This is a genomic window from Pseudoxanthomonas sp., from assembly GCF_002863005.1.
Lineage (GTDB): Bacteria > Pseudomonadota > Gammaproteobacteria > Xanthomonadales > Xanthomonadaceae > Pseudoxanthomonas_A.
This window is the reverse complement of sequence record NZ_PKDG01000009.1, coordinates 108,163-165,240: the sequence shown is the minus strand read 5'-3', so window position 1 is coordinate 165,240 and position 57,078 is coordinate 108,163. Positions and strand designations below refer to the sequence as shown.

General features: G+C 67.6%; 52 protein-coding genes (2 of these 52 cut by a window edge). 27 read left to right on the top strand and 25 right to left on the bottom strand.

Annotated elements, in window-relative coordinates; translation table 11 throughout:
* Positions 1-780 carry the 3' portion of a TatD family hydrolase gene (locus CYU89_RS02980; RefSeq protein ID WP_296278729.1) on the top strand. Its footprint begins 18 nt before the window's first position, so 780 of the gene's 798 nt are visible here — the last part of the coding sequence; its start codon lies off the left edge, out of view; it ends in the stop codon at positions 778-780.
* Between the two features lie 11 nt (positions 781-791).
* Here CYU89_RS02980 and CYU89_RS02975 read toward each other — a convergent pair whose 3' ends face one another.
* The 5 genes from CYU89_RS02975 to CYU89_RS02955 form a co-directional block, all read right to left on the bottom strand.
* On the bottom strand, positions 792-1,307 hold the full coding sequence (locus tag CYU89_RS02975) for a hypothetical protein (RefSeq protein WP_296278728.1): 516 nt from the start codon (positions 1,305-1,307) through the stop codon (positions 792-794).
* Between the two features lie 93 nt (positions 1,308-1,400).
* Positions 1,401-2,303 carry an epimerase gene (locus CYU89_RS02970; protein WP_296278727.1) on the bottom strand — a complete coding sequence of 301 codons (903 nt, stop codon included), beginning with the start codon at positions 2,301-2,303 and terminating at the stop codon, positions 1,401-1,403.
* Positions 2,300-3,229, bottom strand: coding sequence for a 2-dehydropantoate 2-reductase (panE, locus tag CYU89_RS02965; RefSeq protein ID WP_296278726.1), 930 nt, complete (start codon positions 3,227-3,229; stop codon positions 2,300-2,302). The genes CYU89_RS02970 and panE overlap by 4 nt, the downstream gene beginning before the upstream one ends.
* The gene (locus CYU89_RS02960) at positions 3,229-3,999 is read right to left on the bottom strand and encodes an ABC transporter permease (RefSeq protein ID WP_296278725.1); all 771 of its coding nucleotides are present in this window, start codon (positions 3,997-3,999) and stop codon (positions 3,229-3,231) included. The genes panE and CYU89_RS02960 overlap by 1 nt, the downstream gene beginning before the upstream one ends.
* Positions 3,996-4,964 (bottom strand): ABC transporter ATP-binding protein, encoded by a 969-nt coding sequence (locus CYU89_RS02955; RefSeq protein WP_296278724.1) that lies wholly within the window; start codon positions 4,962-4,964, stop codon positions 3,996-3,998. The genes CYU89_RS02960 and CYU89_RS02955 overlap by 4 nt, the downstream gene beginning before the upstream one ends.
* A 100-nt stretch (positions 4,965-5,064) precedes the next feature.
* On the opposite strand from CYU89_RS02955, the gene CYU89_RS02950 reads away from it, so the two are divergent.
* From CYU89_RS02950 to CYU89_RS02935, 4 genes are all read left to right on the top strand, one after another.
* A complete protein-coding gene (locus CYU89_RS02950; protein WP_296278723.1) occupies positions 5,065-5,817 on the top strand; it encodes a ferredoxin--NADP reductase in 753 nt (250 codons plus the stop codon).
* 107 nt (positions 5,818-5,924) lie between these two features.
* A complete protein-coding gene (locus tag CYU89_RS02945) occupies positions 5,925-7,433 on the top strand; it encodes an alpha/beta fold hydrolase (RefSeq protein WP_296278722.1) in 1,509 nt (502 codons plus the stop codon).
* Positions 7,434-7,476: 43 nt separating this feature from the next.
* Complete coding sequence (locus CYU89_RS02940; RefSeq protein WP_296278721.1) at positions 7,477-8,223, top strand: ATP-binding cassette domain-containing protein; 747 nt, start codon at positions 7,477-7,479, stop codon at positions 8,221-8,223.
* A complete protein-coding gene (locus tag CYU89_RS02935) occupies positions 8,220-9,401 on the top strand; it encodes an ABC transporter permease (protein WP_296278720.1) in 1,182 nt (393 codons plus the stop codon). The genes CYU89_RS02940 and CYU89_RS02935 overlap by 4 nt, the downstream gene beginning before the upstream one ends.
* A gap of 59 nt (positions 9,402-9,460) precedes the next feature.
* Here the strand turns inward: CYU89_RS02935 and CYU89_RS02930 are convergent, their stop codons facing one another.
* The 6 genes from CYU89_RS02930 to rpmH all read right to left on the bottom strand — a co-directional run bounded on the left by CYU89_RS02930 (position 9,461) and on the right by rpmH (position 15,216).
* Positions 9,461-10,012 (bottom strand): porin family protein, encoded by a 552-nt coding sequence (locus tag CYU89_RS02930; protein ID WP_296278719.1) that lies wholly within the window; start codon positions 10,010-10,012, stop codon positions 9,461-9,463.
* A gap of 166 nt (positions 10,013-10,178) precedes the next feature.
* Positions 10,179-11,174, bottom strand: a complete 996-nt coding sequence (locus CYU89_RS02925) for an energy transducer TonB (RefSeq protein WP_296278718.1) — start codon at positions 11,172-11,174, stop codon at positions 10,179-10,181.
* Between the two features lie 231 nt (positions 11,175-11,405).
* Positions 11,406-12,746, bottom strand: a complete 1,341-nt coding sequence (gene mnmE / locus CYU89_RS02920; protein WP_296278717.1) for a tRNA uridine-5-carboxymethylaminomethyl(34) synthesis GTPase MnmE — start codon at positions 12,744-12,746, stop codon at positions 11,406-11,408.
* Positions 12,747-12,833: 87 nt separating this feature from the next.
* The gene (gene yidC / locus CYU89_RS02915) at positions 12,834-14,534 is read right to left on the bottom strand and encodes a membrane protein insertase YidC (RefSeq protein ID WP_296278716.1); all 1,701 of its coding nucleotides are present in this window, start codon (positions 14,532-14,534) and stop codon (positions 12,834-12,836) included.
* Between the two features lie 13 nt (positions 14,535-14,547).
* Positions 14,548-14,988 carry a ribonuclease P protein component gene (gene rnpA, locus CYU89_RS02910; RefSeq protein ID WP_296278715.1) on the bottom strand — a complete coding sequence of 147 codons (441 nt, stop codon included), beginning with the start codon at positions 14,986-14,988 and terminating at the stop codon, positions 14,548-14,550.
* A gap of 87 nt (positions 14,989-15,075) precedes the next feature.
* A complete protein-coding gene (gene rpmH, locus CYU89_RS02905; RefSeq protein WP_027083663.1) occupies positions 15,076-15,216 on the bottom strand; it encodes a 50S ribosomal protein L34 in 141 nt (46 codons plus the stop codon).
* A gap of 269 nt (positions 15,217-15,485) precedes the next feature.
* Between rpmH and dnaA the strand changes: the two genes are divergently transcribed.
* The 12 genes from dnaA (at position 15,486) to CYU89_RS02845 (ending at position 28,368) form a co-directional block, all read left to right on the top strand.
* Positions 15,486-16,811 (top strand): chromosomal replication initiator protein DnaA, encoded by a 1,326-nt coding sequence (gene dnaA, locus CYU89_RS02900; protein WP_296278776.1) that lies wholly within the window; start codon positions 15,486-15,488, stop codon positions 16,809-16,811.
* A 431-nt stretch (positions 16,812-17,242) separates the two neighbouring features.
* Positions 17,243-18,343: a DNA polymerase III subunit beta gene (dnaN, locus tag CYU89_RS02895; RefSeq protein WP_296278775.1), complete on the top strand. Its 1,101-nt coding sequence runs from the start codon at positions 17,243-17,245 to the stop codon at positions 18,341-18,343.
* Between the two features lie 202 nt (positions 18,344-18,545).
* On the top strand, positions 18,546-19,652 hold the full coding sequence (gene recF / locus CYU89_RS02890; protein WP_296278714.1) for a DNA replication/repair protein RecF: 1,107 nt from the start codon (positions 18,546-18,548) through the stop codon (positions 19,650-19,652).
* 111 nt (positions 19,653-19,763) lie between these two features.
* The gene (gene gyrB, locus CYU89_RS02885) at positions 19,764-22,229 is read left to right on the top strand and encodes a DNA topoisomerase (ATP-hydrolyzing) subunit B (protein WP_296278713.1); all 2,466 of its coding nucleotides are present in this window, start codon (positions 19,764-19,766) and stop codon (positions 22,227-22,229) included.
* A 10-nt stretch (positions 22,230-22,239) separates the two neighbouring features.
* Positions 22,240-23,076, top strand: a complete 837-nt coding sequence (locus tag CYU89_RS02880; RefSeq protein WP_296278712.1) for a CPBP family intramembrane glutamic endopeptidase — start codon at positions 22,240-22,242, stop codon at positions 23,074-23,076.
* Between the two features lie 70 nt (positions 23,077-23,146).
* On the top strand, positions 23,147-23,953 hold the full coding sequence (locus CYU89_RS02875; protein ID WP_296278711.1) for a M48 family metallopeptidase: 807 nt from the start codon (positions 23,147-23,149) through the stop codon (positions 23,951-23,953).
* A 134-nt stretch (positions 23,954-24,087) separates the two neighbouring features.
* Positions 24,088-25,278, top strand: a complete 1,191-nt coding sequence (locus CYU89_RS02870) for a tetratricopeptide repeat protein (protein WP_296278710.1) — start codon at positions 24,088-24,090, stop codon at positions 25,276-25,278.
* A 158-nt stretch (positions 25,279-25,436) separates the two neighbouring features.
* Positions 25,437-26,111, top strand: a complete 675-nt coding sequence (locus CYU89_RS02865; protein ID WP_296278709.1) for an energy transducer TonB — start codon at positions 25,437-25,439, stop codon at positions 26,109-26,111.
* A 77-nt stretch (positions 26,112-26,188) separates the two neighbouring features.
* Complete coding sequence (gene exbB, locus CYU89_RS02860) at positions 26,189-26,938, top strand: TonB-system energizer ExbB (protein ID WP_296278708.1); 750 nt, start codon at positions 26,189-26,191, stop codon at positions 26,936-26,938.
* Positions 26,939-26,984: 46 nt separating this feature from the next.
* Positions 26,985-27,413 carry a biopolymer transporter ExbD gene (locus CYU89_RS02855; RefSeq protein ID WP_296278707.1) on the top strand — a complete coding sequence of 143 codons (429 nt, stop codon included), beginning with the start codon at positions 26,985-26,987 and terminating at the stop codon, positions 27,411-27,413.
* A gap of 3 nt (positions 27,414-27,416) precedes the next feature.
* Positions 27,417-27,827 (top strand): biopolymer transporter ExbD, encoded by a 411-nt coding sequence (locus CYU89_RS02850; RefSeq protein WP_296278706.1) that lies wholly within the window; start codon positions 27,417-27,419, stop codon positions 27,825-27,827.
* Between the two features lie 145 nt (positions 27,828-27,972).
* Positions 27,973-28,368 carry a biopolymer transporter ExbD gene (locus CYU89_RS02845; RefSeq protein ID WP_296278705.1) on the top strand — a complete coding sequence of 132 codons (396 nt, stop codon included), beginning with the start codon at positions 27,973-27,975 and terminating at the stop codon, positions 28,366-28,368.
* Between the two features lie 32 nt (positions 28,369-28,400).
* Here CYU89_RS02845 and CYU89_RS02840 read toward each other — a convergent pair whose 3' ends face one another.
* From CYU89_RS02840 to recC, 8 genes are all read right to left on the bottom strand, one after another.
* Positions 28,401-29,171, bottom strand: a complete 771-nt coding sequence (locus CYU89_RS02840; protein WP_296278704.1) for a pyridoxine 5'-phosphate synthase — start codon at positions 29,169-29,171, stop codon at positions 28,401-28,403.
* Positions 29,168-29,425: a hypothetical protein gene (locus CYU89_RS02835; protein ID WP_296278703.1), complete on the bottom strand. Its 258-nt coding sequence runs from the start codon at positions 29,423-29,425 to the stop codon at positions 29,168-29,170. The genes CYU89_RS02840 and CYU89_RS02835 overlap by 4 nt, the downstream gene beginning before the upstream one ends.
* A 66-nt stretch (positions 29,426-29,491) precedes the next feature.
* Complete coding sequence (cls, locus tag CYU89_RS02830; RefSeq protein ID WP_296278702.1) at positions 29,492-30,946, bottom strand: cardiolipin synthase; 1,455 nt, start codon at positions 30,944-30,946, stop codon at positions 29,492-29,494.
* Between the two features lie 125 nt (positions 30,947-31,071).
* Positions 31,072-31,416 carry a hypothetical protein gene (locus CYU89_RS02825; RefSeq protein ID WP_296278701.1) on the bottom strand — a complete coding sequence of 115 codons (345 nt, stop codon included), beginning with the start codon at positions 31,414-31,416 and terminating at the stop codon, positions 31,072-31,074.
* An 8-nt stretch (positions 31,417-31,424) separates the two neighbouring features.
* Positions 31,425-31,697: a hypothetical protein gene (locus tag CYU89_RS02820; protein WP_296278700.1), complete on the bottom strand. Its 273-nt coding sequence runs from the start codon at positions 31,695-31,697 to the stop codon at positions 31,425-31,427.
* 186 nt (positions 31,698-31,883) lie between these two features.
* Positions 31,884-33,761, bottom strand: coding sequence for an exodeoxyribonuclease V subunit alpha (gene recD / locus CYU89_RS02815; RefSeq protein WP_296278699.1), 1,878 nt, complete (start codon positions 33,759-33,761; stop codon positions 31,884-31,886).
* Positions 33,758-37,375 carry an exodeoxyribonuclease V subunit beta gene (locus tag CYU89_RS02810; protein ID WP_296278698.1) on the bottom strand — a complete coding sequence of 1,206 codons (3,618 nt, stop codon included), beginning with the start codon at positions 37,373-37,375 and terminating at the stop codon, positions 33,758-33,760. The genes recD and CYU89_RS02810 overlap by 4 nt, the downstream gene beginning before the upstream one ends.
* On the bottom strand, positions 37,372-40,746 hold the full coding sequence (recC, locus tag CYU89_RS02805; RefSeq protein ID WP_296278697.1) for an exodeoxyribonuclease V subunit gamma: 3,375 nt from the start codon (positions 40,744-40,746) through the stop codon (positions 37,372-37,374). The genes CYU89_RS02810 and recC overlap by 4 nt, the downstream gene beginning before the upstream one ends.
* A 202-nt stretch (positions 40,747-40,948) precedes the next feature.
* Here recC and CYU89_RS02800 point away from each other — a divergent pair, with 202 nt between their 5' ends.
* The 6 genes from CYU89_RS02800 to CYU89_RS02775 are packed head-to-tail and all read left to right on the top strand — an operon-like array spanning position 40,949 to position 45,032.
* Positions 40,949-41,737, top strand: a complete 789-nt coding sequence (locus CYU89_RS02800; protein ID WP_296278696.1) for an ATP-binding cassette domain-containing protein — start codon at positions 40,949-40,951, stop codon at positions 41,735-41,737.
* On the top strand, positions 41,737-42,489 hold the full coding sequence (locus tag CYU89_RS02795; RefSeq protein WP_296278695.1) for an MlaE family lipid ABC transporter permease subunit: 753 nt from the start codon (positions 41,737-41,739) through the stop codon (positions 42,487-42,489). Before CYU89_RS02800 ends, CYU89_RS02795 begins: the two co-directional genes overlap by 1 nt.
* A gap of 4 nt (positions 42,490-42,493) precedes the next feature.
* Positions 42,494-43,036, top strand: coding sequence for an outer membrane lipid asymmetry maintenance protein MlaD (mlaD, locus tag CYU89_RS02790; protein WP_296278694.1), 543 nt, complete (start codon positions 42,494-42,496; stop codon positions 43,034-43,036).
* A gap of 8 nt (positions 43,037-43,044) precedes the next feature.
* On the top strand, positions 43,045-43,707 hold the full coding sequence (locus CYU89_RS02785; protein WP_296278774.1) for an ABC transporter substrate-binding protein: 663 nt from the start codon (positions 43,045-43,047) through the stop codon (positions 43,705-43,707).
* A 31-nt stretch (positions 43,708-43,738) separates the two neighbouring features.
* Entirely contained in the window at positions 43,739-43,993 is a 255-nt protein-coding gene (locus tag CYU89_RS02780; RefSeq protein ID WP_296278693.1) for an STAS domain-containing protein, read from the top strand.
* A gap of 28 nt (positions 43,994-44,021) precedes the next feature.
* Positions 44,022-45,032: a VacJ family lipoprotein gene (locus tag CYU89_RS02775; RefSeq protein WP_296278692.1), complete on the top strand. Its 1,011-nt coding sequence runs from the start codon at positions 44,022-44,024 to the stop codon at positions 45,030-45,032.
* Between the two features lie 215 nt (positions 45,033-45,247).
* Here the strand turns inward: CYU89_RS02775 and rmuC are convergent, their stop codons facing one another.
* Positions 45,248-46,597, bottom strand: a complete 1,350-nt coding sequence (rmuC, locus tag CYU89_RS02770) for a DNA recombination protein RmuC (protein WP_296278691.1) — start codon at positions 46,595-46,597, stop codon at positions 45,248-45,250.
* 194 nt (positions 46,598-46,791) lie between these two features.
* Between rmuC and CYU89_RS02765 the strand changes: the two genes are divergently transcribed.
* A complete protein-coding gene (locus CYU89_RS02765) occupies positions 46,792-48,228 on the top strand; it encodes an amino acid permease (protein WP_296278690.1) in 1,437 nt (478 codons plus the stop codon).
* A 157-nt stretch (positions 48,229-48,385) separates the two neighbouring features.
* Positions 48,386-49,603: an enoyl-ACP reductase FabV gene (gene fabV / locus CYU89_RS02760; RefSeq protein WP_296278689.1), complete on the top strand. Its 1,218-nt coding sequence runs from the start codon at positions 48,386-48,388 to the stop codon at positions 49,601-49,603.
* A 135-nt stretch (positions 49,604-49,738) separates the two neighbouring features.
* On the opposite strand, the gene CYU89_RS02755 is transcribed toward fabV, so the two are convergent.
* Together CYU89_RS02755 and CYU89_RS02750 are read right to left on the bottom strand one after the other, a co-directional pair.
* Positions 49,739-50,407, bottom strand: a complete 669-nt coding sequence (locus tag CYU89_RS02755; protein ID WP_296278688.1) for a DUF1080 domain-containing protein — start codon at positions 50,405-50,407, stop codon at positions 49,739-49,741.
* Positions 50,408-50,409: 2 nt separating this feature from the next.
* Positions 50,410-51,579 carry a class I SAM-dependent rRNA methyltransferase gene (locus CYU89_RS02750; protein WP_296278687.1) on the bottom strand — a complete coding sequence of 390 codons (1,170 nt, stop codon included), beginning with the start codon at positions 51,577-51,579 and terminating at the stop codon, positions 50,410-50,412.
* Positions 51,580-51,822: 243 nt separating this feature from the next.
* On the opposite strand from CYU89_RS02750, the gene CYU89_RS02745 reads away from it, so the two are divergent.
* Positions 51,823-52,782 carry a TerC family protein gene (locus tag CYU89_RS02745; RefSeq protein ID WP_296278686.1) on the top strand — a complete coding sequence of 320 codons (960 nt, stop codon included), beginning with the start codon at positions 51,823-51,825 and terminating at the stop codon, positions 52,780-52,782.
* Between the two features lie 90 nt (positions 52,783-52,872).
* Positions 52,873-53,658: a rhomboid family intramembrane serine protease gene (locus tag CYU89_RS02740; protein ID WP_296278685.1), complete on the top strand. Its 786-nt coding sequence runs from the start codon at positions 52,873-52,875 to the stop codon at positions 53,656-53,658.
* 280 nt (positions 53,659-53,938) lie between these two features.
* Here CYU89_RS02740 and CYU89_RS02735 read toward each other — a convergent pair whose 3' ends face one another.
* The 3 genes from CYU89_RS02735 to CYU89_RS02725 all read right to left on the bottom strand — a co-directional run.
* Positions 53,939-56,227: a TonB-dependent receptor gene (locus CYU89_RS02735; protein ID WP_296278684.1), complete on the bottom strand. Its 2,289-nt coding sequence runs from the start codon at positions 56,225-56,227 to the stop codon at positions 53,939-53,941.
* A 257-nt stretch (positions 56,228-56,484) separates the two neighbouring features.
* Positions 56,485-56,949, bottom strand: a complete 465-nt coding sequence (locus CYU89_RS02730) for a DoxX family protein (protein WP_296278683.1) — start codon at positions 56,947-56,949, stop codon at positions 56,485-56,487.
* Between the two features lie 18 nt (positions 56,950-56,967).
* Positions 56,968-57,078: the 3' end of a DNA-binding domain-containing protein gene (locus tag CYU89_RS02725; protein ID WP_296278682.1), read on the bottom strand. 654 nt of this gene lie beyond the right edge of the window; only the last 111 of its 765 coding nucleotides appear in the window; its start codon lies off the right edge, out of view; it ends in the stop codon at positions 56,968-56,970.

Here is a 57,078-nt window from a genome sequence, read left to right as displayed (position 1 = left end):
GGCGCCAACCTCACCCACGAAAGCTTCGACCACGACCGCAACGCGGTGCTCCAGCGCGCGCGCGAAGCCGGGGTGGTGCAGCAGGTGGTCACCGCCGCCAGCCGCGAGCATTCGCCGACGGCCCTGCGCCTGGCGCAGGCGCATCCGGGCGAGCTGTTCGCCACGGCAGGCGTGCACCCGCACCACGCCACCGAGTACACCGACGAATGCGACGCCGAGATGCGCGCGCTGCATGCGCATACCGAGGTCGTCGCGGTGGGCGAATGCGGACTGGATTACTTCCGCGATTTCTCGCCGCGGCCGGCGCAACGCAAGGCGTTCGAGCGGCAGCTGCAGATCGCGGTGGACACCCGCAAGCCGCTGTTCCTGCACCAGCGCGACGCGCACGACGATTTCGTGGCGATGATGAAGAACTTCGACGGCCAGCTCGGCCCGGCCGTCGTGCACTGCTTCACCGGCACGAAGAAGGAACTGTTCGACTGCCTGGACCAGGACTGGTACATCGGCATCACTGGTTGGCTGTGCGACGAACGCCGCGGCCTGCACCTGCGCGAGCTGGTGAAGAACATCCCGGCGAACCGGCTGATGATCGAGACCGACGCGCCCTACCTGCTGCCGCGCACGGTGAAGCCGCAGCCCTCGCATCGCCGCAACGAACCGATGTACCTGGCCCACATCGTGGCCGAGCTGGCGCGCGACCGCGGCGAGGACATCGAGGTCACCGCCGCCGCCACGACGGCGACGGCGCGCGCGTTCTTCCGGCTGCCGGAAGGCGCCTGAGCAGGACCGCGTCAACCAACCTTGGTGTCCTCAGACTTGGCCTGCTGCATGGCCTCGGGTTCGAGCTCTTCGGCACTGCGGTTGAGGCGGACGAACACGCCCCACGCCACCAGCAGCAGCGCCGCCGAGCCGCCGATCGCGAAGACGTAAGGCAACTGCCGGGGATCTTCGTGCATCAGTTCGAACGCGGCGACCAGCGTCTCGATGGACAGTGCGATGACGATGACGACGAGGAAGCGCGACAGGTAACGCCGCACGCGTGTGGGACCACTGACTTTCACGTCGCGCTGCACTTCTTCTTCGAACACCGTCTGCGCCAGCTCCAGCGCGACCAGCCCGATGGTCAGCATGCCGATGCTCTCGAGGATGTTGTCGAAACGGCCGCGCAGGCCGGCGTCGTTGCCCGCGATGACCACGCCATGCCACAACTCGCTCGCGGCCAGGACGACGAGCGCGATGGCGGCGGCGAAGAACAGGGCGATGATGGCCAGGTGGCCGGCGAGGAACAGCTTGTGCAGGTGCTTCATGGCGGCGCCCCGGAGCGGTGGCGAAGCATGGAGGCAGACAGCGTCAGGGCGGCGTGAAGCCGGGAGCAGACGCTCTCCCCTCGCGTGGCAGGTTCAACCCGCGCAGGAGCGTCCTTCTCCGGCCCCCCACAGCGATGCGAGTCCCTGCCGGTAGTCGGCGTGGCGCGGCCGCCAGTGCAGCGCGTCCCGGGTCTGCCGCGCGTCGATGCGCTTGCTTGCCCCGTAGAAGCGACGCAGTGCTGGTGATGCGCGTTCGGCGTCGTAGGGTTCGGCCGGCGGCAACGGCAGGCCGCTGAGCGCGGCGGCATGGGCGAGCACGTCCTGCGGCGGTGCCGGTAGCTCGTCGGCGATCAGGTAGGTCGCGTCCGGCGTGCGCGTATGCCATAGCGAAGCGGTGATCGCGTCGCAGGCGTCATCGACATGGATGCGGTTGAACACCAGGCCGGGCTTCACCCAGTGGCGTGCCGTGCCGTCGGCCAGTTGGCGCAGCGCGTTCCGGCCGGGCCCGTAGATGCCCGCGAGCCGGAACACGCCGCAGGGGATGCCGCGCCGCCGCGCGAGTTCACGCCATTGCCGTTCCGCTGTCAGCCGCATGCGCGCGGTGGCATCGGTGCCGTCGGCGACGGATGCCGCGTCGACGATGCCGCCCTGCCGGTCCGCATACACGCCGGTCGAGGAGAGATAGCCCGACCAGCGCAGCCGATCGTTCGAGGCCAGCGCATCGGCGAGCAACGGCAGCGCGGGATCGCCGTCCGCACCGGCCGGCATCGAGCCGAGGATGGCGTCGGCCTGCGCCAGCGCATCCAGCAGGCGGGGATCGACCGGCAGCCGGCCATCGAAACGGTGGCGCATCGGGTCTTCGGGGTCGGGCGTGCGTGTCGTTCCCACGCAGTGCACGCCGTGCGCCCGCAGGCGCTGCGCGAAACGCGTACCCGTATAACCCATGCCGAGCACGACCAGCCGCCGCAACCAGGGCGGCGGCGCGTCCGGGCTCATGCGTGGCGTTGCTGTTCGTAGGCCTGCAGCGCGACCCACGCGGTCTGCAGTCGCGGCACGTCGACACCGTCGGACCGCGCACGACGCACCATGTCGCCGACGATATGAGAAGCCTCGATGCGCTGGCCCGCTTCCAGGTCGCGCAGCATGGACGCCTTCAGCGGCGAATCGGGGGCCGTCAGCGTTTCGCGCGCCGATGCCTGGGCAGACGGCGGCACCGGCTGGCCCGACGCCGCGGCGACCGCCAGGCATTCCTCGTGCAATGCCGTCATGAAGTCCACGCCACCTTCGCCCGCCACGATCGTGCCGATCGGCGCGCGCATCAGGCAGGTGCCGGCGGCCAGCGCGGTCAGGAAGCTGTACTTCACCCACTGCGCCTGCGCGATGTCCGGCGTGTACAGGTGATCGATGGCCGCCTGCGCGCAGGCGGCCGCGAGCGCCTTCAGACGGTCCTCCGATGCCTGCCCGTCGCGTTCACCGAAGGTCATCGAGGCCGGTTTGCCGAGGTGCAGGATGTCGCCGTCGGGGCCCAGCGTGGCGCTGATGAAGCACAGCCCACCGAGCACGTTATCGAAGCCGAAGCGCGCGTCGAGCGCTTCATAGTGGCGCAGCCCGTTGAGCAGTGGCACCACACGCGCCCCCGCGTCGACCGCAGGAGCGACGGCGTCCATCGCACTGTCAAGGTCGTAGGCCTTGCAGCTCAGCAGGATCAGGTCGAACTGCGCGGCATCACGGAGTTCGTCCGCCGTGATGACCTGGGCGGGAACATCCGCATCGCCCAGCGGGCTGCGGATGCGCAGGCCGCGTTCGCGCATCAGCGCCGCGCGCGCGGGACGCACCAGGAAGCTGACGTCGATGCCGGCCTGCGCCAGCCGGCCGCCGAAATAACCGCCGGTGCCGCCGGCGCCGAGCACGAGCAGGCGCATCAGCTGCGCAGCCCCACGCCCTTCTTCAGCAGCCACAGCCCCAGCGCGCCCAGGCCGACCACGAACGCCAGCATCAGCGCGTATGCGATCCACAGCGGCACGTCGCTGGTGCCGAGCAGGCCGTAGCGGAACGCGTTGACCATGTAGAAGATCGGGTTCGCGTGGGTCAGCGCTTCCGCCCACGGCGGCAGCAGCGTCACCGAATAGAACACGCCGCCCAGGTAGGTCAGCGGGGTGAGGATGAAGGTCGGCACGATGGCGATGTCGTCGAACTTCTTCGCATAGGCCGCATTGACGAAACCGGCCAGCGAGAAGATCGTCGCGCCCAGCAGCACCGTGGTGATGGTCACCAGCGGATGCGGGATGCGCACCTTGGTGAAGAACATCGCGATCACCAGCACGATGGCGCCGACCAGCAGGCCGCGCAGCACCGCACCGGCCACGTAGCCGAGCAGGATCACCCAGTTAGGCATCGGGCTGACCAGCAGCTCCTCGACGTGTCGGCCGAACTTGGCGCCGAAGAACGAGGAGGAGATGTTGCCGTAGCTGTTCTGGATGATGCTCATCATCACCAGGCCCGGCACGATGAACTCCATGTAGGTGTAGCCGCCCATGTCGCCGATCTGGCGGCCGATCAGGCCGCCGAAGATCAGGAAGTACAGCGTCATGGTGATGGCCGGCGGCACGAGGGTCTGGCCCCAGATGCGCAGGATGCGGGCGACTTCGCGGCGGACGATGGTGCCCAGCGCGACCATGTTCGGGGAACTCATGCCGCCTTCTCCTTGGTGCCATCGCCATTGCCGGTCATGCGCACGAACAGCTCCTCGAGGCGGTTGCTCTTGGTGCGCATCGAGCGCACGCGGATGCCGGCATCGTTGAGCGCGGCGAACACGCGGTTGAGGTCCATCGCACGCGGCATGTCGAGGTCCAGCGTGTGGCCGTCGGTGGCCGTCAGCGTGGTGCCCTCGATCACCGGCAGCTGGGCCGGCAGGTCGCCGTCGATGTCGAACAGGAATCCTTCCACGTCCAGCTTGGCGAGCAGCGTGCGCATCGGGCCCTGCTCCACGATCACGCCGCGGTCGATGATGGCCAGGTTGCGGCAGAGGCTCTCGGCTTCTTCCAGGTAGTGCGTGGTGAGGATGATGGTGGTGCCGGCGGCGTTGATGTCCTTCAGCGTCTTCCACATGCCGCGGCGGATCTCGATGTCCACGCCGGCGGTGGGCTCGTCGAGGATGAGGAGCTTCGGCCGGGTCATCATGGCGCGCGCGATCATCAGCCGGCGCTTCATGCCGCCGGACAGCGTGCGGCTCATCACGCTGGCCTTCTCCCAGAGCTGCGCCCGCTTGAGTTCCTCTTCCGCACGCACCAGCGCTTCGGCGCGCGGGATGCCGTAGAACCCGGCGTAGTTCACGCAGATGTCGAGCGGCTTCTCGAACATGTTGAAGTTGATTTCCTGCGGCACCAGGCCGAGCAGGCGCATCGCGCCGTCGCGGTCCCGGTCGATGTCGACGCCGAACACGCCGACCTGGCCGCTGCTCTTGTTGACCAGCGAGCTGACGATGCCGATCAGGGTGGACTTGCCGGCGCCGTTCGGCCCGAGCAGGGCGAAGAAATCGCCGGGTTCGACCTGCAGCGAGACGCCCTTGAGGGCCTGCACGCCGGTGTCGTAGACCTTGCGCAGGTCGGTGATGGCCAGCGCGGGAACCGCCGCCGGAGCCGTTGTCGTGGACGCCATGGGATACCTTGTGGCGCCGCGACGGCGCCCGGGGGGATGCGAGCGCTTATTATAGGCGTCCCGCCGGGGCCGACCCGGGCCACACAGTGTTCCAGCCGCCTTGGCGATCGTGCATTTCCCTTTGAAGCTCGTCGGACGCCGGATGCTGGCGCCCAGCGTCGGCCACTACAGTTTCGTCCGCGACGACGGGCAGCCGTTGGATTTCATCCCCGGCCAGTTCATCCAGGTGCATTTCGCCTATGCCGATGGCACCGCGACCAAGCGCAGCTATTCGCTGGCGACGATCCACGACCATGCGATGGGCCCGGGCGACGCGGTGGAGATCGCAGTGAGTTACGTGCCGGGCGGTGCGGCCACTGCCTTGTTCGAGGGCCTGCCTGAAGGCGGACACGTGGAAGCCAGCGGCCCGTTCGGCCGCTTCTGCCTGATGCCGGGCGACCGCAACGCGCGTTACCTGCTGATCGCCACGGGTACCGGCGTCACGCCTTACCGCTCGATGCTGCCGCAGCTGGAAGCCCTGATGGCCGAGCGCGGCGTCGAGGTCGTGCTGCTGCAGGGTGCACGGACGCCGGCCGAGTTGCTGTACGGCGACGAGTTCCGGGCCTTCGCCGATGCGCATCCCGGCTTCCGCTTCGTGCCCTGCTTTTCCCGCGAGCTGCCCGACGACCCCCATCCCGATGTGCGCCAGGGCTACGTGCAGCAGTTCCTGGCCGAGTTCGCTCCCGATGCGGCGCGCGATATCGCCTATCTGTGCGGCAACCCCAACATGGTGGACGCCAGCTTCGAGGCGTTGAAGGAACACGGCCTGCCGGGTCCCCAGATCCGGCGCGAGAAGTACGTCAGCAGCAAGTAGCCCGTCGCGATGCCGGGCTTCCCGGCACGCCGTCCCGTTTCTTTGGTCACATCCGGCCTGCCACGTCGTCATGGCATGCTGGAACCAGCCTACAACGGGACAGATACATGGAATTCCAGTTTCGTCGAACACTCGCGCCAGCCCTGGGCGCCCTGATACTCGCCGGCTGCAACGGCGCGGCCCCGGGCCCCGACCAGCAGGCCGTCCGCCACTACGGCGCGCTGGCCTTCACGCCCTGCACGCTCACCGCGCCCTACCTCACCACGACGGTGGAAGCGCAATGCACGACGTACGAGGTGGCCGAGGATCCGGCCAGGCCAGAGGGCCGCAAGGTCGCGTTGAACATCGCGTGGCTGCCGGCCACCAACGAGGGCGCGGCGACCGAAGACCCGGTGTTCTTCCTCGCCGGTGGTCCGGGGCAGTCGGCCGTGCAGGTCTGGCCGGCGATCGACGCGGCTTTCCGCGAGGTGCGCAAGTCGCGCCACATCGTGCTGGTCGACCAGCGCGGTACCGGCAAGTCGAATCCGCTGTCCTGCAAGGATGACGAAGGCCGCAACGCCTACGGCGATCCGGAGGACATGAGCGAGGCATCGGCGGCCGCGTTCGCCCGTGCCTGTGCGGCGTCGCTGAAGGCCGACCCGCGCTTCTACACCACCACGGATGCGGTGCGCGACCTGGACAGCGTACGCAAGGCGCTGGGTGCCACGAAGATCAACCTGGTCGGCGGTTCGTACGGTACGCGCGTGGCGCAGCAGTACGCCATGCGTCACCCCGACAGCACGCGCAGCGTGGTGATCGACGGCGTGGTACCGAACGAACTGGTGCTGGGCAGCGAGCACGCCCGCAACCTGGACGCGGCGCTGGCGGTGCAGTTCCGGCGATGCCAGGCGACGCCGACCTGCAAGGAGCGCTTCGGCGACGACCTGCGCGGGCAGCTGCGCGCACTCATGACGCGCCTGGCCGCCGCGCCGGTGAGCACCGAGTACCGCGACCCGTCCACCGGCGAGCTCGTCACCGGTGAGGTCACCGCGGGCGCCGTCGCCGGCATCACCCGCATGTACTCGTACTACCCGCAGGGCGCTGCCCTGCTGCCGCTGGTGTTGAACGAGGCGCAGCAGGGCCGCTACGGCTCGCTGATGTCGCTGTCGAAGCTGCTGGAGACCCAGGTGGGCGACCAGTTCATGCACGGCATGCAGCTGTCGGTGATCTGCGCCGAAGACGCGGACCTGCTGAAGTCCGATCCGGCGGATGCGGACACGGTCCTCGGCAGCCTGCTCGGCGACACCCTGAAGACGCAGTGCACGGCGTGGCCCACGGGCAAGCGGCCGGCGGACTTCCACACCGCCTGGAACTCGGACATCCCCACGCTCATCGCGTCGGGCGAGCTGGATCCGGTCACCCCGCCGCGCTACGGCGAGCAGGTGCTGCGCACGCTGTCGAACGGCCGCCACCTGGTGCTGAAGGGCCAGGGCCACGGTACGTTCGCGGTCGGCTGCATGCCGAAGTTGCTGGGCCGCTTCCTGGAGACCGCCGATGCCAAGGGCCTGGACGCGACGTGCCTGGACAGCCTCGATTACGTACCGCCCTTCACCAGCTTCAATGGCTGGGAACCGTGAGCCGCGCCACCGCGCGCCACTTCATTTCAATGGACATGACCGAATGATCATCGCCAACGACCTGCACAAGTCCTTCAAGACCAAGACCGGCACGGTCACCGCCGTGGACGGCGTCAGCTTCACCGCCCACGACGGCCAGATCACCGGCCTGCTCGGCCCCAACGGCGCCGGCAAGACCACCACCATGCGCATGCTGTACACGCTGATGACGCCCGATCGCGGCGAAGTCAAAGTGGACGGCATCGACACCGCGCAGGACCCCGTCGCCGTGCGCCGCGCACTGGGCGTGCTGCCCGACGCGCGCGGCGTGTACAAGCGCCTGACCGCACGCGAGAACATCGCCTACTTCGGCGAACTGCACGGACTCTCGTCGAAGCAGATCGCCGAACGTACCCGGGCGTTGTCGGATGCGCTGGACATGGGCGACATCCTCGATCGCCAGACCGAAGGCTTCAGCCAGGGCCAGCGCACCAAGACCGCGATCGCGCGGGCGCTCGTGCACGACCCGCGCAACGTCATCCTCGACGAGCCCACCAACGGCCTGGACGTGATGACCACGCGCGCGATGCGCAGCTTCCTGCACCAGCTGCGCGACGAAGGCCGCTGCGTGATCTTCTCCAGCCACATCATGCAGGAGGTCGCGGCGCTGTGTGACCGCATCGTGATCATCGCCAAGGGCACCGTGGTCGCCGCCGGCACCGCCGACGAACTGCGCGCGCAAGCGGGCGAGGACAACCTGGAGGACGCCTTCGTCAAGGTGATCGGTTCGGAGGAGGGCCTGCTGGCATGAACATGTTCCGCACTGTTTTCACCGTGATGCGCAAGGAGTTGCGCGATCTGTCGCGCGACCGTCGGACGCTGGCGCTGGCGTTGTTCCTGGGTCCATTGCTCTATCCGGCGCTGATGCTCGGCATGGGCTACCTGACCGAGAACCGCATCCGCACGCAGGTCGACAAGACGCTGGAGATTCCGATGGTCGGCGCCGAGCATGCGCCGAACCTGGTGAAGTTCCTCGCCACCAACGGCATCACCCCCGCCAAGGCGCCGGACAACCTGGATGCCGCGATCCGGTCGCAGGAGATCGACGTCGCGCTGCGGATCAGTCCCGCTTACGCGGAGGACTGGCGGAACGGGCGTCCGGCGCTGGTGGAGATCATCCGCGACAGCACGCGACGCGACGCCGATATCCCGACGCAGCGCGTCAACGCCGCCCTGTCGGCTTACGCGCAACAGGTCGGCGCGCTGCGCCTGCTGGCACGCGGCGTCGATGCGTCGGTGGCGCGACCCGTCAACATCGGCATGCAGGACCTGGCGACGCCCGAAGCCAAGCAAGGCATGCTGTTATCGGTGCTGCTGCCCTACCTGCTGATCCTCACCTCGTTCATCGGTGGCGCGTACCTGATCCTGGACGCGACGGCCGGCGAGCGCGAACGGCAATCGCTGGAACCCCTGCTGGCGACACCCGCGCCGCGCAGCGCGGTCGTCAGCGGCAAGATCGCCGCCGCGTGCGTGATCGGCCTGACCACCCTGCTGCTGACGCTGTTGGCGTTCAAGTTCAGTGCGCAGTTCGCGGGCACGCTGGGCCGGCAGTTGAACGTGTCGTTCCTGTCGATGGGCAAGATGCTGCTGATCCTGTTGCCCATGCTCTTCATCGGCACGTCGCTGCTCACGTACCTGGCCGCGTCGGCCAAGAGCATGAAGGAAGCCCAGAGCCACATGACGTGGTTGATGCTGCTGCCGATGATCCCGACGTTCGCGCTGATGGCGAACCCGCTGAAGAGCCAGCTGTGGCAGTTCGCCGTGCCGTTCCTGGCGCAGAACCAGCTGCTGCTGAAGGTCATCCGCAACGAATACATCAGTGCGCAGACCTGGCTGGTCTATGTGGCGGCGGCGTTCGGCGTGGCCGCGCTGCTGTGGTACGCGGCGGTGCGCCGTTACCACCAGGAGAAGCTCGCCGTCGCGGGATAAAGGCGGCGCTCCCTGCCGGATAAGAAAACGGCCACCGTGCGGTGGCCGTTTTTTTTGACTCAGAACCGGTATTCGTAGCCCAGCGTCAGCGTCTGGGCGGTGACGTCGGCGTTGAACAGGTCGCCCTTGTTGTAGTCGTAGTTCAGGCTGAGGCCGTTGTTGTGGTCGAAGTCGTAACCCACGCCCACGCCCACGTACGGCTTGGTGGAGCGTTCGCGCAACGACACGCCATCGGCGCTCAGCTTCGAATTGACGCTCTGCGCGCCCGCACGCCCGGCGATGAAGAAGCCGGTGTTGTCGGCACCGAACGCCTTCTTGCCCACCACGCCCAGGCCGACCGCATCCATGTCGTAGGAAATACCCTGGATGGAACGGTCGCCGAGGATCGAATAGAACCCTTCGACGGCGAAGTGCGGGGTGACGTAATGGCCTATGCGCAGGCTGTAGGCGGTGTCGGTATCGTCGGCCGTCAGGCCGTCGACCTCGATCTCCAGGTCGCTGTGGCCGATCTCGGCACGGCCGTACCACTGGCCTGCCTGTGTGGCGGCGGCGGTGGTGGAGAGGGTCAGGCACGCCAGCGCAACCGCGCCGGCAACAGTGAATCGCTTCATGGAGTCCTTCCGTGTTGTTGTGATGTTCGCCCGTCACGCGGGCGGCGGCACAGTAATCGTCGTCCGTGTTGGCGTCCAGTGCCGCAGGTCTTGTGTTAGTCGATGTGCGGCGCAAACGAAAACGCCGGCACGAGGCCGGCGTTCCGCATGCGGCTGGGGCGTGCGATCAACCCGGGCTGAAGCCGATCGTGCGACGCGTGGTGACCGGGGCATCGAGCGGCTCGAAGCGCCAGCGGCGCACGGCATTCAGCGCTTCGCGGTCGAACACGCGTGCCGGCGTGGCGCGCACGACGCGGGCATTGGTGACCGATCCGTCCACGCCGACGGTGATCTCGACCAGCACCTCGCCCTGCGTGCCCGACCGCAGCGCTTCCGGCGGATAGCGCGGCGCCGGCGTGCTGACCGCACGGAGGGTCTGCGCCGGAGCGGCGGCGGGTACGGCCGCACGCGTGGCGGCGGCCTGGCGTTCGGCGGCTTCACGCTGCGCGGCGGCCTGGCGTTCGGTTTCCTGCCGTGCGGCTTCGGCCCGCGCTGCTTCCTGCTGCTGGGCCAGCTGCTGGGCGGCGGCGGCTTCGCTGGCACGCTGCTGTTCGGCCTGCTGCGCCAACCGCTGCTGCTCGCGCAGGCGTGCGTCCTCGTCGGCCTTCGTCTTGGTGGCTTCATCGGTGACCGCGCGCTGCGCGACCGCCTGCTGCGCCGCTGCGATGCTCTGCTGCAGGCGTGGGAGGGCCGGCGCCTTCGGGTCGGCCTTCTCGATGATCGCCGACAGGCGCTGGGCCTCGGTGAACTCTTCGCGCGCGATGCTCTGCTCGGCGGCGATCAGCGTGTACGGCATCAGGTCGGTCAGCGCACTCGTCACGCCCGGATCGTTCGGCAGCTTGTCGCGCAACGCCAGGTAGTACTCCATGGCGTTGTCGCCGCCGGGCGCATAGATGCGGTTCTCGCGCAGCGCCTTGGTGGCGGCGTCGCGCAGTGCGTCGGCGTCCATCGCCTGGACCTGCGCGGACACGGCCGGCGGCGGCGGCGTCGCGGGGACGGCCGCCGCACCCGGCGTGGCGGCGGGCTTGGCCGCTTCGTCCTGCTTGGAACACGCCGCCAGGGCGGCAATGAGCATCAGCGGCGCGACATAGCGCAGGCGGCCGGTGGTCTGGATCAAGGACATCGTTTCAATTCCCCCAAGTACGTTCTTATGGTGTCGGCACGTCCGGTGCGCCCTCGGGAGGCGCGGGACCGGGTGTCGCGAATCAGCACGGGCCCGCCATCCACCCGACCTTCCGGCCGGGAACAGCGCGATGCCTTCCGGGTACCCCTACCCGGACGCCAGAGTACGTCGGCACCTCGGGCACGACACTTGATGTTCGTCACACTTTTGGTGGACTAGGCGGCTTGAGCGTCATTTCCCGATGCAGAACGTCGAGAAGACATGGCCCAGCATGTCATCCGCGCTGAGGCGACCGGTGATCTCGCCCAGCGCATCGTGGGCCAGTCGCAGTTCCTCGGCGGCCAGTTCAAGGTGCTCGTGTGCCAGATGCTCCGCCGCCAGCGCCGCGTGGGCCGCGGCGCGCCGCAGGGCATCGACGTGGCGAGCGCGCGCGGAAAATTCGCCGTCGCCCCCCTCGCTGGCCGGCCCGGCGGCAAGCGCGCGGAGGCGGTCGTGCAGACGGTCGAGATTCGTGCCCCGCGCGGCGGACACGTACACATGATCGCCGTCTTCCGCGGGCACGTCGGCGAGCAGGTCGGCCTTATTGTGGATCCACAGCACCGTGCCCACGTCCTGGAGGCTGTCGGCGATCGCCGCCCGACCGGCGTCGGGATCGCGCGCATCGACAACCGCCAGCGCCACGTCGGCGCGGCCGAGTTCCAGCCGAGCCCGGCGCATGCCTTCGCGCTCGATCGCATCGCCACCCTCGCGCAGGCCGGCGGTGTCCACCAGGTGCAGTTCCAGCCCATCCAGGCGGACGGTTTCGCGCAGGGTATCGCGGGTGGTGCCGGCAACATCGGTGACGATGGCGCGGTCGCTGCCGGCCAGCGCATTCAAGAGCGAACTCTTGCCCGCGTTCGGTGGACCGACGATCACCGCATGCACGCCATCGCGCAGCTTGCGCCCGCGTTCGGCGTCGACGAGCAAGGCCTCCAGCCGCCGTCGCGCATCCAGCAGGCGCTCGCGTACCTGCTCGCCGCCCAGCGTCTCGATGGATTCGTCGGCGAAGTCGATCGCCGCTTCGACATGCACGCGCAGCGCCAGCAGCGACTGGCCGATGTCACCCACGCGTTCGGAGAACACGCCGTCAAGCGAGCGCCGGGCGGCGCGGGCCGCGCGCGCGTCGGCGGCGGCGATGAGGTCGGCGATCGCTTCCGCCTGGGCGAGGTCGAACTTGTGGTTGAGGAACGCGCGTTCGGAAAACTCGCCGGGCCGCGCCGGCCGCGCGCCGAGCGTGCAGGCCCGGGCAACGAGCTGCTGCAGTACGACCGGGCTGCCGTGCGCCTGCAGTTCCACGACATCCTCGCCGGTGAAGCTCGCCGGACCGGGGAATGACAGCGCGATGCCGTCGTCCAGCGTGCCGCCATCGGCATCACGGAAGTGGACGTGGCAGGCGCGGCGCGGCGACAGCGCGCGTGCGCAGATCGTCGCCGCGATCGCCTGCGCCGCCGGCCCCGACAGCCGGACGATGCCGACGCCGCCCGCTCCCGGCGGCGTGGCGATCGCGACGATGGTGTCCTGCGCTGGCGTCATGGTGCGGGTTCGTGGAAGCGCTTCAAGGGTAGCGGAAACACGAAGCCCGCCGGAGGGCGGGCTTCGTGGCACGGCGAGCGGTGCGGCTTACTTCGCGGTCGCGGCCTTCGGCGGCGTCGCCGATTCGCCATGGCGCTTTGTCATCCACCACTGCTGCAGCAGGCCCAGCGCGCCGTTGGTCACCCAGTACAGCACCAGGCCCGACGGGAAGAACGCCATCATCACGCCGAACACCAGCGGCATGAACTGCATCATCTTCTGCTGCATCGGATCCATGCCCGGCGCCGGCGTCAGCTTCTGCGTCAACCACATCACCAGCATGTTGAGTACCGGCAGGATGAAGTACGGGTCGCGCGCGGTGAGGTCCTGGATCCACGCGAACCACGGCGCCTGGCGCAGTTCGACGGTTTCCACCAGCACCCAGTACAGCGCCAGGAACACCGGCATCTGCACGAGGATCGGCAGGCAGCCGCCCATCGGGTTGATCTTCTCCTTCTTGTACAGCTCCATCATGGCGACCTGGAACTTCTGCTTGTCGTCGCCGTAGCGCTCCTTCAGCTGCTGGATGCGCGGCTGGAACTTGCGCATCTTGGCGAAGCTCTTGTACTGCGCAGCGGACAGCGGATACAGCGCCAGCTTCACCAGGATCACCAGGCCGATGATCGACCAGCCCCAGTTGCCGATGAAGCCGTGGAGGAAGTTCAGCACCCAGAACAGGCCCTGCCCCAGCATCGCCAGGATCGCGAACTGGCTGTAGTCCACCACCCGGTCGATGCCGGGCGCGTTGATCGCATGGATCTTGTCGACCAGCTTCGGACCCACCCAGAGGCGTGCGGTGGTGGTGGCCTGCTGGCCGGGACCGACGTTGACGCCCGGACCCATCTCGCGGATCAGCGCGCGCGTGCCGTTGTCTGGGTTGTCGAGCGAGATGGTGGTGGTGTCGTCGGCCTGCGGAATCCACGCACTGAAGAAGTGGTGTTGAGGAATGGCGATCCACCCACCCTTCACCTGCGCATTGACGCGGCCGTCTTCCAGGTAGTCCTCGTTGAACTTGCGGCGCTGGTAGCTGCCGTCCCACCACGTGGCGCCGTTGAAGCTGAAGGACTCGGGATTGGTCATGCCGCTCTTGACCTGCGGCGGCGTGCGCAGCAGCTGCCGATAGACCATGCCCTGCCATGTACCGGTGCCGGCATTGACTACCTGATCGCGGACTTCGATCTCGTAGCTGGCGCGCTTGAAGGTGTAGGTACGGCGGATGGTCACGCCGTCCGATCCCTGCCAGATGAAGGGCACGCTGACACTGTCCGCGCCCTGCGCCAGCGCCACGTCGCGCGCGCCCTGTTCGGGGACGAACGCGTGGTGGTCAGGCGCCTTGGAGCCGCTGCTGACCCAGCCGCTTTCCGCCGCGTAGAAATGCTGCGGGTCTTCGCTGAAGAGACGCACCGGGCCACTGCCCGGCGTCTTGCTCTGCGGGTAGTGCAGCAGGTCGGCCTGCAGCACGCTGCCGCCGTCCAGCACCAGGCTCAGTACGTCGGTCCTGACGGTGACGCGCGGTCCCGCCGCTCCTTTCGGAGCGCCCGTTGGCGCAGGCGCCGCGGCGGGCGCACTGGGGACGCTGCCCGACGCCGGCGCGCTCGCCGCTACCGGCGCGGGGACGGTACTGCCCGCCGGCGCGGTGGCCTGCGTGGCGACCGTCGGGGTCGCGGGCGCTGCCTTGTTCCATTCCAGCCACAACAGGGTCGCCACCATCAGCCAGGCGAAGATCAGGAATACACGGGTCTGGTTCATCAGGCAGGCAGTCTCAACCGGCGTCGGAAACCGGTTTGGTCGGAGAAGAAGGAGTGGGAGGCGGCGCAGGCGAATTCAAGCCCGGCGGCATTGTGCCGCCCGGTGCCGGTGCCGGCAATGCGCCGGCGCGCGCCAGCACGCGCTCGAAGGTCGCGCGCAGCAGCGAGGAATCGGCTTTCGCCGCGGGCGGACGGGCGACCACGACGTAGTCGCCATCCGGCAGCGAGGCGCGCAGGCGACGGAAGTGTTCGCGCAGCTGGCGCTTGATGCGGTTGCGGCCGACGGCACGGGTATCGACCTTGCGGGATACCGCCAGGCCCAGACGCGCGGGCACGTCGCCCGGCAGCCAGTGCAGGCTCATCAGCGGATCGGACGTGCGGCGGGCCTGGTCGAACACGCGCGCATAGTCGGCGCTTGCGCGTACCCGTGCGCTGCGCGGAAAAGCCGTGCTCATCTCAGCAAGAAGCCCGCTCGTGGACGGGCGGGCTCCTTTCGATACAGGGAACGCATGGATGCTGGCCGTCGTTCGACGGCCAAGCCATCAGGCGGTCAGGCGCTTGCGGCCCTTGGCACGGCGACGGGCCAGGATCTTGCGGCCATCGGCCGTGGCCATACGGGCACGGAAACCATGGTCGCGCTTGCGCTTGAGGTTGCTGGGTTGGTAAGTGCGCTTGGTGGCCATGGGGCCCTCGTGCGTGTTCGGGTGGAAAGAACCGGAAATTCTATAGGAACCGCCGGGTTACGGTCAACTCCCCGTGTGCTTTCGATGCGTGCGTCCTGCGCGGACCGTCGCCGCAGGCGGTTCCCCGCGTTCATCCACATCTTATACACAGGATCGTTGGCGGGTTCCGACGGGGGTGGTAGTCTGGCCGACCCCATGGATTCCGTCCCGCGCTGCCTCTGGCAATGCGGGATGGCGTGTTCGCCCCCACTCGCGAGTTGTTCCACCTGATGGATGCCTGGCCCCGTTGCCTCGAACGCCTGGAAGCCGAATTGCCGGCCGAGGATGTACACACCTGGCTGAAGCCCCTGCAGGCCGAGCAGCGCAGCAACGCGATGGTGCTGTACGCGCCGAATGCGTTCATCGTCGAACAGGTCCGCGAACGCTACCTGGGTCGCATCCGCGAGCTGCTGGACTATTTCGCCGGCCACGACGACGTCTCGCTGGAAATCGGCTCGCGCAGCAAGGCGCCGGAGACGGCCAGCGCGCCGACGGCAGGCGCCGCGAGCACGGCCGCACCGGCCGAACCGTTCGCCGGCAACATGGACATGCATTACACCTTCGACAACTTCGTCGAGGGCCGCAGCAACCAGCTGGGCCGCGCCGCCGCGTGGCAGGCCGCGCAGAAGCCGGGCGACCGCGCCCACAACCCGCTGCTGCTGTATGGCGGCACCGGCCTGGGCAAGACCCACCTGATGTTCGCTGCCGGCAACGAGATGCGCCGGCAGAATCCGAATGCGCGCGTGCTTTACCTGCGCAGCGAACAATTCTTCAGCGCCATGACCAAGGCGCTGATCGAAAAGTCGATGGACCAGTTCAAGCGTCGCTTCCAGCAGGTCGACGCACTGCTGATCGACGACATCCAGTTCTTCGCCGGCAAGGACCGCACGCAGGAAGAGTTCTTCCACACCTTCAACGCGCTGTTCGACGGCCGCCAGCAGATCATCCTGACCTGCGACCGCTACCCGCGCGAGGTGGAAGGCCTGGAACCGCGGCTGAAATCGCGTCTGGCGTGGGGGCTGAGCGTGGCGATCGACCCGCCGGACTTCGAGACGCGTGCGGCCATCGTGCTGGCCAAGGCGCACGAGCGCGGTGCGCAGATCCCGGACGACGTCGCGTTCCTGCTGGCCAAGAAGATGCGCAGCAACGTGCGCGACCTGGAAGGCGCCCTCAACACGCTGGCCGCCCGTGCCAACTTCACCGGCCGCGCGATCACTACCGAGTTCGCCCAGGAAACGCTGCGCGACCTGCTGCGCGCGCAGCAGCAGGCGATCAGCATCCCCAATATCCAGAAGACCGTGGCAGACTACTACGGTCTGCAAATCAAGGACCTGCTGTCCAAGCGGCGCACGCGTTCACTCGCGCGTCCACGACAGGTGGCGATGGCCTTGGCGAAGGAATTGACCGAACACAGCCTGCCTGAAATCGGCGATGCGTTCGCCGGCCGTGACCATACGACCGTGCTGCACGCCTGCCGCCAGATCCGCACCCTCATGGAAACGGATGGCAAGTTGCGGGAGGACTGGGACAAGCTGATCCGCAAGCTCAGCGAGTAGGCGGACCAGCCCTCGTCGTTGCAACGTGTGGAGATATCGGCAGGAGGATATGACCGCGACGAGCCGGTTCCGCTCTTCGTAGGCAGGCAGGACAGGCGGGGGTGTATCCGACGTGCCGGCTCCCATGGTGCCGCACGTCGTCTTCCTCGCCGTTGCGGTCACTGTAGGCAAGGCGATAGGGACGAGCAACGCATAACATCGTGCGCAAGTACGCTCACCTTCTGTGGATAAGATGTGCGTGGTTTCCGGGCGTAAAGTTGTCCACAGGTTTCACCATCGCCTGCAGTGCGCCTGTCCACTGGGTTGCAGGTGATAAAAAAACAATAGATTCATGGGGTTACGTAGGTTTTCCCGGGTTTCGGGCCCTACCACCACCACCAGCTTTTAAGCTTTTAGTCTTGAAAATCCAAAGCGAAGGGGCTCCCACACTCATGCGTTTCAGTCTGCAGCGCGAAGCTTTCCTCAAGCCGTTGGCCCAGGTGGTCAATGTGGTCGAACGCCGGCAGACGTTGCCGGTCCTGGCAAATTTCCTGGTGCAGGTACAGAACGGGCAGCTCTCGTTGACGGGTACCGACCTTGAGGTCGAGATGATTTCCCGCAGTGCGGTCGATGACGCGCAGGACGGTGAGACGACGATCCCCGCCCGCAAGCTGTTCGACATCGTTCGCGCACTGCCTGACGGCAGCAAGGTGACCGTGAGCCAGAGTGGCGACAAGGTCACCGTTCAGGCAGGCCGCAGCCGGTTCACCCTGGCGACGTTGCCGGCCAACGATTTCCCGTCCGTTGATGAGGTCGAAGCGACCGAACGTATCGAAGTGCCGGAAGCGACACTGAAGGAGCTCATCGAACGCACATCGTTCGCGATGGCCCAACAGGACGTCCGCTATTACCTCAATGGCCTGCTGTTCGACCTCAGCGAGCGCACGCTGCGTTGCGTCGCCACCGATGGTCACCGCCTGGCGATGTGCGAGTCGCAGCTGGACGGAGCGCCGGTCGGCAAGCGCCAGATCATCGTGCCGCGCAAGGGCGTGACCGAGCTGCAGCGGCTTCTGGAAGGCGGTGACCGCGCGCTGGAGCTCGAGGTCGGACGCAGTCATATCCGCGTGAAGCGCGACGATGTCACCTTCACCTCGAAGCTGATCGACGGCCGCTTCCCCGACTATGCGGCGGTGATTCCGATCGGCGCGGACCGCGAAGTGCTGCTTGACCGCGAAGTGCTGCGGGCCGCCCTGCAGCGCGCCGCGATCCTGTCCAACGAGAAGTACCGCGGTGTGCGGGTCGAGGTATCGCCCGGTCAGCTGAAGATCAGCGCGCACAATCCCGAACAGGAAGAAGCCCAGGAAGAAATCGAGGCGGATACCAAGGTCGACGGCCTGGCTATCGGCTTCAATGTGAATTACCTGCTGGACGCGTTGTCGGCATTGCGCGATGAGCATGTGGTCCTGCAGCTTCGGGACGCCAACTCTTCTGCCCTCGTACGCGAGGCGAGCAGTGAAAAGTCCCGCCACGTGGTCATGCCTCTGCGTCTCTGACACTCTTGTTTCACGTGGAACATCAGATCGCCCGACCCCGTGTCGGGCGATCTCGTTTCAGGAGTCCGTCGGCCGATGCCTGTCGCCAGCCGCGGCGGGTTCGCGGGCTACAATTCGGCATGCCCCCTAGCCTCTCCCCGCCCTCGTCGTTGTCAGATTCGTGCGAGCACTCCGAGGCATCCACTGCGCGTGCGGACCCGTCGTGCAGGTAACGCGACTGGAGGCCAGTGGCCTGCGGCGGTTCCAGCGGGTCTCGTTGGCCCCCGAGGCTGGCATCAACCTCATCACGGGCGACAACGGTGCCGGCAAGACCAGTTTGCTGGAAGCGCTGCATCTGATGGCATACGGACGCAGCTTCAGGGGGCGTGTCCGGGACGGTCTGGTCCGTACTGGATCCGATGCGGTCGAGGTCTTCGTAGAGTGGCGGGAAGCCAGCCAAGGGCGCCAACGCCGAGCGGGCCTGCGCCATAGCGGGCAGACATGGATGGGCCGGTTGGACGGAGAGACCGTTACCCAGTTGGGTGATCTCTGTGCGGCCTTGGCGGTCGTGAGTTTTGAGCCGGGAAGCCATGCCCTCGTCACAGGGGGCGGGGAGCCCAGGCGCCGCTTCATGGATTGGGGGCTGTTCCACGTGGAACAGGGGCGCGAGGGGGGCTTTCTTCCCCTCTGGCGGCGCTATGCACGTGCCCTGAAACAACGGAACAGCCTGCTCAAGGCGGGAAGCGGCGGTGGACAGCTCGACGCGTGGGACCACGAGCTGGCCGAGGCGGGCGAGCCCCTGACCCGACACCGTCAGGGATATCTGGATGCGCTCCAGGATGATCTGTCGTCCGTCGTGGGCGAACTGGCGCCGTCACTGGGAAACGCGTCGCTGCACTTCCTGCCCGGATGGCGCCGGCATGAGCTGTCTCTGGCGGACGCACTGCTGCTCGCCCGGGAGCGGGATCGTGCGGCCGGCTATACGACCGTGGGTCCGCACCGTGCGGACTGGCGGATCGACTACAGCGCGCTGCCCCAGCGCGAGACGCTGTCCCGGGGCCAGGCCAAGTTGACCGCCCTGTCCTGCCTGCTGGCACAGGCACAGGATTTCGCCCGTCGACGCGGTGAGTGGCCCGTCATCGCGCTGGACGATCTTGCGTCCGAACTGGACCGGCACCACCAGCGTCGAATTCTGGCGCGTCTGCTCGCCAGCGGTGCCCAGATCTTCATTACCGGTACCGAACCGCCGGTCGGGTTGGTGGAAAGCGACGTGGCACCTGCTCTGTTCCACGTGGAACAAGGGGGCGTGGAGCGCCTCATCACCCCTTGAGCCGGGTCTAAGTACGCACCAGTGCTATAATTCCGCATTGATCCCCTGGCCTGCGCACGGCGCCTACCGACCCGGTGGCGCCTGCCCCGCCATGCAGCCGACACGAAGCGAATGACCGACGAAACGACCTCTTCTGCACCGAACGGCAATACGTACGACGCCAACAGCATTACCGCGCTGGAGGGCCTGGAAGCGGTCCGCAAGCGCCCCGGTATGTACATTGGCGATGTGCACGACGGCACCGGCTTGCACCACATGGTGTTCGAAGTGGTCGACAACTCCATCGACGAGGCGTTGGCCGGCCACGCGGACCATGTCGCGGTGACGATCCACGAAGATGGGTCGGTCTCGGTCTCCGACAACGGACGCGGCATCCCGGTAGGCAAGCATGCGCAGATGAGCGCCAAGCTCGGTCGCGAGGTGTCCGCCGCTGAAGTCGTCATGACGGTGCTCCACGCGGGCGGCAAGTTCGACGATAACAGCTACAAAGTGTCCGGCGGCCTGCACGGGGTGGGCGTCAGCGTGGTCAACGCCCTGTCCGAGAAACTGCAGCTGGACATCTTCCAGGGCGGTTTCCACTATCGTCAGGAATACAGCAACGGCGCCGCGCTGGTCCCCCTGACCCAGGTCGAAAGCACCAGCAAGCGCGGCACCACGCTCCGCTTCTGGCCTTCGGTAACGGCCTTCCACGGCAACGTCGAATTCCACTACGACATCCTAGCCCGCCGTCTGCGCGAGCTGTCGTTCCTGAATTCCGGCGTGAAGATCGTGCTGGTCGACGAGCGGGGCGAAGGCCGTCGCGACGATTTCCACTACGAAGGCGGTATCCGCAGCTTCGTGGAGCACCTCGCCCACCTCAAGACACCGCTGCATCCGAACGTGATCTCGGTCAGTGGCGAGCAGAATGGCATAACGGTGGAAGTCGCCCTGCAGTGGACCGACGCCTACCAGGAAACGATGTTCTGCTTCACCAACAACATCCCCCAGAAGGATGGCGGTACCCACCTGATCGGCTTCCGTGCCGCGCTTACGCGCACGCTGACGAACTACATCGAACAGAGCGGCATCGCCAAGCAGGCGAAGGTGAACCTGTCCGGCGACGACATGCGCGAAGGCATGATCGCCGTGTTGTCGGTGAAGGTGCCGGATCCGAGTTTCTCCTCGCAGACCAAGGAAAAACTCGTCAGTTCCGACGTCAGGCCGGTTGTTGAGAGCACGTTCGGTGCACGTTTGGAGGAGTTCCTGCAGGAACATCCCCACGAGGCCCGCGCAATCGCGGGCAAGATCGTCGACGCCGCCCGCGCCCGCGAGGCCGCCCGCAAGGCGCGCGACCTGACACGCCGCAAGGGTGCACTGGATATCGCCGGCCTGCCCGGCAAGCTGGCCGACTGCCAGGAGAAGGATCCGGCGCTGTCCGAGCTCTTCATCGTCGAGGGTGACTCGGCGGGCGGTTCCGCCAAGCAGGGTCGCAACCGCAAGAACCAGGCGGTGCTGCCGCTCCGCGGCAAGATCCTCAACGTGGAACGCGCGCGCTTCGACCGCATGCTCGCCAGTGCCGAAGTCGGGACGCTGATCACCGCGCTCGGCACCGGCATCGGCAAGGACGAGTACAACCCGGACAAGCTGCGCTACCACCGCATCATCATCATGACCGACGCCGACGTCGACGGTTCGCACATCCGCACGCTGCTGCTCACGTTCTTCTACCGGCAGATGCCTGAGCTGATCGAGCGCGGCCATGTCTACATCGGCCTGCCGCCGCTGTACAAGCTGAAGCAGGGCAAGCAGGAGCTCTACCTGAAGGACGACGCGGCGCTGAACGTCTACCTGGCGAACAATGCGGTGGAAGGTGCATCGCTGATTCCGGCGAACGGCGAGCCGCCGATTTCCGGCGAGGCGCTGGAGAAACTGCTGCTCGTCTTCAGCACCGCGCGTGACGCGATTGCACGCAACGCGCATCGCTATGATCCGGTGCTGCTGGAGTCGCTGATCGACTTCACGCCGCTCGATGCCGAACACCTGCAGCAGAACATCGACGAGCGGCATGAACTGGCCGCGCTGGAAGCCAAGCTCAACCGTGGCAGCATCGGCAGTGCGCGTTATGCACTCACGCTGCAGCCGGCGAACGAACAGCGCCCTGCTGCCCTGCTGTCCACCCGTCGCCACATGGGTGAGGAACTGGTGCAGGTGTTGTCGCTGTCGGCGTTCGAGAGCGGCGAACTGCGTCCGCTGCGCGAAGCCGCCGCACTGCTGCATGGCCTGGTCCGCGATGGCGCGCAAGTCGTCCGCGGCAACAAGGCGCAGCCGGTGGCGACGTTCGCCGAGGCGCAGGCGTGGTTGCTCGAAGAGGCCAAGAAGGGTCGCAGCATCCAGCGCTTCAAGGGCCTGGGTGAAATGAACCCCGAGCAGCTGTGGGACACCACGGTCAATCCCGAAACGCGTCGCCTGTTGCAGGTGCGGATCGAAGATGCGGTCGCCGCCGACCAGATCTTCAGCACGCTGATGGGGGATGTCGTCGAGCCGCGGCGCGAGTTCATCGAAGACAACGCGCTGAAGGTCGCCAACCTCGACGTCTGACGCTGCACGGATGAGCGACGTGCCCTCCCCGTCCGGCGCGCTGGATGCGACGCGGTCCACACTGCCGCTGCGCAGCGTGCTGCCCGCGTTCGCCATCGATGTGGCGCTCGCCATCGCGCTGTCGTTCTCGACGCTGATGCTGGGCCTGTTCGGCTGGGCGGCATGGCGAGGCATCCAGCTCGCGCAGCGAGCCGGGGGCACGCCCGATGCACAGGCACTGCAGGCGCAACTCGGTACGCCTCCGGTCCTGTTCCTGATCGTCATGACGCTCGTCAGCACCGGTGGAACGGCCCTGGTGCTCTACCTGTGGCGACGCCGGGCCACGCGGGCCGAACGGCGCGCGTCGTTGGACCGCCTGCGTAACGCCCGCACGTGGATCTGGGCGCTTGTCGCCGGCGTGGCCACATTCCTCTTCAGTACGCTGATGAGTGCGGCAGGCCGCCTGTGGCTGGGTCTGGACCTCGAACCGAGCAACCTGGACCTGATCAAGGACGGCTTCGCGCGCTATCCGCTGTTCCTTGCGTTGTTCGCAGTCGTCCTGGCACCGCTCTACGAAGAACTGCTGTTCCGGCGCGTGCTGTTCGCACGGCTGTGGCAGGCTGGATGGCCTATGCTGGGTCTGGTGCTCAGCAGCCTGGTGTTTGCCCTGGTCCACGAATTGCCCGGCCTCAACGGCAAGCCGGCGGGCAGCACGCTGTTCCTGATCGCGGTGTACGCCGGCATGGGCGGCATCTTCGCTTGGGTGTATCGCCGCACGGGGACGCTATGGGCGCCCATCGCTGCCCACATCCTGAACAATGCGATAGCGCTGGCTGTCTTGCAGGTGTACGGCGACGCATCCGTCTAATGTGATTGACAAAAGTTTAAGACGGGCTTGCCCAGACTCTGGTCGCACGCAATATCGCAGGGGGGCGAGCATGAAATGCCAGATTCTCGGAACCGCCATGGTGCTGGGCCTTGCCGCCTGCGCTACCACGACGTCGCCGACGGGACGCACCCAGATGGTCGGCGGTGTTTCCCAGGCCCAATTGGACCAGCTGGGCGCACAGGCCTTCGCCGAGACCAAGGCGAAGGAGACCCTCAACCGTGATGCACGCCAGAACGCCTACGTCACTTGCGTGGTGAACGCCCTCGTCCGCCAGCTGCCACCGGAGCAGCGCGGCGTTGCGTGGGAGACTGCGGTCTTCACCGACAGCGAGCCGAATGCGTTCGCCCTGCCGGGCGGAAAGGTCGGCGTGAATACCGGGATCTTCACCGTCGCCAAGAACCAGGACCAGCTTGCTGCCGTGCTGGGACATGAAATCGGCCATGTGATCGCACGACACCATGAAGAACGCATCACGCGGCAGATGGGTGCGCAGGCGGGTCTGGGTGTGCTCGGCGCGCTGGCCGGCGCTCGCTACGGTGAGGGTGCCGCCAGTACTGTGAACCAGCTCGGCGGCATGACCGCGCAGGCAGCGTTCCTGCTGCCCGGTTCCCGAACACAGGAAAGCGAGGCCGACGTCGTCGGCCAGCGTCTGATGGCGCAGGCCGGCTTCGATCCGCGCCAAGCGGTAGGCCTGTGGCAGAACATGATGGCCGCCAGCGGAGGACGCTCGCCGCAATGGCTGTCGACCCACCCCGACCCCGCCAACCGCATCCGCGAGCTCGAGCGCGATGCCCCTTCCCTCGTACCCACGTACGAGGCGGCCAGGAAGGCCGGAAACGCGCCGAAATGCGGCTGACACACGCGCCGGTATTGCTGCGCAGCAGCACGTGAAACGGTATCCGCCTTCCCTTGGTTTCTGTTAGTTTTGCCGGCCCCGCACGCAGAGGGGACGGGTGAACCGCCTTCTGCTTGTCCCCACGAGGTTTAGACATGAAACACCGCATGCCCCAGAAGACTGTCCTCAGCCTGATGTTGCTGGCCGCCTTTGGCGGCGCCGTCGTTGCCGACGCCGTGGCGTATGACGCCCGCTCCGCAGAACGCGGTGGACGCAAGAACAGCGCCAAGCCGGAAGTGCGTTATCCGGACGCGACCCGCGAGGAGCCCAAGGCCAAGGGTTCGAGCAAGGCCCAGGGCAAGCTCAGCAAGCTGTTCAAGGCCTATGAAAAGGAAGACAACGACACCGAGACGCTGACCCTCGCGAAGGATCTGCTGGCCGAGCCCAATGCCAACGACTACGACAAAGCGATGGCCGCGCAGCTTGGCGCGCAGGCTGCCTACAACCTCGACGACATGGCGACCGCGAAGCAGTTGCTGCGGCAGGCCGTCGATCTCAACGCACTGGACAACAACGGTCATTACCAGTCCATGATGATGCTGGCCCAGCTGCAGTTGCAGGATGACGAGTTCGAGCCGGGCATGGCCAACCTCGATCGCTACCTGACCGAGACGAAGTCGTCGCGTCCGGAAGACCTCATCATGAAGGGCCAGGCGCTCTACCAGACGGAAAAGTTCGCCGAAGCCATTCCGGTGCTGGAAAAGGCCATTGCCGCCACTCCGGAGCCGAAGGACAGCTGGTACAGCCTGCTGTTGGCGTCGTACAACGAAGCGGGCCAGCCGGAGAAAGCCGTCAAGCTGGCCGAGCAGCAGGCAGCCAAGAACCCGACCGACAAGAAGTCGCAGATGAACCTGGTCGCGACGTACCAGCAGGCCGACCAGTTCGACAAGGCCGCCGCGATCCTGGAAAAGCTGCGCGCAGCCGGCCAGCTGACGGACGAGAAGGAATACCGCCAGCTGTACATCACCTACGCCAACATGGACGGCAAGGAGAAGGACGTGATCTCCGTCGTCAACGAGGGCCTGCAGAAGGGTCTGTTGAAGCAGGATTACCAGACGTATCTTGCGTTGGCACAGGCGTACTACTACTCCGAACAGGTCCCCCAGGCCATCGAGGCGTGGCAGAAGGCCGCCCCGCTTGCGAAGGATGGCGAGACCTACCTCAACCTCGCCCGCGTGCTCTGGCAGGAAGGCCGCATCCCCGAAGCCAAGACCGCTGCGCAGGCGGCCTTGAACAAGGGACTGAAGAAGCCGGAAGACGCGAAGAAGATCCTCGCGCTTAAGTGACGTGATCCAGTGACACCGTAGGCCAAAAATCCGTACGGATAATGGCAACCGGGCGTCGGATTGGTATAAGCTGGGGATTCCGCCGCGCAAAACGGCCGGCGGAATCCAGAATCAACGAGGCGCCCCGGTGCCCGTATCAACCTTGAGTTAATTGGCGCATGGCTGAACAACTGGTCATCAACAGGTACCGGGAACAGGAAGAGGACAACAGCCTCAACTGGCCGCGTATCATCGGTATTGCCTTTGTGATCGCATTGCACGCAGCCGCGCTGCTGGCCTTGCTGATCCCGGCCGTCGCCCCGCCGGCGGAGAAGGAGCAGGAACGTCGCACCTCGGTGGTGATCGTCGACGCCCCGCCTCCCCCGCCCCCGCCGCCGCCGCCGCCGCCGAAGCAGGACACGCCGCCGCCGCCGGTCAAGAACCTCGCGCCGCCCAAGACCACGCCGCTGCCTCCGCCGCCGGAAGCACCGCCCGTGGACATCGCCGAACCGCGTCCGACCGACATCGTCAGCCCGCCGTCGCCGCCCGCACCGCCGTCGCCGACGCCGGACATCGGCGCCAGCGTCGACATCTCGTCCAAGAACATGAATCCGCCCCGCTACCCGCCGGCCGCCGCGCGCTCGGGTATCGAAGGCACGGTCATCCTGATCATCGACGTGGACGCGAACGGCAACGTCACCAATGTGTCGGTGGAAAAGTCCAGCCGCAACCGCGATCTCGATCGTGCTGCCATGGAAGCCGCACGCAAATGGCGCTTCAACGCGTCCGTCGTCAATGGCCAGAAGGCCGCAGGCCGCGTCCGCGTGCCCGTGGACTTCAACATGGGCGGCTGATGCCGCCAGGCATCGACAGATTCCAACGCAAGAAACCCGCACCACCCTCAATCAACACTTAAATAAAGGTAAGCGTCATGCTGCAGGAAACCCTTTTCGCCGCCGCCGCCGGGGGCAACAACGCCGCGAATGCCCTGTCGCAGATGGGCTTCGAGCACATGATCAGCGAGATGGTCAGCAAGCCCGGCGAGTTCATCGTCTCCTGGGTCGTGCTGCTCACCCTGGTGATCATGTCGGCCATGTCCTGGTACTGGACGGTCATCAACGTGCTCCGCAGCACCCGCCTGAAGGGCCAGGCTGACCGCGTGACCAGCGCCTTCTGGGAAACCCCGAATGCGCAGGACGCCATCCGCCTGATGGAAGAGCAGCCGAAGAACGAGCCGTTCTCCAAGATCGCCCTCGACGCCGCCCAGGCCGCTGCGCACCACCAGCGTTCGGAAGGTTCGGGCGAGACCCTGAGCCGCTCGGAGTTCGTGGACCGCGCCCTGCGCCAGGCCGTGACCCGCGAGAGCACCAACCTGCAGGGCGGCATGACGCTGCTCGCCACCGTCGGTGCGACCGCGCCGTTCGTGGGTCTGCTGGGTACGGTGTGGGGCATCTACGGCGCCCTGATCCGCATCGGTGCGACCGGCCAGGCCTCGATCGACGCCGTTGCCGGCCCGGTGGGTGAAGCGCTGATCATGACCGCCATCGGTCTGTTCGTCGCCATCCCGGCCGTGTTCGCCTACAACTTCTTCAGCAAGACGAACGCGGCCGTCATCGCCAAGTTCGATACGTTCGCGCACGACCTGCACGACTTCTTCGCCACCGGCTCGCGCGTTCGCTGAGCCGGCGGTACAAGCAGTCAACGCAACGTTCTAGACGGAGCCCGTCATGGCTTTCAGTAGTGGTAATAGCGGTGGCCCGATGGCCGAGATCAACGTCACGCCCCTCGTGGACGTGATGTTGGTGCTGCTGATCATCTTCATCATCACGGCGCCGTTGATGTCGCACAAGGTGAAGATCGAGCTGCCCGAAGCGAACCTCGTCCAGAATCCGGACGAAAAGACCGCCCCCAAGACCCCGCCGATCACCATTTCCGTCAAGGACAATGGCGACCTGTTCTGGGGCGATGAGCCGGTCAGCAAGGAAATCCTGGAATCGCGCCTGTCGAGCGTGGCCCAGTTGCAGCCGCAGCCGAAGCTCAACCTGCGTGGCGACAAGACGACCAAGATGGGCACCATCGCGGAAGTCACCAAGATCGCGCAAGGCCAGGGCATGCTCGATATCGGCTACGTGGCCACGAAAGAGAAGGGGCAGTAAGCCATGGCATTCAGCAGTGGTGGTAGCAAGGGCCCCATGGCCGACATCAACGTCACGCCCCTCGTGGACGTGATGCTGGTGCTCCTGATCATCTTCATCGTGACCGCACCGATCATGACGTACCCGATCGAGGTGGCCCTGCCGCAGCGTGTGATCAACCCGCCGCCGCAGGTACGCGAGCCGCCGCCGCCGATCGACCTGCGCATCGAGTCGGACAACACGGTGTACTGGAACAACAGCCCGACCAACGTGGCCGACCTCCAGCGCAAGATGGAAGACGAAGTCCAGCGCGATCCGACCAACCAGCCGGAGCTGCGCATCGAAGCCAAGTCGGACGCGCATTACGAAGTGATGGCCAAGGTGTTGGCCGCTGCGAAGAATGCGCAGATGATGAAGATCGGTTTCGTGCAGTAATCGCGAAACGAGCAGCAGTAGGCTCTCGAACGCCGCCCTCCGGGGCGGCGTTCTTCGTTCCGGAGGGCGAACAGGGGCCCTCTTGCGTCCCTGGAAGCGCGGGCGTAGCGTCAGGGGCACGGTCCCCGACAGAAGGAGGTGTGCCATGGCGTTCTCCGCTCCTGCAAGCCGTTCCGAACTGGCCGACATCAACATCACGCCACTGGTGGACGTGATGCTGGTGCTGCTGGTGATCTTCATGGTGACGGCGCCGATGCTGTCACGCCCCATCGAGACGCTCCTGCCGCAACCGGTTCCCGGTACGCACGCCGAGCCGCCCAACGACCTGGTGCTCAAGGTGGGCGTCGGCGGCCACTACACCCTGGACGACCGTCCGATTGCGCTGGGCGATCTCCGTGCGCGGCTGGAAGATGCGCTCACGGCCGACCCCCGCACCGTGCTGCAGGTGGAGGCGGCGGAAAGCGCCGATTACCAGCAACTGGTCAGCGCGCTGTCGCAGGCCGAAGCCAGCGGCATGCGCAACATCGTGATGAGGAACTGACGCCTGGCGCGCGTCGACGGGATCGATACCGCTCAGTCCCGCCCGACGCCCTCGGCCTGGCTCAGGATCGCGAGGTAGCGGCGCACGGTCGCGTCCAGGCCGGCGTACAGTGCTTCGCCGATCAGCGCATGGCCGATCGAGACTTCGAGTACCCCGGGCACCGATGCAAGGAATCCGCCGAGATTGTCCTGGCTGAGGTCGTGCCCGGCGTTGACACCCAGGCCCAGCGCGTGAGCCTGCTCGGCCGTGCGCCTGCAGTGCTCGAGCGCATCGCCGGCGTCGCCACGCGAAGCCGCCTCGGCAAATGGGCCGGTATAGATCTCGATGCGGTCCGCGCCGATGTGCGCCGCATTCTCGAGTCCGGCGCAGCCCGCATCCACGAACAGGCTGACCCGGCATCCCATCGCCTTGAGTGCCGCGATCAGCGGGCGCAGGCGTTCCGAATCCTGTTCGAAATCGAAGCCATGGTCCGACGTGATCTGGCCGTCGCCGTCCGGCACCAGCGTGGCCTGCGCAGGACGGGCCGCGTCGCACAACGCGAGGAAGCCGGGATAACCGTCGCGGGGCGGAGCGAAAGGATTGCCTTCCAGATTCAGTTCGACGCCGTGCCCGCGCGTCAGCCGCGCCAGCGCGTCGACATCGCCAGGACGGATGTGCCGCTGGTCGGGCCGGGGATGCACGGTGATGCCATGTGCGCCGGCTGCCAGGCAAGCCTGCGCCGCGCGCACCACATCGGGTTCATCGCCGCCGCGGGAATTCCTCAGGACGGCGATCTTGTTGACGTTGACGCTGAGCAGGGTCACGGTGCGGGCGGTTCGGACGGCGGTGCATTGCGCCGCGCCTCCGCGATCTCGCGAAGTCGGCGCAGCTCGGCCGGATCGATCATCAGCGATTCGTCGCGGCGCGTTTCACCCAGCCTGCGCGCATGCCGCCCGATGATCCAGACCACGAAGAGGCAAAGCGACACCAGCATCAGGACGACCATCAAGGGCATCGACGTGGTGCGCACGGCCATGAACAGGCAGCCGATCGCCATCAACAGGAAGAGCCAGTGCATCGTCCACCCCCGGGGCTTGGTGGCGGAATATTACCGCGTCCGTTGCGCGGCAGGCATCGACCGGCTTCACAGCAAGGGCGACATCAGCCGTGCCAGTGCTTCGGGCAGTCGATGGCGCCAGAGCGCGCGGTCGCGCTGCAGGCGTACCGGTTCACTGGCGGCGATCTCGCCTTCCATCCACTGTCCCAGCGTGCCGGCGACGCCGCGGTCGCGGAACATCATGGAAATCTCGAAATTCAGCCGGAAGCTGCGGTGGTCGAAATTGGCGCTGCCGATGATGGCCAGCGTGTCGTCGCAGAGAAGCGCCTTGCTGTGCATCATGCGTGGGCCGTATTCGTAGACCTTCACGCCGGCGGCGAGCAGTTCGTCGAAATACGACCGCGCGGCCAGCGTCGCCAGCCGGGAATCGCTGGTCTTGGGCACCACCAGGCGGACGTCCAGACCGCCCAGCGCGGCGGACGTCAGCGCCATGCGCGCGGCTTCGCCGGGAACGAAATACGGCGTGACCAGCCAGACGCGCTGTCTCGCTTCATGGATCGCCGCGACCTTGGTGCGGTGGATGGGCTCCCATGCGGAATCCGGCCCCGACACCAGTGCCTGTACAGCAATCCCGCCCCGCACGTTGGCATCGCTGGCGCTCCACAGCCGCGTGCCCTGGAAGTCCTTGCGCTGCTGGCCGGTGGCATATACCCAATCCTCGACGAACACCTGCTGGATGCTGCGCACGATCTCGCCCTCGAGGCGCAGGTGCAGGTCGCGGAATGCATCGTCGCAGAGGGACTCGTCCTCATCGTCGGTGACGTTGATGCCGCCCGTGAACGCGATGCGTCCGTCGACCACCACGATCTTGCGGTGCGTGCGCAGGTTCAGCCACGGACGGGTGAAGGGACGGAAGCGGGTAGGGTGGAACCAGGCGTGCTCGCCGCCGGCATCGATCAACGCGCGCAAGGCCCGGGTCTTGAGTCGGTTCGAGCCCACGGCGTCCAGCAGCAGGCGCACCTTGACGCCTTCGCGCGCCTTCACCGCGAGCGCCTCGAGGATGCGCTGGCCGGTACGGTCGCCGTTGAAGATGTAGTACTCCAGGTGGATGTGGTTCTCCGCGGCGGCGATCGCATCCAGGATCGCCTTGTACGTGGCGCACCCATCCACGAGCTGCTGCACCGAGGTGGCCGTGGAAGGCGGCAGTCCCGTCGTCTTCTGGGCCAGCATGGGCAGTTCCGCGCTGTTGCCGTCAGCCGGTGCGAAGACCTCGTAGCTCTCCACGCCTTCGCGCGCGCGCGTCCGCCGGAGTTGATGCCGCTTGATGCGCTGCGGCCCCAACAGGAAGTAGACCAAGTACCCCACGTACGGCAGCAGCGCAAGGGAAAGCAGCCAACTGAGTGTGGCCACCGGTTCGCGTTTCTGCAGGATGATCCAGGTACACAGCGGCACCAGGTAAAGCAGCCAGGCCAGCGTGATCCACCCGGCGAGGTGGGGCAGGGTGGACGCGGCATCTCGGATGGCGTGGAGGACGTCGGGCATGCCGCGATTCTAGAGGTCGGCATGACCTCCGTGCGATGCGTCGGCGTTGCAGGCAGCGTCTTTTCCTTCCAGGGCCCGCCGCCACGGCGAACGCCGCGTGCGCGCCAGCCTGCAGGGCCGGCGTGTCAGCGCCAACTCGCCTTGCGCGAGGGCGGCGGGGGCGTGGGCGTGGCGTCGATACTGGGAACCAGCAGCGACAGGCGTGCCTTGGCATAGTCGCCGCTGCCGTCGACGTCCAGCTTGCCCGCACTGTTCGCAGTGATGAGCGCCGTGTCGAGGAACACCTCCTCGCCCGCCGCCAACCGGTGGCGCGCACTGCACAGCTTCACCGGCACCTGCAGCACGCTTATTCCGTCCCGCTGCCATTTGGTTTCCGGCACCAGCCGGCGGACGATGGAACCGTCCACCCATACGTCCACCGAATCCGATTGCACCGACCGGCACTTGCCGATCCCGACATCAAAAGTCATGCACCCTCCTACAGGGCGGTATGCGTCAACGTGAAAAGAAAGCCGCGCGACTCCAGCAACGCGCGCATGCGCCGTTCTGCCGGTGCGCGGTGGAACTGGCGGCCCGCCCACAACTCGAAGCAGGGCCGTGCCGTGGCGTGACCGTGGGTCGTCGGCCGGCGGGACACCGCGATGTCCGGCGACTCGCAGGCCGTGGCCCACATCACCCGCAGGTCGCCCGGACCGATGGATTGCTGCGATCCAAGATGAAGAATGAACACCTGGACGTGCTGCCTGGACACGCATCTCTCCTCGGCGCGACAGGGCGTCGCGTGGATGAAGCCGAGAGGGAGAGAAATCGGCCCGCGGGAGGCGGCGGAGGAGACTGCCCGTCAGCCATGACAGGTATACGCCCTTGGGGGCGTGACCGCAAACCCGTGTTCATGGTTTGCGACGCACGTGCGATGCGGCTGCACGGCGCTGCGGCGTTACGACGCGATGCGTGGGAGCGCCAACCGCCACCCCAGCCCCGACCACCGGCTCGCATGCCGCGACAGTGCGTCGCGGATCACCGCTTCGCTGCCGGCGACGTGCAGCTCACGCCTGGCGCGGGTGATGCCGGTGTAGAGGAGTTCACGCGACAGCACGCGGTTGCCGCGTGCGGGCAGCAGCAGCCAGACCGCATCGAATTCGCTGCCCTGCGCCTTGTGCACGGTCATGGCGAATGCGGACTCGTGCGCGGGCAGCGATGCGGGATGGAACGCGCGCGGCTGCGTGGGTGTGTCGCCCGGGAACCAGGCCAGCAATACGCCTTGCGCATCGCGGAAACACAGCCCGATGTCGCCGTTGAACAGACGGTGGCGATAGCTGTTCTCTGTGACGATGACCAGCTGGCCATGAAAGTGGCCCTGCCCGGCACGCTGCAGGCCGCTGCCGCCTTCCACCAGCAGGCGCTCGATGCGGGCGTTCAACGTGCGCGCGCCCTGCGGGCCTTCACGCACGGCGGTGAGGATGCGCAGGCGCGCGGACAGCGCCAGCGCGTCGGCGGGCGTGGCGGCTTCGCCCAGCGCGCGCCAGTGCGACAGCAGGCGTTCGCGCTGCATGTCGAGCGGATCGGCCAGGTCTTCGTGGAACTGCACGCCGGCCAGCGTTTCGCTGCGCAGAAGCGAGAGCGTCGTGGAGGCATCGCCTTCGCGCACGGCGGCGGCCAGCGGCGCGAGCTGCAGGGCTTCGCTCTGGCGCCAGCCGCGCTGCAGGTGCACGCGGATGCCGGCGAAGCGGCCCTGTAGATGATCCTCGCTTGCCTTGTGATCAGCGGGCGGAACATCGCCGAGCAGCGGGCGGAGCGCCCCGGCGTCCTGCATGCCCAAGTCGTTGCCATCCCCTGCCGCGCTCAGGATGGCAGCGAGCACATCGCCTGCTTCCACCGACGGCAACTGGTCCGGATCGCCCAGCAGCACCAGGCGCGTGCCATCGGCGACGGCGTCCACCAGCTTGGCCATCAGCGGCAGGTCGATCATCGAGGCTTCGTCGACGACCACCACGTCGAACGGCAGCGGGTTGTCGGCGTGATGGCGGAAGCGGGGCGAATCCGGAATCGTGCCGAGCAAGCGGTGCAGGGTGGTGCCCGTGGTGGGCAGCGTCGCGAGCAGATCGGCGTCCACGCCCTGCGCCGCCAAGGCTTGCACCGCATGGCGGACGCTTTCGGCCATGCGCTCGGCGGCGCGACCTGTAGGCGCGGCCAGGGCGATGCGTGGCGCGGCGCGGCCTGCGCACCGTGCCTGTGCGGCCAGCAGCACCAGCAGGCGCGCGGTGGTGGTGGTCTTGCCGGTCCCGGGACCACCGGTGACCAGCAGCAGGGCATGGCGCAGTGCGAGCGCGGCGGCACGCGCCTGGTGGACATCGTGCGCGGCCGGCGGAAAGAGCTGCGCGAACAAAGGCGCGAGCGCATCGACGCCGGTTGCCGGCACCGGTTGCGTGGCGAGGCGTTGCAGGCCGGCCGCGAGTGCCCGTTCGTACTCGCGATAACGGCGCAGGTAGAGGAGGTCGTGTTCCAGCACCAGCGGCGCGTGCGGGTCGGCGACCGCATCGGCATCGTCCGGCGTGGCCACCCAGCGCGACGCGGCGAGACATGCACGCCACGCGTCGACGGATGGCCAGTCGATGGGGGTATCGGCGTCGAGCAGTGCCTGCGGCTCGCGCAGCGAGAGACCCGCATGGCCCTTGGCGACGGCGAGCGACGCCAGCGCGGTGGCGGCGAGCACGTCGTCGGGCGTGGCCGCATCCAGCCGGCGCAGGCTCTGGGCGAGGGCGTGGTCCAGGGTACGCAGGTGGCCGTTGCGGAACAGGGTATCGAGCAGGCTCATGCGGCCGCCTCCTGCCCGTGGCCCGCGAACAAGGCGTCGAGTGCGTGCACAAGTTCCGGCGCGAAGCGCTGCGCATGCACGCCGAGCGACGCATCGCGCGCGGGATCGAGTCCGCGGCAGAACACGTAGCGGATGCCGCCGAAATCGCGCGCGTAGTCGTAGCCGCCGCCCAGGCGGAACCGCAGCCAGCGATGCAGCGCGACGGTGTAGACCAGGGCCTGCAGGTCGTACTCGCTGTGCGCCATCGCAGTCGCCAGCGCGGGCGCGTCGTAGCGCGGCAGCCGGTTGGACTTGTAGTCGAGCACGTACCAGCGCCCGTCGCGCACGTAGGTCAGGTCGATCTTGCCGGTCATCAACCCTTCCAGCCGCGAGCGCAGGCCGAACCCGTGGCGCGCGCGCGCCACGCCATGCTCGTGCAGCAGCGCCAGCAACGCCGGCACGGCAGTGGGTGCAAGGGCGAAATGGAATTCGATTTCGGCACGCCGCTCGTCGTCGCCCAGCGCATGCAATGCGCCACCCTCGGGCAGCGCGACGGTCAGCGTGCGTCCGACCAACGAGGTGAGCAGGGCGACGCCATCGGCCAGGTCGTCCTGCGCGTAGCCTTCCCTGCACAGCGCGGCGAGCAGGGCGGCATGTTCGCCTTCCGGCGCCGCATCCCCCGCCTGCCACTGCGCCCATGCGCCGAAGCGGGTGTCTTCGAGCGCCGCATGCAGCACGTTGCCGAAACGGCTGCCACTGAAGCGCGGGTCGTACGCGTCTGCGGTGATGTCGGGGGACGCGTCTGCGTCATCGGGCGCCTGCACCGGTTCGTCCGCGGCCGCGCCGTCGGCCTCGGTGGAGGCAGCGTCGACGGCGTGGCCCGCATCGGCATGCGCAAGCTGGGTGAAGCTGTAGACCCACCAGTCGGGCGCGATGGAACGCCGGGCGACGCGGGCGGGCGGCACCGCGCCCTCCGCCACGTGCGGCAACCACGGCAGTTCGGCGGGCGGTGCGGCGGGATCGATGCGGATGCCCGGGTCCTGCGCCAGCAGGGCGTCGGCATCGCGCACCATCGCCCATAGCGGCGACTGCGCGTGCTGGTAGAAGGCGCCCGTCGCCAGCCACAGCGCGTGGCTGGCGCGGGTCAGGCCGACGTACAGCAGGCGCGCGTCTTCGGCGCGCTGCGCCTCGCTCCATTGCGCTCTGGCCGCGCCCCACCCGGAGACCTCCTCCTGCAACTTCCAGTGCAGCACGCGGCCGTCCGCGTCGGTGACGACGACGCGCTGGCCGGGATCGGGCGCCCTTCCGCCGATGCCCGCATACGGCAGGAACACCAGCGGGTACTCCAGGCCCTTGCTCTTGTGCAGCGTCACCACCTGCACGCGGTGCGCATCGGATTCCAGCCGCAGCAGCTGTGCGTCGTCATCGGCAGCGGTGCCGGCATCGGCGATGGCAGCGGCCAGCCAGTCGACGAGGCCGGGCAGGCCGAGCGTACGCGCGTCGGCTTCCTGCAGCATCTCGGCCGTCTGCAGGTAGTTGGTGAGCCTGCGCTCGCCGTCGAGCAGGCCGAGCAGGCGCGGGGCGTGCTCGGCGCACAGGTCGTTGACCAGCGCCAGCGGGCCACCGCGATGCAGGCGTTCGCGCCAGTCCTGCGCGCGCTGTTGCCAGCCGCGCATCGCATCGCCGTCGGTTTCGAGCGCGGCGATGCCCGCGGCATCCACGCCCAGCAGGACGGTGGACAGCGCGGCGCGCAGATGGCCGTCGTCCGCGCCGTGCATCAACGTGCGCAGCAGCGCGTGCAGTTCGCGCGCTTCCGGCGCGGCGAACAGGCTGAGCTTGCCGGCGGCAACAGCGGGAATGCCGACCTCGGCCAGCGCGGCACGGATGCGGGTGGCATCCCGGTGCGTGCGGACCAGCACGGCGATATCGCCGGGCTGAACGGGTTTGCCTCCTATCGTCGCGTTGCCGGCGCGCGCATCCGTCAGTACGCGGTGGATGGCAGCCACGCAGGCAGCGATGGCCAGTTCACGCGAGGTGCCTGCGTCCCAGGGCTTGACCTTGCCGTCCGGTCCGGGCGCCGGCGATGGCGCTCGCCATACGGTCAGCGCGGGCGCGGCCGCGCCATGACGCTGGAAGTCGTCATCGTGACGTGTGCCACCGGGCGCGACCGGATGGAAATGGATGCGTGGATCGACGAATGCGGCGTCACCGGCCTGTGCGTACAACGCTTCGATGGCACGCAGTACCGACGGCCGCGAGCGGAAGTTGTGCGACAGCGGTGGTGCGGCGACGGCATCGGCCTGAGCGGCGAGATAGGTTTCCACATCGCCGCCACGGAAGCCGTAGATCGCCTGCTTGGGATCGCCGATGACGAACAGCGCCGGCTTCGGACTCCTGCTGCCGAACACGTGGTCGAAGATGCGCCACTGGCGTGGATCGGTGTCCTGGAACTCATCGACCAGCGCGACGCGATACTGGGCGCGCAGGCGCTGCACGAGGGCGTCCGCATGTGGCGTTTCGAGCGCATCCGCGACGCCGTCGATCAGGTCGTCGTAGGTCTGAACACGCAGCTGCTGTTTGCGCAGCATCAGCCGTGCCCGGGCATCGTCGCGCAGGCGATGCAGCAGGGCGACGCGGCGCGCTTCGCGATAGGCGTCGACGCGGTCCTGCGCCTGCAGGTAGGCATCGATGGCATGCGTCAGCGGCGATTCCGGGGTGCGGCCCGCGCCGGCCTTGCTGGTTTTCAGCAGCAGCGCCTCACGGCGCAACTGCGGCAGCCTGTCGTGCGCGAACGGCATGCCGGCATCGTCCGCGGCCGCCCATGCCTCCAGCGCGTCGAACAGCCCGATGATCCACTCGACCCTGTAGCTGCCGCCGTGCAGCACCTTTCCCTCCACTGCGGCGACCAGGGCGTCACGAAACGCGCTCCCGTGCGCGCGATACGCGGCCATGAGCGCTTCGCCGGCCGCCCGCAAGGCCGTTGCAGGGTCGGCAGGCAGCGGATCGACGGGGTACGGCTGCAACCGCTGTTCGCGCAGCAACGCGGGCAGGTCGGCCGCCAAGGCGTCGGGGCCGCCCTTCCACAGCGCAAGCAGATCATCCGCACCGTCATCGTCCGCGCCATGCGCGCGCCACAGGTCCGCGGCGATTTCCTGCCGCAGCGCTGCGTCGTTGGCGAGCAACGGCGGCGCATCGAAACCGTGCCCGCTTTCCAGGGCGTGTTCGCGCAACACCCGTGCACAGAAGCCGTGGATGGTGAACACCGCCGCCAGGTCCATGCCGTCGGCGGCTTCGCGCAGACGCCGATGCAGTGCGGCGGGAGGTTCACCACTCCGCGCGAGATGCGCATCGAGGAGCGCACGCGTCAATGCCGCCTCCGGCGCTTCATCGGCGGCGGCGACGGCGGGCAGCGATGCTGCCAGCAGCAGGCGGGCACGGATGCGCGCGCGCAGCTCCTGGGTGGCGGCCTCGGTGAAGGTGACGGCCAGGACTTCGCCGATGCGCAAGCCGCCTTCGACCACCAGCCGTACGACCAGCGTGGCCAGGGTGAAGGTCTTGCCGGTACCGGCGGACGCCTCGATGGACTGCACGCCATCGAGCGGCAGCGCGAGGTAGGGATCGTGCGCGACGGTCATCCGGCGTCCTCCGCGTCGAAGACGGGGGCCAGTGCGCGCAACGCATCCGGATCGGTGCCAGCGTAGACCTCGCCCTGCGTGACCGCGAGATAGATCGACATCGAAAGATCCGCGAACCGCAGCCGCGCTGCGTCATCGGTGAAAGGATCGCAGCCGCGCAGCGCGAGCCGCAGCGCATCGCCGTTGCCTTCGCTCCAGCTGCGCTCGCTTCCGTACCATTTCTTCGCCGCTTCCTTCAGGCCTGCTTCCATGTCGGGCGCGGCGGCGAAGAATTCCCAGCCGCTGTAAGGCGCGAACGGCAGCGGTTCGCGCAGGCCCTGTTCGCGCAGCCAGAGCAGGTGCCGGAGCACCGTGCGTGCCTGGCCAGGATCGAGCGGCGGACGCACATGGGGACCGAACGGATGGCCGGATGCCGGCTTCGTGCCGCCCTCGTGGAATTGAACCAACGGCAGCGCGAGGCCGGCCGCACTGGCGAGCAGCCAGTCCAGGCCGTCGCGGATCGCCGCGCTTCCGCCCGGTGCACCGATGCGAATACGCGCGAGTCCATGCGGATACATGCCCGCCAGCGTGCCGTGCAGTGCGACGCCGTCGATGTCCACCTCGATGCGCTGCGTCGCCGGCAACTCGCCGCCGGTCCAGTCGGCGAAGGCGCGTGCGTACGGCGTGACCTCGCTGCGCAGCGTGGACAGCGTGCGCCGCCCCAGCGGACCCGAAGGCAGCAGGGCGCGGGCGCGCAAGGCGGCATGCAGCGTGGCGTCATCGTCGCCCTGCAGCACCCCGGCGAACACGGCTGCCTGCACGTCGCTGCGCGCCAGGCCGCGGCCCGGCAGCAGCAACGGCTCGACGTCATCGCCCGCTTCATCGATCCCCTCCAGCCGCAGGCCCAGCCGCTGGTGGAGGAACTGCTCGGCCGGCGCGGTCAGGAAGCGGCGCAGCTGGTCGAGCGACAGCCCGGAGCCGGCGTCGGCAGGTGGTGGCATCGCGTCGCCCGGAAACCAGCGCGGCAGGAGCGAGCGTCGCCCCGCCAGCCGGCCGGCGGCGGGATGCCACTGCCGGCGATAGCTGAAGCGGCGTGGATCGTCGTCGCCACCAAACGCGACGGGCGAAAACGGCTGCAGCGGATGGTGCACCACCATCGCCCTGGCGACGGACGCCGGATCGGCATGCTGCCGCGCGGCGGCGTCGATGAGCTCACTGACCAGCACCGACGGTTCGCGCGCGCCGCCGTCGCGAGGATCGGCCCCGAGATAGCTGAGAAGGAACACATCCTGCGCGGCGGCGAACAGCTGCAGGAACAGGAAGCGGTCGTCTTCGCGCAGCGAGCGGTCGCCATGCCGGCGCTTGTCGGTGCCGAGTTCGGCCGTGAGCTTGCTCAGGCCGGCGGCGGGATCGCGGCGTGGATAGTCGCCGTCGTTCATGCCGAGCACGCAGATCACGCGGAACGGCAGCAGCCGCATCGGCACCATGCGGCCGAAACTGATGCCGCCGGTCAACAGGGGCGCGCGCGTATCGGCTTCGGCAAGCGTGGTAGCGAAGTGCGCGCGCACCACGTCGGCGGGCACGGTGTCGGCATAGCCCGCTTTCTCCGCCTGCACGGCGAAGTCGTCGATGAGCATGCGCAGGCGGTCTAGTGCGCGCTGGCGGGCAGGCAGGGCAGGTTCGCGCGGCAGCAGTGCGGCGAGCAGTCCAAGCAGCCGTTCGCGCCATTGCGCAGGCGTGATCGCCTCGCCCAGCGATTTCTGGTGGCGGGCCAGCACGCGCAGCAGGCGGACCAGGATGTCGAGCGCGTCGAGCGCGCTGCCTTCCAGTTCGGGCCAGGGCGCGACGCCGGCGATGTCGTCCTGCGCGCCGCTGGCGTGGCCCAGCAGCAGGCGGTCGAGTGCGAACTGCCAGGTGTAGGCATCGTCGGCGGGTGCGCCGTGCGCGGCACGGTGCTTCGCGTCCAGTCCCCAGCGCGCGCCCGCGGCCTGCAGCCACGCGTGCAGGCGTTCGAGGGCGGGGGCATCGAGACCGGCCGCGTCCGCGATGGGCGCACTGGCGAGCAGATCGAGGATCTCGTGGGTACCGAAGCGCGAAACCGGCAGGCCGAGCAGGCGCACGAACACGTCGGCCAATGGCTCGCCGGCCAGCGGACTGGTGTCGGCCAGCGCGTACGGCAACCGGTCGCCATCGCCCGGCGCGCCGAACACGGCTTCCAGATAGGGCACGTACGGATCGATGTCCGGCGCCAGAACCGCGATCTCGCGCGGCTGCAGCGGCGGGTCGAAGCGGTCGTCCTCCAGCAACGCACGCAGCTGGTCGTGCAGCACCTGCAGTTCACGCAGGCGCGTGTGGCAGGCGTGTACCTGCAGGCTGGGATCGTCGGTGCGCAGGGCCGGCAGCAGGTCGGGCGGCTGCGCGCGGCGATGGAACAGGTCCGACTGCAGGCGCCGCAGCAGGCTGCCGTGGAACTTGCCGCCCCCTGCACCGGGATCGGCATGGCCCCGCACGTCGAGGGTGGGGTGCACCAGTTCGTAGCTGCCGATCACGGCCATGAAATCGCGCCCCGCCGCCCCCCACGCCTGCAGCAGACGGGCGTCGGCGGTCGTGTCGTCCTCGGCGCCCGCGCGCAGGCGTTGCAGGTCGCCCCAGTAGTCCTTCACCGGCGACGGGACATAGAAGTGCAGCGTGCCTACACGCGCCTGCGTGGCCAGCACGCGCAGCACATCGGGGGAGACATTGAGCGTGGCGAACGCGAATACGCGTGGCGGCAGTCCCTGCGGCAACGGCTGGCCTGCGCCCTCGAAGCGGTCGAGATAGCGCTGGATGCGCCGCGCGCGGTAGTCATGGCCTCCGGCGACGTGGCGCCACAGGATCGCCTGCGGGTCGTCGGGATCGGCACCACTTTCCCAGCGCAGCAACCAGTCGCGACGCCAGGCTTGGTACTTCTCGAACACCTCGGCCAGTTCCCCCGCCAGCGCCCACGGCTTGAGTGGATCGGGCCGGCGCGACGCGGTATCCGCCAGGTAGGCGGCGATCTGCGCCATGGCCGGGCGCGCGAGCAGCACGGGGTCGGTCAGCGCGGCGTACAACCGCCAGTGCAGCGTCGCGGCATCGAGATCCTCGCCCTCGCCCGGCACATTGGCGTCCAGCGCACGTGCGACGAACTCGCCAGGGGTGAGGAATTCCAGGTTCGCGGCGATGCCATGCGCGGTGGCCAGCGTGGCTTGCAGCCAACGCCGCATCGCGACCTGGGGAATCAGCACGGTCTCCGGCGCCAGCAGCGGCACACCGGGCGCAGGTGTGCTCAATTCCCGCGCCAGCAGCCCCGCCAACACCTCCAGCGCATTGGAGTGGTAGAGGCGGAAGTCGGGCGTGGCGTCGGTCGTCATCGTCTTCGCCATTGTGCCGGATGCCGGCATCGCGCCGGAGACACCGCGGTTTGGGCCACAGCATCCCGCACGACCGTGCGCGCAGGCGATGCTCGGGTGCCACAATAATCAAACTGCGCGGTACGGTTTATGTTCAGCCGCTGGCCGCGAAGCTACGCCGTTGTTTTTCCGTTAACCCGCCTGTGGTCCGCCGACGACGCCCATGACGCCTGCCGACGCCCCTGCCGTGCACCTGTCCGGCCTCCGCCTCGATCGCGGCGGCCGCACCATCCTGCGCGACATCGACCTGACCGTGCCCCGGGGCAGCATCGCCGCGGTGCTCGGCCCGTCGGGCAGCGGCAAGTCGACCATGCTTGCGGCGCTGACCGGCGAGCTCCCGCCTGCCGCCGGTACGGTCGAGGTGTTCGGCCAGCCCGTGCCGCACCGCAGCCGCGCGCTGCTGGAGATGCGCAAGGGGATCGGAGTGCTGCTGCAAGGCAACGGCCTGCTCACCGACCTGACGGTCGCCGAGAACGTGGCGCTGCCGCTGCGCACGCATACGAAGCTGCCGGACGTGCTGATCCGCCGGCTGGTCGACTTCAAGTTGAATGCGGTCGGCCTGCGCGCCGCCGCCGACGCCTATCCGCGCGAGCTGTCCGGCGGCATGGCGCGCCGCGTGGCGCTGGCCCGTGCGCTGGCGCTGGACCCGCCGCTGATGATCTACGACGAGCCTCTGACCGGGCTGGACCCGATCGCCTCGGGCGTGATCATGAGCCTGATCCAGCGCCTCAACGACACCCTCGGGCTGACCAGCATCATCGTGACCCACCACGTGCACGAAACCCTGCCCATCGCCGACCAGGCGGTGGTGATCGCCAATGGCGGCCTGGTGTTCTCGGGCACGCCGTCCGAGCTGGAAGCCACCTCGGATCCGCTGGTGAAGCAGTTCCTGCGCGGCGAGCCGGATGGCCCCATCGCGTTCGATGCGGTCAAGCGCGGGGAGGCCGCCTGATGCCCTTCGTCGCCGCCACCCGGTCGCTGGGCCGCGCCGGCCTGTTCTCGCTGTCGGTGTTCCGCGCCTCGGCGCCGACCCGCGATTTCTTCGCCGAGCTGACCCGCGAGATCTACAAGATCGGCGGCCGCTCGCTGCCGATCATCGCCGTGGGCGGCGCATTCGTGGGCCTGGTGCTGACGCTGCAGGGCTACCGCACGCTGACCACGTTCGGCGCCAGCGATGCGCTGTCCACCCTGCTGGGCCTGTCGCTGTATCGCGAACTGGGCCCGGTGCTGACCGCGCTGCTGTTCATCGGGCGCGCCGGCAGCTCCATCGCCGCCGAACTGGGGCTGATGCGCGCCACCGACCAGATCAAGGCGCTGGAACTGATGGCCATCGACCCGGTGGCGAAGGCCGTGGCGCCGCGCTTCTGGGCGGCGGTGCTGACGGTACCGCTGCTGACCGGCTTCTTCTGTTCGCTGGCGATCAGCGCCAGCTACTTCGAAGCCGTGCACGTGCTCGGCCTCGACAACGGCACATTCTGGTCCGCGCTGCAGAACAGCGTGGACTTCTGGGACGACTTCGGCGTGGCACTGCTGAAGTCGGCCGTGTTCGGCGGCACCGCCGCGCTGGTCGCGGCCTACGTGGGCTTCCACGCCGAGCCGACCATCGAAGGCACGTCGGTAGCCACCACCCGCGCGGTGGTGAACGCCTCGCTGCTGGTGCTGATGTTCAATTTCGTCATGTCTGCATTGCTGTTCAGGAGCTGACCCCATGTCCGTCCGTGGACCCCGCCTCGAATTCGCCGTCGGTGCCTTCCTGCTGCTGGCCCTGGCCTCGCTGCTGGTACTGGCGCTGGCTTCCACCAACAAGCGCTTCGGCGTGGGCGGCGGCAGCTACGAGCTGAGCGCACGCTTCTCCAACCTGGGCCAGCTGCGCAAGCAGGCGCCGGTGAAGATCGGGGGCGTGGTCATCGGGCAGGTGGCCGACATCCAGCTGGATCCGGTCAAGTTCGATTCCATCGTCACGCTGTCCATCGACAGCCGCTACAAGGACCTGCCGGCCGATACCGCCGCCGGCATCTTCACCAGCGGCCTGCTGGGCGAGAACTACATTGGCCTGTCGCCGGGCGGTGATCCCGAGGTCCTGAAGCCCGGCGAGGAAATCGCCTTCACCCAGCCGGCGGTGGACCTGCTGCAGCTGGCCGGCAAGTACATGTTCAGCGGCGGCACCAACAATGCCGGTGCAGGCTCCGGGGAACCCCCGGCCAGCGGCGAGACCGCCGCGCCCCCCGTTACGGAAGGACCGACCCCATGAAGACCCTCATCAAGCCCTCCCTGCTCTCCGTCGTGCTGTCGGCCGCGCTGCTGGCGTCCGCGCCCGTCGCCGTGTTCGCCCAGGCTGCCGCGCCGGCCACCGTGGCCAAGCAGGCCACCGCCAGCCAGGTCGTGCTGGCCAGCAGCACGCGCATCCTGACCACGCTCGATCAGCGCCGCGCCGAGTTCAAGTCGAATCCCGCGGCGCTGCGCCAGTTCGTCACCGGTGAGTTCAACACGCTGTTCGACGGCGACTATGCCGCCCGCCTCGTGCTGGGCGTGCACGGTCGTGGCGCCTCCGACGCGGACGTGAAGCTGTTCGGCCAGGCCCTGACCGAGCGCCTGCTGTCCGCCTACGGCGCGCGCCTGGCCGACTTCAACGCGCGCCTGAAGGTGCGGGTGAAGTCCGAATCGCCGTTGCCCGGCGGCCGCGGCGTGAAGGTGGACACCGAGTTCGTGCAGGCGGACCAGACGGTCACTCCGATCACCTTCTATGCCCGCAACGTGGGCGGACAGTGGAAGGTGTTCGACGTGCTGCCGGAAGGCGTGTCCTTCGTTCAGACGTTCAAGACCCAGTTCGACACCCCGCTCCGGCAGAAGTCGATCGCGCAGGTGGCGGCGGACCTGAAGTCCGGCAAGCTGCAGGTCAACGGCAGTGCCGGCGGCAACTGACGCCGGCGTCCGGCGGGACGGCGACGCGCTGATGTTCTCGGGCGCCCTGGACCGCGCCGCGGCCGCCGTGCTGTGGCCACAGGCCTCGGCGCAGTGCGCCGGGGCGCAACGCATCGTCCTGACCAACGTCACTACCGTCGACAGCGCCGGGCTGGCACTGTTGTCGGCGCTGGCCGCGCGCCTGCACGCCAGTGGTATCACCCCGCGTTTCGAAGGCCAGCCCGCTGGCCTGGCCGATCTCCAGGCCGCGTATCGCCTGACGCCGGAACTGGATTTCCCGGCATAACCCCACCCCGCCGTTTGCAGGAATCAGGATGAATCTGTTCCGCCTCAGCACCGTCGTCCTGCTGGCCGCCCTGGCGACCGCCTGTGCGTCGGCTCCCCCCTCTTCGACGGCTGCGCCGGCCGATGCGGTGGTGGTCGACAGTACCGCCACGGCGTCGGCTCCGTTGCCGCCCGTGCCACCGATCGATCCCGCCAGTATCGATGCCCCCGCACCGGCGGCCGACACCGCCACCGCGTCGGAAGGTGAGGACGACTTCGCCGCCATCTACGGCCAGGGCGCCTACGATCCGGTCGCCGATCCCACGCTGCCCGCACCGGCGCAGTCGCCGACTGCCTACGACCCGTGGGAGAAGTTCAACCGCAAGGTGCACGCCTTCAACAATGTCGTCGACCGCGCCGTCGCACGGCCGCTGGCCCGTGTCTATGTGGCGGCGGTGCCGCGCCCCGTGCGCCTGGGCGTCGGCAACTTCTTCGACAACCTGCGCCAGCCGCTGACGATGGTGAACCAGTTGCTGCAGGGGCGTCCGCGTGACGCCACGCAGACCTTCGGCCGCTTCCTGCTCAACTCCACGGTCGGCATCGGCGGCATCTTCGACCCTGCCAGCGACCTGAAGATGAAGCGCCGCAGCGAGGATTTCGGGCAGACGCTGGGCACGTGGGGCTGGAAGCGCTCGCGCTACGTGGAGCTGCCGTTCTTCGGCCCGCGCACCGTACGCGACGTGCTGGGCCTGGCCGGCGACATGCCGCTCAGTCCGGTCAGCAAGATCGAGGACGACAAGACGCGCATCTTCCTGCAGGGCCTGAACCTGGTGGATACCCGTGCGCAACTGCTGTCACTGGACAGCCTGCGCGAGGGTGCGGTGGACGACTACGCGCTGGTCCGCGACTCGTGGCTGCAGCGCCGCAATTACCAGATCGAAAGCCATCGCAGCACCAAGCAGTCGACCGAAGACGAGCTGCCGGAGTACCTGCAGGACGAGAACACCCCGACCGTGCCGGCCGACGCGATGCCGATGCCGGAGATCAGCGGCGGCGGTTGAGGCTGACAGGTAGCGATCAATGAAAACGGCGCCTGCGGCGCCGTTTTCTTTTGGGCGTTCCCTCTCCCTGCGCAGCGGGGAGAGGATGCCGAAGGCGGGTGAGGGGCAAACGAAGCGGGAAAGATCCAGCGCATGGATGAAAACCGCGCCCGCCCCTCATCCGCCCGTTGGGCACCTTCTCCCGCAGGCGGGGAGAAGGGACAACACGCGACGCCTCACTCCGCCTCGTCGCCGCCCAGCAGCTTCTGGCTTTCCTCACCCGGCAATGCTTCGACACCACGCAGCTGCCGCTCGATCGCACGGGTGCGCACGCCGGCCTGCTTGATGCTGTTCTGCACCGTGTCCAGCTGGCTGTTGGCTTTTTCCAGCACGGTCGCGAACTTTCCGAACTCGGTCTTCACCGCGCCCAGCAGCACGCGTACTTCGCTGGAACGCTTTTCGATGGCCAGCGTGCGGAAGCCCATCTGCAGGCTGTTGAGCAGCGCCGCCAGGGTGGTGGGTCCGGCGACGACGATGCGATGGTCGCGTTGCAGCGCATCCACCAGGCCGGGACGGCGGATGGTTTCCGCGTAGAGCCCTTCGGTGGCCAGGAACAGCACCGCGAAGTCGGTGGTATGCGGCGGCACCACGTACTTCTCGTTGATCGATTTCGCCTGCACCTTGATCGCACGCTCCAGCTGCGTGGCGGCGAGGCGCATCGCCTCGGTGTCGCCGCGTTCCTGCGCGTCGAGCAGGCGTTCGTAGTCTTCGCGCGGGAACTTGGCGTCGATCGGCAACCAGACCGGCACGTCGCCCGCCTGGCGACCGGGCAGGCGGATGGCGAAATCCACCGCTTCGTTGCTGTCGGGGCGGACCTTGACGCTGCGCGAGAACTGCTCGGCCGTCAGCACCTGCTCCAGCAGGTTCTCCAGCTGCACTTCGCCCCAGCCGCCACGGTCCTTGACGTTGGTCAGCACGCGCTTGAGATCGCCGACGCCGGTCGCCAGCTGCTGCATTTCGCCCAGGCCACGCTGCACCGCTTCCAGCCGTTCGGACACCAGCGAGAACGACGCGTCCAGGCGCTGAGTCAGCGTCGCCTGCAGCTTCTCGTCCACCGTCGCGCGCATCTGCTCCAGCTTCTGGGCATTGTCGGCCTGCAGTTCCTTCAGGCGGCCTTCCAGCGTGGTGCGCATCTCGCCGATGCGTTGTTCGTTGCGCTGGGTCAATTCGTTCAATCGCTGGCCGAGCGTGTCGGCGAAGCGCTGCTGCGACTCGGAGGCCTCCAGGCGACCCTTGCGCGCGTCCTCACTCAGCGTATCGCGCAGTACGTCCAGGCGCTGGTCGGTACGGGTGCTGAGATCGGCCAGGCTGCGCGCGAAACCGTCGATGCGGACCTCCTGCGCCCGCGAGAGGCCCTCGAGCTGTTCGCGCAGTTCGCTGCGGCCCTCGCGTTGTTCATCGCGCAACGCGCGCTCGAGCAGGTCGCCGATGCGTGCCTCCGGACGGCGCAGCACCAGCACCGCGAGCAGCACGATGGCAATGGCGACGAGGACCAGGAGGAGGAAAAGAAGGGTCTGGGAATCCATGCGGACAGTGTAGCCGCTGGCGTCTCAGCCCCTGAGCCTGCGGGAGTGCGCGTGGTGCGCCGCCGATTGCCAGCGCGGGGGTGGGCCGCTTAGGCTGCGGTCGGTCGAGGCTTGGTGCCCGATCACCCCCGCATCCCGCCTGCGCTGGCGCTTCGCCCGCGCGCTGTTCCGTTGACGCACTCCGAGGATCCTCCATGACCTGGCTACGGCGCAAATCCATCGACCGGATCACCGAGCACGAAGAAGGCCGGCGGCTGGTCCCCACGCTCAGCTGGCCGCATCTGGTCGCGCTGGGCATCGGTGCCATCGTCGGCACGGGCATCTACACGCTGATCGGCGTCGGTGCGGAAAAGGCCGGCCCGGCGGTGCTGATTTCCTTCGTCGTCGCCGGCGTGGTCTGCGCCTGTGCGGCGCTGGCGTATGCCGAGCTGTCGACGATGATGCCGGCCGCCGGCAGCGCCTACACGTACAGCTATGGCGTGCTGGGCGAATCCATCGCCTGGATCGTGGGATGGAGCCTGATCCTGGAGTATTCGCTGGTCGTCAGCACGGTGGCCGTGGGGTGGTCCGGCTACTTCGTCGGCTTCCTCGAATGGGTGCAGCAGAACTTCGGCTGGAACGTCACCCTGCCCGCGGCGCTGGCGGCCGGTCCGCACGCCGGCGGCGTGATCAACCTGCCCGCCATCGTCATCACCTTCGCCGTCGCCGGCCTGCTGATCGCCGGCACGCGCGAGAGCGCGACGCTCAACGCGATCCTGGTGGTGTTCAAGCTGATCGCCCTGGCGGTGTTCATCGCGGTCGCGCTGCCGGCGTTCAATCCGGACAACCTGCAGCCATTCATGCCTTATGGCTTCCCGAAGTCGATCGGAACCGACGGTGTCGAACGGGGCGTGATGGCGGCGGCGGCGATCATCTTCTTCGCGTTCTACGGCTTCGATGCGATTTCCACCGCGGCCGAAGAGACCAAGAATCCCGGCCGCGACCTGTCCATCGGCATCATCGGCTCGATGGTCGGCTGCACGCTGATCTACCTGGTGGTCGCGGTGGCGGCCGTGGGCGCGCTCAGCTACACCGTGTTCGGCCAGAGCGCCGAGCCGCTGGCGCTGATCATGCGCGAGCTCGGCCACGGCACCGCTGCGCTGGTGATCGGCATCGTGGCCATCGTCGCGCTGCCGACCGTGCTGCTGGCGTTCTTCTATGGGCAGAGCCGCATCTTCTTTGTCATGTCGCGCGACGGCCTGCTGCCGCGCAGCCTGTCGAAGGTCAATCCGCGCACCGGCACGCCGGTGGCGATCACGGTGTTCACCGCCGTGCTGGTCGCGGCGCTGGCCGGCGTCGCGCGGCTGGATGAAATCGCCGCGCTTGCCAACGCCGGTACGCTGGCCGCATTCGTCGCGGTGGGTGTCTGCCTGCTCGTACTGCGCAAGCGCGAACCTAACCGGCCGCGGGTGTTCCGCACGCCGTTGGCCTGGGTGGTCGGTCCGGTCGCCATATTAGGCTGCCTGTACCTGTTCTGGAGCCTGCCGCACCGCACGCAACTGTGGTTCCTCATCTGGAACGTGGTTGGCATCGTCGTCTATCTCGCCTACAGCCGCCGCAACAGCATGCTCGCGAAGGGCGGCGACGCATGACGTAGCGTGCGCCATGCGCACGAACGCAGCATCCCAAGACGATCCGGGTCGTGCGCACAGCGCGTCCATACGCATGCGTCTGCAGTGCCGACGCTTCATTCCCGACGCCCGCGGCACTAAGATGCCGCGCAGGCACACCATCCCCCGGGTTACCACGTTGATCATCCATCCCAAAGTCCGCGGCTTCATCTGCACCACCACCCATCCGCTCGGCTGCGCGCTCAACGTGCGCGACCAGATCGCCGCCACGCGCGCGCAGGGCGTGCGCAACGATGGGCCGAAGAAGGTGCTGGTGATCGGTGCGTCCAGCGGCTACGGCCTGGCGGCGCGCATCAGCGCGGCATTCGGCTTCGGCGCGGACACATTGGGTGTGTTCTTCGAGAAGCCCGGCAGCGAGAAGAAGGCGGGCACCGCGGGCTGGTACAACTCCGCCGCGTTCGACAAGGCGGCGAAGGACGCCGGCCTGTACAGCCGCTCGATCAACGGCGATGCGTTCTCCGACGAAGCGCGCGCCAAGGTCATCGAGCTGATCAAGACGGAGATGGGCGGCCAGGTGGACCTGGTGGTCTATTCGCTCGCCTCGCCGGTGCGCAAGCTGCCTGCCACGGGCGAAGTGAAGCGTTCGGCGCTGAAGCCGATCGGCGCGCCTTACACGTCCACGGCCATCGACACCAACAAGGACCAGATCACCCAGGCGACGATCGAGCCGGCCACCGAGCAGGAGATCGAAGATACCGTCACCGTGATGGGCGGGCAGGACTGGGAACTGTGGATCGATGCGCTGGAGAAGGCCGGCGCGCTGGCCGACGGCGCGCGCACGGTGGCCTTCAGCTACATCGGCACCGACATCACCTGGCCGATCTACTGGCACGGTGCGCTGGGACGCGCCAAGGTCGACCTCGACCAGACCGCGCAACGCCTCGATGCACGCCTGAAGCAGACCGGCGGCACGGCGAACGTCGCCGTGTTGAAGTCGGTGGTGACGCAGGCCAGTTCGGCGATCCCGGTGATGCCGCTGTACATCAGCATCGTCTTCAAGGTGATGAAGGAACTGGGCCTGCACGAAGGCACCATCGAGCAGCTCGACCGCCTGTATCGCGACCGCATGTACCGAGCCGACGGTGCACCCGCCGAGACCGATGACGAGAACCGCCTGCGCCTGGACGACTGGGAGCTCAAGCCGGAAGTACAGGCGAAAGCAAAGGCCCTGTGGCCGCAGGTCACCAGCGAGAACCTGTTACAGCTGACCGACTACGCCAACTACAAGCACGAGTTCCTGAAGCTGTTCGGCTTCGAGCGCAGCGACGTGGATTACGACGCAGACGTGGATCCGGACGTGAAGTTCGATTGCATCGAACTGTCGCCGGAAAACTGATCGCTCAGTGTGGCGCATGACGAGGCGGGCTTCGGCCCGCCTTTTGTGTAGGTCTTGTCTGTGGGAGCGACGTAAGTCGCGATGGCAGATCGCTGCACAGGGTCATCGCGGCTCACGTCGCTCCCACAACAAAGCCTATGAGCAGCTCCGGCCCAAGGCGCGGATACGCATGTTGCGCAGGTACACGGCATTGCCATGGTCCTGCAGCCCGAGGTGGCCGCGACGCGCTCTGGCGAACTCTGCCTGGTCGGCGAACTTGCTGGCAGCGACGCGACGTTTCCAGTCATCGCTGTCCAAGTCGTAGGTCGCGACACGCACACCGTTGAGCCAATGCGTCACGCGCGGACCGCAGGCGACGATGCGCGCGTGGTTGTACTCCCCGAGGGGACGCAGCACATCGCGCGCAGGGGCGACAAGGTCGTAGACCGCCGCGGCACGGTGGCTCGGCACGATGCGATCCTCGGCCGCCCGATCATCGAGCAGTTGGTACTCCACTGCCCGCGCCCAGATCGGCGACGCGTCAACGGCGCGATAGAACAGGCCGCTATTGCCACCCAGCTGCACGCGCCATTCCCATTCCAGCTCGAAGTCACCGTAGGTATCGACGCTGATGATGTCGCCGCCACCGGCAGCGGTCAGCACGAGTTCGCCATCGCGGACCTGCCAGCTCGCGTCCAGCGCAGAAGCGCCGACGCTGCGCCACTGGCCCGCCTCTGCCAGAGAATGCCAGGGCGCCTCGGGCGTCGATGCGCAACCCGCCATCAGCGTAGCCAGCAGGACCGGAACGACCCGCTGGCCGCGCATGCTCAATCCACCACGCGGCAGAACACCGCCTTCAGGTAGCGCGATTCCTGCACGTGCGCCATGAAGGGATGGTCGGGGCCGGCGCCGGCGACCTTGAGGATCTGGATCGTGCGGCCGGAGAAATACGCGGCGCGGCGCAGCATGTCGAGGAACTGCTCCTCGCTGACCAGCCCGGTGCACGAGAACGTGGCGAACAGGCCACCGGGCTTCACCACGCCCAGCGCGAGCTTGTTCATGTCGAGGTACTTCTTCAGCGCGGCGATCACCTGCTCGCGGTCTCGCGTCATCTTGGCCGGGTCCAGGATCACCACGTCGTACTGCTCGCCGCGGTTCGCCGCATCGCGCAGGTACGGGAAGATGTCGGCCTGCACGAACTTGGGCCGCACGTTGTTGAGCTTCGCGTTGCCCTTGGCGATCTGGATGACGTCCTGGTCGATGTCCACGCCGACGACCTCGGTCGCACCGCGTGCCGCGGCGTACACGGCGAAGCCGCCGGTGTTGCAGCACAGGTCCAGCACGGTCTTGCCGTCCACCTGCTGGCTCAGCCACTCGCGGTTCTCGCGCTGGTCGGCGAAGAAGCCGGTCTTGTGCGCGCCCGCCGGATCGGCGCGGAACTTCACCCCGTACTCGGTGATGACGGCCGCTTCGGTGGTCGTGTTGCCGTGGAAGTCGAAGCTTTCCTGCTTCTGCACGTGCTCGTCGGCGAAGCTGTGGAAGCGGCAGCCCGGAAACTGCTCGCGCAGCGCCTCGTAGATCCATTCGCGATGCCGGAACATGCCGGCCGCGAAGAACTCCACCACGATCAGGTCGCCGTAGCGGTCCACGACCAGGCCCGACAGGCCGTCGCCTTCGCTGTGCACGACGCGCCAGGCGTCGCTGATGGCGTCCAGCTTCAGCACGTCACGACGCAGCGAGACCGCGTCGGCGATCTTGCGCGAGAACCAGCCGGCATCCACCGGGATGTCCGGATGCGTCTCCAGGATGCGCACGGCGATGCGCGAGTGGCCGTTGTAGAAGCCGCGGCCGATCCATTCGCCGTCCACCCCGACCACCTCGACGAGGGTGCCGGACTTGGGCTTGGCGGCGGGCTTCTCGACCAGCTTCTGGAAGATCCACGGGTGGCTGGAACGCCAGGCGTTCTTCAGGCGTACGGTCGGGTTGGGCGTATTCATGAACGGCATTTTACCCGCCCGGTTGACCCGGCCGGCCACCGTCCGGACAATTCGCCACAGAAGGGGAGTAGCTCCCAAACGTGCCGGCCGTCATTTCGAGCAGCGATGCTCCGGTCCCACGGCAGCCCACCGGGCTGTGAGCGAGACCTTCGCCGCGATGGCGAAGGCATACCCCGGATCCCCGTTTCCCGGTTCCGAGATGTCCGCGCCTGCGGCCGTCCTCCACTTTTTTCGGGAATCTCGATGGAAACGATTGGCAACCCCTGGTTATGGGCCGGCTTCGGCGGCCTGGTGGTGATCGCCTTGCTGGTCGACCTGGTGCTGATGCGCCACGGCGGCGCGCACAAGGTGACGTTCAAGGAAGCGATGTGGTGGAGCCTGGGCTGGATCGCGCTGGCGATGGCCTTCAACGGCGGCCTGTGGTGGTACGTCAACGAGACGGCGGGCCTGGTGGAAGCCAACCGCGTGGGCCTGGAGTTCCTGACCGGCTACCTGGTCGAAAAGGCGCTGGCGGTCGACAACATCTTCGTCTTCCTGATGGTGATGACCTATTTCGCGGTGCCTGAGGAACAGCGCCAGCGCGTGCTGGTGATCGGCATCCTGGGCGCCATCGTCCTGCGCAGCATCCTGATCTTTGCCGGCGCCGCGCTGCTGGCGAAGTTCCACTGGCTGCTTTATCTCTTCGGCGCGTTCCTGCTGCTGACCGGCATCAAGATGTGGTTCGCCGCCGGCAAGGAACCCGACCTGGAGAAGAACCCCGCGCTGCGCTGGATGCGCAAGCACCTGAAGCTCACCGACGGCTACCGCGGCGACAGGCTGAGCGTGCGCGAGAACGGCGTGCGCTGGTTCACCCCGCTGTTCGTGGTGCTGGTGCTGATCGGCGTGACCGACGTGATCTTCGCGGTGGACAGCATCCCGGCAATCTTCGCGATCACCTCGGACCCGTTCATCGTGCTGACCTCGAACGTGTTCGCGGTGCTGGGCCTACGCGCGATGTTCTTCCTGCTGGCCGGCATGGCCGACCGCTTCCACCTGCTGCCCTACGGCCTAGCGGTGGTACTGGGCTTCATCGGCATCAAGATGCTGCTGATCGATCTCTACAAGATCCCGGTGCCGTGGGCGCTGGGCACCGTGGCGGCGATCCTGGGCGTCACCATCGTGCTGAGCCTGGCACGCCCGCAGAAGGCGGAACCGGCCGGTTGAGGCCTGCGCGGCAGACCATCCCGTCCGCGGGATGGTCTGTCCATCGCGGCGCGGGCTTGCATTCGCGCCGGACGCCGCCAGAACTGCATCATGGACCTGCATCCCGACGACCCGGCGTTCGACCCGGATACCCAGCGGCGTTATGACCGCAAGCGCCTGTTGCGCGCGCTCAACCTGAGCCTGGCCTTCGTGCTGGTGCTGGCCATGGTGTACTCGGCACAGAACAGTTTCGACGTGCGGGCCTTCACCATTGCGCCGTTGTCGGTGGAAGGCCTGCTCGGGATCCTCACCGCACCGCTGCTGCATGGGTCGCTGGAGCACATCGCCGCGAATGCCTCCGCGCTGCTGATCCTCGGCACGCTGGCCGGCGCTGTCTATCCGCGCGCCACGCTGTGGGCGATCCCGCTGGTGTGGCTGGGTTCCGGCCTGGGGCCCTGGCTTCTGGCCGATCCCGGCACGCACACGCTCGGCGCCAGCGGACTGACGCACGGCCTGATGTTCATGATCTTCATGCTCGGCCTGTTGCGTCGCGACCGCGCCGCGATCGCCGCCGGCATGATCGCCTTCCTGTTCTACGGCGGCATGGTGCTCACCATCCTGCCCCGCGAGGCCGGCGTGTCCTGGCAGGCGCACCTGGGTGGCGCGGTGGCAGGCCTGATCGCCGCCTTCCTGTTCCGTCGCCTGGACCCCGAACTGCCGCGCAAGAAGTACAGCTGGGAGATCGAGGAAGAAGAAGCGGCCGCACGCAGCGACGACGAACTCGAATTGCCGGCGCCGCGTGAAGTGCCGCTGCTGTGGGTGCGCCCCGAACCTGCGGAAGAAGCGCAGCGCGGCGTGGTACTGCGTTTCCCGCCTCGCGAGCCACCCACGTCCTGATGTCTCCTGTGGGAGCGACGTGAGTCGCGAAGGAGGCATGGTGTCGATGAGGCTCAACGAAAAGGCAGGCCGTGCGGGTCTGCCTTTTCTTCTTGCGAATGAGGAATCGCGCCCTTTCGCGACTCACGTCGCTCCCACGAGGCACGGCTCGTGCACGTAGCGTGCGCCATGCGCACGACTGCGGTGTTGCCCGGGGATCATGAGGTCGTGCGCGCGGCGCACGCTACATACAACACGGGCGCCCCACGGCGCCCGTGTGCCAATCACGCGCTTGTACGGATCAGAACTTCGCGCTGAACTCCACGCCTACCGTGCGCGGCTCGTTGATGAAGCCGGTCAGGTTGTTGAAGTCGATGCCGCCCACGATGCGGCGCTGGTCGGTGATGTTGCGCCCGAACAGGGCCACTTCGTAGTCGCCGTAGCCCCAGCCGTAACCCACGCGCAGGCCGCCTTCGAGCGACGACTTGCCGGTGAACTCGATGGAGTCGTACAGGAAGAAGTTCACTTCGCTGCGATAGGCCCAGTCGGTGTAGACGTACAGCTCGCTGCCGTCGCCCAGGCCGACGCTGTAGCGCGCAGTCAGGTTGTGCACCCACTTCGGGGCCTGCGGCAGCTGGTTGCCGTCGATCAGTGCCAGGCCGCCGGTGTTGCGCGGATCGGTGACGGTGCAGGCGGCGCACACGGCAACGGCGAGATCGTTGTCCTGGATCTCGGTGTCGTTGTAGCTGCTGCCCAGCGTGAGCAGCAGGTTGTCCAGCACGTACGCCTGCATGTCCAGTTCGAAGCCCTTGCCCACCGTCTTCTCGGCATTGAGCAGGATGTTCGCGTTGGCGGCGCCGCCGACGGCGGTCAGCTGCTGGTCCTTGACCCGGTAGTAATACACGCCGGCGCTCAGGCGCGCGCGCTTGTCCCAGAAATCCGCCTTGATGCCGGTCTCGACCGAGGTGACGGTTTCCGGACCGGCGACGGACTTGGCGTTGAACGCACCCGCGCTCTGGATGCTGCTGCCGCGGAAGCCGGTCGCGGCACGCGCATACAGATTCACGTCATCGCTGACCGCATACGTGGCGGAGAGGTCCCAGTTGAACTTCTTGTCTTCCGGTGAGGCGGAGAGATCGCCATCCGGCTCCAGCGCGGCCAGCTGCGCCAGCGTGCACTTGCCGGCCAGGACGCAGGCCGCGAAGCCGGTGTTCCAGTAATCCTCGACGGTCAGCTTCTTCTCGTCGACGGTGTAACGCAGGCCAGCACGCAGCTCCAGCCTGTCGGTCGCCTGCCACGTCGCGGCACCGAACACGGCCCAGGCATCGTTGGTCTGGCGGATGCGCTGGTAACCATCCTGTGCGCTGTTGTTCAACGAATCGTAGCTGAAGCTTTCGACCTGGTAGTCTTCCTTGAAGTAGAACAGGCCGGCCTGCCAGTTCCACGGACCGGCGTATTCGGATTCGATCCGGAACTCCTGCGTCCACTGCGAATGGTCGGGAATGCCGTCGGCGGTTTCCGACGCGAACGGGATCACGCCCGGACCGGAATCGGGCAGGAACACCGCACCGTAGCCGCCGTCGATATCGCCGCGGTTGATCGTCTCGACGCTTTCGTAGCCGGTGATCGAATAGAGCTTGTAGTCGCCGATGTCCCAGTTGAGGCGTGCGCTGGCACCCTGCGACTCCAGCTCGGAGTAGTTCAGGCCGTCCTGCGACACCTTGTCCTCGTCGAAACCGGGGACGAAGTTGTTGGTGCCCGGGTCGATGATGTTGGCGCGGAACAGGCGCGCGGTGCCGTTGAGCTTGCGGGCATGCGCGTTGAGCAGCGCTTCGAAGCCGTCGCCTTCGTACAGGAACTGCACGCGGCCAGCGGATTCGTCATAGCCTTCGAAACCATCGCTCGGGCCCGGATAGGTGTTTTCCACCCAGTTGTCGCGGCGCTGGTAGAGCACCGACGCACGCGCGGACCAGTTCGGACTCAGAGCGCCACCGACGGCGCCTTCGACGTTCCACATGTTGTCGCTGCCCACGCCGACCTTGCCGTAGCCGCTGGTTTCCTGCGACGGCTTGGCCGATTCGAACTTCACCACGCCGGCCGGCGTATTGCGCCCGAACAGCGAACCCTGCGGGCCGCGCAGCACTTCGACCTGCTCCAGGTCGAACAGCGGGAAGCCCTTCAGGATCGGGTTTTCCTGCACCACGTCGTCGTACACCAGCGACACGGGCTGTGAGGTGTTGAGGCGGAAGTCGGTGTTGCCGTAGCCGCGGATGTAGAAGCGCGGGAAGGCGCGGCCGAACGAGGATTCGATGTTCAGGCTGGGCACGCGGCCGGACAGGAAGCGGATGTCGGTGCCGCCGGACGCCAGCACGCCCAGCTGCTCTCCGTTGACGGTGCTGATGGAGACGGGCACGTCCTGGATGTTCTCGACCTTGCGCTGCGCGGTGACCTGCACGGTGTCGAGCGTGGCGGCGTCCTTCTCTGCCGGGGAGGCGGCGTCCTGGGCGAGGGCGGTGCCGAAGGGCAACAGCGCGGCGATGGCAAAGGCGAGGCGGTGCGGCCGGACGGCGGCCGGGCGGACTGGGGACATGGCGTGGCTTTCCGAGTGGGTGGGATTCGGGGCGCGCGGCGGCGCTAGCACGCGAATGTTGCATTACAGCAACAACGGGGGCAATGGCCGGAAGTCCCGTTTCCGACGAGCTCCGGCCTGGCTGACACAAGGGGCGGTCTTCCACCCCCTGCCGCCCCGTCCGCCTCGCCCGCCTCGCCCGCCTCGCCCGCCACGCGGTCTGCGGAACGGGAGCCCACGCAAGTCCCCGTCCGACCGGCGGAGGGCGGACCCGACGGCTATGACGCCGCCAGGGGATCGCGCCGTGCACCGCGTCGCGCGATCAGGTGGTCCAGGCTGGCGCGGCCCGGTCCGGCAAACAGCAGCCAGGCGAATACCGCCACGTAAAGCACCTCGTCCAGCTCGACGAACTCGTCGAGCGTCGAGATGCCCGGCAGTACGACGACGGCCAGCGCCACCAGCATGTTGAAGATCATCGGCAGCATGGTCAGCCGGGTCGCCAGCCCGAGCATCATCAGTAGGCCGCCGATGAATTCGGTGCCCGCGCAGACCGTTGCGCTCAACGCGGGCCAGGGGATGCCCCATTCGACGAAGCGTTCGGTGAAGAACGCCAGGTTGTTCAATTTGGCCCAGCCGGTCTCCAGCCAGAAGTAGCCGAATACCAGCCGCACCAGCAACGGGCCGATCCATTCGTGGTCATGGAGGAAGGCGAGTGCACGCACATGCACGGGTAGGGTTTGCATGGAGATCTCCAGGAAGAGTCAGGCAGGGAAGGACAGGTCGGCCACCAGGCCATCGGACAACCACCGCTTCAACAGGCGAGCGGCACGCATGGCGGGCGAACGGCCGGGCAGGCGCACGCACCAGTCGGC

Coding starts and splice junctions, on each gene's coding strand:
- CYU89_RS02975 (WP_296278728.1), bottom strand. CDS start 1,307: ATGAAGCACCTGCACAAGCTGTTCCTCGCCGGCCACCTGGCCATCATC.
- CYU89_RS02970 (WP_296278727.1), bottom strand. CDS start 2,303: ATGAGCCCGGACGCGCCGCCGCCCTGGTTGCGGCGGCTGGTCGTGCTC.
- panE (WP_296278726.1), bottom strand. CDS start 3,229: ATGCGCCTGCTCGTGCTCGGCGCCGGCGGCACCGGCGGTTATTTCGGC.
- CYU89_RS02960 (WP_296278725.1), bottom strand. CDS start 3,999: ATGAGTTCCCCGAACATGGTCGCGCTGGGCACCATCGTCCGCCGCGAA.
- CYU89_RS02955 (WP_296278724.1), bottom strand. CDS start 4,964: ATGGCGTCCACGACAACGGCTCCGGCGGCGGTTCCCGCGCTGGCCATC.
- CYU89_RS02945 (WP_296278722.1), top strand. CDS start 5,925: ATGGAATTCCAGTTTCGTCGAACACTCGCGCCAGCCCTGGGCGCCCTG.
- CYU89_RS02940 (WP_296278721.1), top strand. CDS start 7,477: ATGATCATCGCCAACGACCTGCACAAGTCCTTCAAGACCAAGACCGGC.
- CYU89_RS02935 (WP_296278720.1), top strand. CDS start 8,220: ATGAACATGTTCCGCACTGTTTTCACCGTGATGCGCAAGGAGTTGCGC.
- CYU89_RS02930 (WP_296278719.1), bottom strand. CDS start 10,012: ATGAAGCGATTCACTGTTGCCGGCGCGGTTGCGCTGGCGTGCCTGACC.
- CYU89_RS02925 (WP_296278718.1), bottom strand. CDS start 11,174: ATGTCCTTGATCCAGACCACCGGCCGCCTGCGCTATGTCGCGCCGCTG.
- mnmE (WP_296278717.1), bottom strand. CDS start 12,746: ATGACGCCAGCGCAGGACACCATCGTCGCGATCGCCACGCCGCCGGGA.
- yidC (WP_296278716.1), bottom strand. CDS start 14,534: ATGAACCAGACCCGTGTATTCCTGATCTTCGCCTGGCTGATGGTGGCG.
- rnpA (WP_296278715.1), bottom strand. CDS start 14,988: ATGAGCACGGCTTTTCCGCGCAGCGCACGGGTACGCGCAAGCGCCGAC.
- rpmH (WP_027083663.1), bottom strand. CDS start 15,216: ATGGCCACCAAGCGCACTTACCAACCCAGCAACCTCAAGCGCAAGCGC.
- dnaA (WP_296278776.1), top strand. CDS start 15,486: ATGGATGCCTGGCCCCGTTGCCTCGAACGCCTGGAAGCCGAATTGCCG.
- dnaN (WP_296278775.1), top strand. CDS start 17,243: ATGCGTTTCAGTCTGCAGCGCGAAGCTTTCCTCAAGCCGTTGGCCCAG.
- gyrB (WP_296278713.1), top strand. CDS start 19,764: ATGACCGACGAAACGACCTCTTCTGCACCGAACGGCAATACGTACGAC.
- CYU89_RS02880 (WP_296278712.1), top strand. CDS start 22,240: ATGAGCGACGTGCCCTCCCCGTCCGGCGCGCTGGATGCGACGCGGTCC.
- CYU89_RS02875 (WP_296278711.1), top strand. CDS start 23,147: ATGAAATGCCAGATTCTCGGAACCGCCATGGTGCTGGGCCTTGCCGCC.
- CYU89_RS02870 (WP_296278710.1), top strand. CDS start 24,088: ATGAAACACCGCATGCCCCAGAAGACTGTCCTCAGCCTGATGTTGCTG.
- CYU89_RS02865 (WP_296278709.1), top strand. CDS start 25,437: ATGGCTGAACAACTGGTCATCAACAGGTACCGGGAACAGGAAGAGGAC.
- exbB (WP_296278708.1), top strand. CDS start 26,189: ATGCTGCAGGAAACCCTTTTCGCCGCCGCCGCCGGGGGCAACAACGCC.
- CYU89_RS02855 (WP_296278707.1), top strand. CDS start 26,985: ATGGCTTTCAGTAGTGGTAATAGCGGTGGCCCGATGGCCGAGATCAAC.
- CYU89_RS02850 (WP_296278706.1), top strand. CDS start 27,417: ATGGCATTCAGCAGTGGTGGTAGCAAGGGCCCCATGGCCGACATCAAC.
- CYU89_RS02845 (WP_296278705.1), top strand. CDS start 27,973: ATGGCGTTCTCCGCTCCTGCAAGCCGTTCCGAACTGGCCGACATCAAC.
- CYU89_RS02835 (WP_296278703.1), bottom strand. CDS start 29,425: ATGCACTGGCTCTTCCTGTTGATGGCGATCGGCTGCCTGTTCATGGCC.
- cls (WP_296278702.1), bottom strand. CDS start 30,946: ATGCCCGACGTCCTCCACGCCATCCGAGATGCCGCGTCCACCCTGCCC.
- CYU89_RS02825 (WP_296278701.1), bottom strand. CDS start 31,416: ATGACTTTTGATGTCGGGATCGGCAAGTGCCGGTCGGTGCAATCGGAT.
- recD (WP_296278699.1), bottom strand. CDS start 33,761: ATGAGCCTGCTCGATACCCTGTTCCGCAACGGCCACCTGCGTACCCTG.
- CYU89_RS02810 (WP_296278698.1), bottom strand. CDS start 37,375: ATGACCGTCGCGCACGATCCCTACCTCGCGCTGCCGCTCGATGGCGTG.
- recC (WP_296278697.1), bottom strand. CDS start 40,746: ATGACGACCGACGCCACGCCCGACTTCCGCCTCTACCACTCCAATGCG.
- CYU89_RS02800 (WP_296278696.1), top strand. CDS start 40,949: ATGACGCCTGCCGACGCCCCTGCCGTGCACCTGTCCGGCCTCCGCCTC.
- CYU89_RS02795 (WP_296278695.1), top strand. CDS start 41,737: ATGCCCTTCGTCGCCGCCACCCGGTCGCTGGGCCGCGCCGGCCTGTTC.
- mlaD (WP_296278694.1), top strand. CDS start 42,494: ATGTCCGTCCGTGGACCCCGCCTCGAATTCGCCGTCGGTGCCTTCCTG.
- CYU89_RS02780 (WP_296278693.1), top strand. CDS start 43,739: ATGTTCTCGGGCGCCCTGGACCGCGCCGCGGCCGCCGTGCTGTGGCCA.
- CYU89_RS02775 (WP_296278692.1), top strand. CDS start 44,022: ATGAATCTGTTCCGCCTCAGCACCGTCGTCCTGCTGGCCGCCCTGGCG.
- rmuC (WP_296278691.1), bottom strand. CDS start 46,597: ATGGATTCCCAGACCCTTCTTTTCCTCCTCCTGGTCCTCGTCGCCATT.
- CYU89_RS02765 (WP_296278690.1), top strand. CDS start 46,792: ATGACCTGGCTACGGCGCAAATCCATCGACCGGATCACCGAGCACGAA.
- CYU89_RS02755 (WP_296278688.1), bottom strand. CDS start 50,407: ATGCGCGGCCAGCGGGTCGTTCCGGTCCTGCTGGCTACGCTGATGGCG.
- CYU89_RS02750 (WP_296278687.1), bottom strand. CDS start 51,579: ATGAATACGCCCAACCCGACCGTACGCCTGAAGAACGCCTGGCGTTCC.
- CYU89_RS02745 (WP_296278686.1), top strand. CDS start 51,823: ATGGAAACGATTGGCAACCCCTGGTTATGGGCCGGCTTCGGCGGCCTG.
- CYU89_RS02740 (WP_296278685.1), top strand. CDS start 52,873: ATGGACCTGCATCCCGACGACCCGGCGTTCGACCCGGATACCCAGCGG.
- CYU89_RS02735 (WP_296278684.1), bottom strand. CDS start 56,227: ATGTCCCCAGTCCGCCCGGCCGCCGTCCGGCCGCACCGCCTCGCCTTT.
- CYU89_RS02730 (WP_296278683.1), bottom strand. CDS start 56,949: ATGCAAACCCTACCCGTGCATGTGCGTGCACTCGCCTTCCTCCATGAC.